The 56,327-nt window shown below is 70.5% G+C and carries 55 protein-coding genes and 2 riboswitches; of the genes, 25 read left to right on the forward strand and 30 right to left on the reverse strand.

The window, feature by feature from the left end:
- Positions 1-55: 55 nt before the first annotated feature.
- Together OU416_RS21690 and OU416_RS21695 are read right to left on the reverse strand one after the other, a co-directional pair.
- Complete coding sequence (locus OU416_RS21690) at positions 56-460, reverse strand: YybH family protein (RefSeq protein WP_270928839.1); 405 nt, start codon at positions 458-460, stop codon at positions 56-58.
- A 65-nt stretch (positions 461-525) separates the two neighbouring features.
- Positions 526-2,463, reverse strand: a complete 1,938-nt coding sequence (locus OU416_RS21695; protein WP_270928840.1) for an alkyl/aryl-sulfatase — start codon at positions 2,461-2,463, stop codon at positions 526-528.
- A 152-nt stretch (positions 2,464-2,615) separates the two neighbouring features.
- Here OU416_RS21695 and OU416_RS21700 point away from each other — a divergent pair, with 152 nt between their 5' ends.
- Both OU416_RS21700 and OU416_RS21705 read left to right on the forward strand, forming a co-directional pair.
- The gene (locus OU416_RS21700) at positions 2,616-3,236 is read left to right on the forward strand and encodes a TetR/AcrR family transcriptional regulator (RefSeq protein ID WP_270928841.1); all 621 of its coding nucleotides are present in this window, start codon (positions 2,616-2,618) and stop codon (positions 3,234-3,236) included.
- A gap of 99 nt (positions 3,237-3,335) precedes the next feature.
- Positions 3,336-4,136, forward strand: a complete 801-nt coding sequence (locus OU416_RS21705) for a hypothetical protein (protein ID WP_270928842.1) — start codon at positions 3,336-3,338, stop codon at positions 4,134-4,136.
- Between the two features lie 12 nt (positions 4,137-4,148).
- Here the strand turns inward: OU416_RS21705 and OU416_RS21710 are convergent, their stop codons facing one another.
- The 3 genes from OU416_RS21710 to OU416_RS21720 all read right to left on the reverse strand — a co-directional run bounded on the left by OU416_RS21710 (position 4,149) and on the right by OU416_RS21720 (position 8,961).
- Positions 4,149-4,949, reverse strand: a complete 801-nt coding sequence (locus OU416_RS21710) for an SGNH/GDSL hydrolase family protein (protein ID WP_270928843.1) — start codon at positions 4,947-4,949, stop codon at positions 4,149-4,151.
- A gap of 145 nt (positions 4,950-5,094) precedes the next feature.
- Positions 5,095-7,377 (reverse strand): HelD family protein, encoded by a 2,283-nt coding sequence (locus tag OU416_RS21715; RefSeq protein WP_270928844.1) that lies wholly within the window; start codon positions 7,375-7,377, stop codon positions 5,095-5,097.
- Positions 7,378-7,551: 174 nt separating this feature from the next.
- On the reverse strand, positions 7,552-8,961 hold the full coding sequence (locus OU416_RS21720; protein WP_270928845.1) for a GntT/GntP/DsdX family permease: 1,410 nt from the start codon (positions 8,959-8,961) through the stop codon (positions 7,552-7,554).
- 152 nt (positions 8,962-9,113) lie between these two features.
- Between OU416_RS21720 and OU416_RS21725 the strand changes: the two genes are divergently transcribed.
- Entirely contained in the window at positions 9,114-9,824 is a 711-nt protein-coding gene (locus tag OU416_RS21725) for a FadR/GntR family transcriptional regulator (protein WP_270928846.1), read from the forward strand.
- A gap of 145 nt (positions 9,825-9,969) precedes the next feature.
- Here OU416_RS21725 and OU416_RS21730 read toward each other — a convergent pair whose 3' ends face one another.
- The 3 genes from OU416_RS21730 to OU416_RS21740 all read right to left on the reverse strand — a co-directional run bounded on the left by OU416_RS21730 (position 9,970) and on the right by OU416_RS21740 (position 14,171).
- Complete coding sequence (locus OU416_RS21730) at positions 9,970-10,656, reverse strand: lytic transglycosylase domain-containing protein (protein ID WP_270928847.1); 687 nt, start codon at positions 10,654-10,656, stop codon at positions 9,970-9,972.
- Positions 10,657-11,084: 428 nt separating this feature from the next.
- Entirely contained in the window at positions 11,085-13,448 is a 2,364-nt protein-coding gene (locus OU416_RS21735; protein ID WP_270928848.1) for an ATP-binding protein, read from the reverse strand.
- A gap of 126 nt (positions 13,449-13,574) precedes the next feature.
- Positions 13,575-14,171 carry a TetR/AcrR family transcriptional regulator gene (locus OU416_RS21740; RefSeq protein WP_270928849.1) on the reverse strand — a complete coding sequence of 199 codons (597 nt, stop codon included), beginning with the start codon at positions 14,169-14,171 and terminating at the stop codon, positions 13,575-13,577.
- Positions 14,172-14,287: 116 nt separating this feature from the next.
- Between OU416_RS21740 and OU416_RS21745 the strand changes: the two genes are divergently transcribed.
- Entirely contained in the window at positions 14,288-15,391 is a 1,104-nt protein-coding gene (locus tag OU416_RS21745; RefSeq protein WP_270928850.1) for a Gfo/Idh/MocA family protein, read from the forward strand.
- 90 nt (positions 15,392-15,481) lie between these two features.
- Positions 15,482-15,697 (forward strand): hypothetical protein, encoded by a 216-nt coding sequence (locus OU416_RS21750; RefSeq protein ID WP_270928851.1) that lies wholly within the window; start codon positions 15,482-15,484, stop codon positions 15,695-15,697.
- A 51-nt stretch (positions 15,698-15,748) separates the two neighbouring features.
- On the opposite strand, the gene OU416_RS21755 is transcribed toward OU416_RS21750, so the two are convergent.
- Complete coding sequence (locus OU416_RS21755) at positions 15,749-16,438, reverse strand: MmpS family transport accessory protein (RefSeq protein WP_270928852.1); 690 nt, start codon at positions 16,436-16,438, stop codon at positions 15,749-15,751.
- A 186-nt stretch (positions 16,439-16,624) separates the two neighbouring features.
- Between OU416_RS21755 and OU416_RS21760 the strand changes: the two genes are divergently transcribed.
- Both OU416_RS21760 and OU416_RS21765 read left to right on the forward strand, forming a co-directional pair.
- Positions 16,625-17,077, forward strand: a complete 453-nt coding sequence (locus tag OU416_RS21760; RefSeq protein ID WP_270928853.1) for a GNAT family N-acetyltransferase — start codon at positions 16,625-16,627, stop codon at positions 17,075-17,077.
- Between the two features lie 74 nt (positions 17,078-17,151).
- Positions 17,152-17,817 carry a DUF2461 domain-containing protein gene (locus tag OU416_RS21765; RefSeq protein WP_270928854.1) on the forward strand — a complete coding sequence of 222 codons (666 nt, stop codon included), beginning with the start codon at positions 17,152-17,154 and terminating at the stop codon, positions 17,815-17,817.
- On the opposite strand, the gene OU416_RS21770 is transcribed toward OU416_RS21765, so the two are convergent.
- Entirely contained in the window at positions 17,795-18,157 is a 363-nt protein-coding gene (locus tag OU416_RS21770; protein ID WP_270928855.1) for a VanZ family protein, read from the reverse strand. The genes OU416_RS21765 and OU416_RS21770 overlap by 23 nt on opposite strands.
- A 75-nt stretch (positions 18,158-18,232) precedes the next feature.
- On the opposite strand from OU416_RS21770, the gene pyk reads away from it, so the two are divergent.
- Together pyk and tesB are read left to right on the forward strand one after the other, a co-directional pair.
- Positions 18,233-19,654, forward strand: coding sequence for a pyruvate kinase (gene pyk / locus OU416_RS21775; protein WP_093345193.1), 1,422 nt, complete (start codon positions 18,233-18,235; stop codon positions 19,652-19,654).
- A 71-nt stretch (positions 19,655-19,725) separates the two neighbouring features.
- On the forward strand, positions 19,726-20,664 hold the full coding sequence (tesB, locus tag OU416_RS21780) for an acyl-CoA thioesterase II (RefSeq protein ID WP_270928856.1): 939 nt from the start codon (positions 19,726-19,728) through the stop codon (positions 20,662-20,664).
- Here the strand turns inward: tesB and OU416_RS21785 are convergent.
- Positions 20,661-21,725: a 5,10-methylene-tetrahydrofolate dehydrogenase gene (locus OU416_RS21785; protein WP_270928857.1), complete on the reverse strand. Its 1,065-nt coding sequence runs from the start codon at positions 21,723-21,725 to the stop codon at positions 20,661-20,663. The two genes, tesB and OU416_RS21785, sit on opposite strands and share 4 nt — an antisense overlap.
- A 186-nt stretch (positions 21,726-21,911) precedes the next feature.
- Positions 21,912-22,415: an Lrp/AsnC family transcriptional regulator gene (locus tag OU416_RS21790; protein ID WP_270928858.1), complete on the reverse strand. Its 504-nt coding sequence runs from the start codon at positions 22,413-22,415 to the stop codon at positions 21,912-21,914.
- A 91-nt stretch (positions 22,416-22,506) separates the two neighbouring features.
- On the opposite strand from OU416_RS21790, the gene OU416_RS21795 reads away from it, so the two are divergent.
- The 3 genes from OU416_RS21795 to OU416_RS21805 all read left to right on the forward strand — a co-directional run bounded on the left by OU416_RS21795 (position 22,507) and on the right by OU416_RS21805 (position 25,820).
- The gene (locus OU416_RS21795; protein ID WP_270928859.1) at positions 22,507-23,121 is read left to right on the forward strand and encodes a LysE family translocator; all 615 of its coding nucleotides are present in this window, start codon (positions 22,507-22,509) and stop codon (positions 23,119-23,121) included.
- A 236-nt stretch (positions 23,122-23,357) separates the two neighbouring features.
- Positions 23,358-24,932 carry a D-alanyl-D-alanine carboxypeptidase/D-alanyl-D-alanine endopeptidase gene (dacB, locus tag OU416_RS21800; protein WP_270928860.1) on the forward strand — a complete coding sequence of 525 codons (1,575 nt, stop codon included), beginning with the start codon at positions 23,358-23,360 and terminating at the stop codon, positions 24,930-24,932.
- A 228-nt stretch (positions 24,933-25,160) separates the two neighbouring features.
- Positions 25,161-25,820, forward strand: coding sequence for a DedA family protein (locus OU416_RS21805; RefSeq protein ID WP_270928861.1), 660 nt, complete (start codon positions 25,161-25,163; stop codon positions 25,818-25,820).
- A gap of 3 nt (positions 25,821-25,823) precedes the next feature.
- Here OU416_RS21805 and OU416_RS21810 read toward each other — a convergent pair whose 3' ends face one another.
- From OU416_RS21810 to OU416_RS21820, 3 genes are all read right to left on the reverse strand, one after another.
- The gene (locus tag OU416_RS21810) at positions 25,824-26,099 is read right to left on the reverse strand and encodes a DUF6191 domain-containing protein (protein ID WP_270928862.1); all 276 of its coding nucleotides are present in this window, start codon (positions 26,097-26,099) and stop codon (positions 25,824-25,826) included.
- 269 nt (positions 26,100-26,368) lie between these two features.
- Complete coding sequence (locus OU416_RS21815; RefSeq protein ID WP_270928863.1) at positions 26,369-27,508, reverse strand: NAD(P)/FAD-dependent oxidoreductase; 1,140 nt, start codon at positions 27,506-27,508, stop codon at positions 26,369-26,371.
- Positions 27,505-27,819, reverse strand: a complete 315-nt coding sequence (locus OU416_RS21820) for a bifunctional 3-phenylpropionate/cinnamic acid dioxygenase ferredoxin subunit (protein WP_270928864.1) — start codon at positions 27,817-27,819, stop codon at positions 27,505-27,507. Before OU416_RS21820 ends, OU416_RS21815 begins: the two co-directional genes overlap by 4 nt.
- Positions 27,820-28,064: 245 nt before the next feature.
- On the opposite strand from OU416_RS21820, the gene OU416_RS21825 reads away from it, so the two are divergent.
- Both OU416_RS21825 and OU416_RS21830 read left to right on the forward strand, forming a co-directional pair.
- Complete coding sequence (locus OU416_RS21825; protein ID WP_270928865.1) at positions 28,065-30,488, forward strand: GcvT family protein; 2,424 nt, start codon at positions 28,065-28,067, stop codon at positions 30,486-30,488.
- A gap of 41 nt (positions 30,489-30,529) precedes the next feature.
- Positions 30,530-31,669 carry an aromatic ring-hydroxylating oxygenase subunit alpha gene (locus OU416_RS21830; protein ID WP_270928866.1) on the forward strand — a complete coding sequence of 380 codons (1,140 nt, stop codon included), beginning with the start codon at positions 30,530-30,532 and terminating at the stop codon, positions 31,667-31,669.
- Between the two features lie 41 nt (positions 31,670-31,710).
- Here OU416_RS21830 and OU416_RS21835 read toward each other — a convergent pair whose 3' ends face one another.
- Both OU416_RS21835 and OU416_RS21840 read right to left on the reverse strand, forming a co-directional pair.
- Positions 31,711-32,355: a DedA family protein gene (locus OU416_RS21835; protein ID WP_270928867.1), complete on the reverse strand. Its 645-nt coding sequence runs from the start codon at positions 32,353-32,355 to the stop codon at positions 31,711-31,713.
- Positions 32,356-32,460: 105 nt separating this feature from the next.
- The gene (locus OU416_RS21840; protein WP_270928868.1) at positions 32,461-33,240 is read right to left on the reverse strand and encodes a metallophosphoesterase family protein; all 780 of its coding nucleotides are present in this window, start codon (positions 33,238-33,240) and stop codon (positions 32,461-32,463) included.
- A gap of 113 nt (positions 33,241-33,353) precedes the next feature.
- On the opposite strand from OU416_RS21840, the gene OU416_RS21845 reads away from it, so the two are divergent.
- A complete protein-coding gene (locus tag OU416_RS21845) occupies positions 33,354-34,481 on the forward strand; it encodes a sensor histidine kinase (RefSeq protein ID WP_270928869.1) in 1,128 nt (375 codons plus the stop codon).
- Positions 34,472-35,125, forward strand: a complete 654-nt coding sequence (locus tag OU416_RS21850; protein ID WP_270928870.1) for a response regulator — start codon at positions 34,472-34,474, stop codon at positions 35,123-35,125. The genes OU416_RS21845 and OU416_RS21850 overlap by 10 nt, the downstream gene beginning before the upstream one ends.
- A gap of 77 nt (positions 35,126-35,202) precedes the next feature.
- Here the strand turns inward: OU416_RS21850 and OU416_RS21855 are convergent, their stop codons facing one another.
- From OU416_RS21855 to gcvT, 3 genes are all read right to left on the reverse strand, one after another.
- On the reverse strand, positions 35,203-36,585 hold the full coding sequence (locus OU416_RS21855) for an amino acid permease (RefSeq protein ID WP_270928871.1): 1,383 nt from the start codon (positions 36,583-36,585) through the stop codon (positions 35,203-35,205).
- Positions 36,586-36,937: 352 nt separating this feature from the next.
- Positions 36,938-38,218: a serine hydroxymethyltransferase gene (glyA, locus tag OU416_RS21860; protein ID WP_270928872.1), complete on the reverse strand. Its 1,281-nt coding sequence runs from the start codon at positions 38,216-38,218 to the stop codon at positions 36,938-36,940.
- 25 nt (positions 38,219-38,243) lie between these two features.
- On the reverse strand, positions 38,244-39,347 hold the full coding sequence (gcvT, locus tag OU416_RS21865; protein WP_270928873.1) for a glycine cleavage system aminomethyltransferase GcvT: 1,104 nt from the start codon (positions 39,345-39,347) through the stop codon (positions 38,244-38,246).
- A gap of 118 nt (positions 39,348-39,465) precedes the next feature.
- Positions 39,466-39,565: riboswitch (glycine riboswitch) on the reverse strand.
- A riboswitch (glycine riboswitch) is annotated at positions 39,566-39,663 on the reverse strand.
- A gap of 123 nt (positions 39,664-39,786) precedes the next feature.
- On the opposite strand from gcvT, the gene OU416_RS21870 reads away from it, so the two are divergent.
- The gene (locus tag OU416_RS21870; RefSeq protein WP_270928874.1) at positions 39,787-40,248 is read left to right on the forward strand and encodes a hypothetical protein; all 462 of its coding nucleotides are present in this window, start codon (positions 39,787-39,789) and stop codon (positions 40,246-40,248) included.
- A gap of 364 nt (positions 40,249-40,612) precedes the next feature.
- Here the strand turns inward: OU416_RS21870 and OU416_RS21875 are convergent, their stop codons facing one another.
- Complete coding sequence (locus tag OU416_RS21875) at positions 40,613-41,341, reverse strand: TetR/AcrR family transcriptional regulator (RefSeq protein ID WP_270928875.1); 729 nt, start codon at positions 41,339-41,341, stop codon at positions 40,613-40,615.
- A 101-nt stretch (positions 41,342-41,442) separates the two neighbouring features.
- On the opposite strand from OU416_RS21875, the gene OU416_RS21880 reads away from it, so the two are divergent.
- From OU416_RS21880 to OU416_RS21895, 4 genes are all read left to right on the forward strand, one after another.
- Complete coding sequence (locus OU416_RS21880; RefSeq protein WP_270928876.1) at positions 41,443-42,621, forward strand: acyl-CoA dehydrogenase family protein; 1,179 nt, start codon at positions 41,443-41,445, stop codon at positions 42,619-42,621.
- A gap of 57 nt (positions 42,622-42,678) precedes the next feature.
- Positions 42,679-42,837: a hypothetical protein gene (locus OU416_RS21885; RefSeq protein WP_177247350.1), complete on the forward strand. Its 159-nt coding sequence runs from the start codon at positions 42,679-42,681 to the stop codon at positions 42,835-42,837.
- 81 nt (positions 42,838-42,918) lie between these two features.
- Positions 42,919-43,080 carry a hypothetical protein gene (locus OU416_RS21890; protein ID WP_270928877.1) on the forward strand — a complete coding sequence of 54 codons (162 nt, stop codon included), beginning with the start codon at positions 42,919-42,921 and terminating at the stop codon, positions 43,078-43,080.
- A gap of 168 nt (positions 43,081-43,248) precedes the next feature.
- Positions 43,249-43,650, forward strand: coding sequence for a hypothetical protein (locus OU416_RS21895; protein WP_270928878.1), 402 nt, complete (start codon positions 43,249-43,251; stop codon positions 43,648-43,650).
- Between the two features lie 5 nt (positions 43,651-43,655).
- Here the strand turns inward: OU416_RS21895 and OU416_RS21900 are convergent, their stop codons facing one another.
- Together OU416_RS21900 and OU416_RS21905 are read right to left on the reverse strand one after the other, a co-directional pair.
- Positions 43,656-44,096 carry a GtrA family protein gene (locus OU416_RS21900; RefSeq protein ID WP_270928879.1) on the reverse strand — a complete coding sequence of 147 codons (441 nt, stop codon included), beginning with the start codon at positions 44,094-44,096 and terminating at the stop codon, positions 43,656-43,658.
- 437 nt (positions 44,097-44,533) lie between these two features.
- Entirely contained in the window at positions 44,534-45,439 is a 906-nt protein-coding gene (locus tag OU416_RS21905) for a sulfite exporter TauE/SafE family protein (RefSeq protein ID WP_270928880.1), read from the reverse strand.
- Between the two features lie 726 nt (positions 45,440-46,165).
- On the opposite strand from OU416_RS21905, the gene OU416_RS21910 reads away from it, so the two are divergent.
- Together OU416_RS21910 and OU416_RS21915 are read left to right on the forward strand one after the other, a co-directional pair.
- Entirely contained in the window at positions 46,166-46,957 is a 792-nt protein-coding gene (locus tag OU416_RS21910) for a M23 family metallopeptidase (RefSeq protein ID WP_270928881.1), read from the forward strand.
- A gap of 486 nt (positions 46,958-47,443) precedes the next feature.
- Positions 47,444-48,748 (forward strand): phytase, encoded by a 1,305-nt coding sequence (locus OU416_RS21915; RefSeq protein WP_270928882.1) that lies wholly within the window; start codon positions 47,444-47,446, stop codon positions 48,746-48,748.
- Between the two features lie 18 nt (positions 48,749-48,766).
- On the opposite strand, the gene OU416_RS21920 is transcribed toward OU416_RS21915, so the two are convergent.
- From OU416_RS21920 to OU416_RS21935, 4 genes are all read right to left on the reverse strand, one after another.
- Entirely contained in the window at positions 48,767-49,585 is an 819-nt protein-coding gene (locus OU416_RS21920; protein ID WP_270928883.1) for an RNA polymerase sigma factor SigF, read from the reverse strand.
- Entirely contained in the window at positions 49,582-50,025 is a 444-nt protein-coding gene (locus tag OU416_RS21925) for an ATP-binding protein (protein ID WP_270928884.1), read from the reverse strand. The genes OU416_RS21920 and OU416_RS21925 overlap by 4 nt, the downstream gene beginning before the upstream one ends.
- A 94-nt stretch (positions 50,026-50,119) precedes the next feature.
- Positions 50,120-50,701 carry a vitamin K epoxide reductase family protein gene (locus tag OU416_RS21930; protein WP_270929102.1) on the reverse strand — a complete coding sequence of 194 codons (582 nt, stop codon included), beginning with the start codon at positions 50,699-50,701 and terminating at the stop codon, positions 50,120-50,122.
- A 44-nt stretch (positions 50,702-50,745) separates the two neighbouring features.
- Positions 50,746-51,492 (reverse strand): DsbA family protein, encoded by a 747-nt coding sequence (locus OU416_RS21935; RefSeq protein WP_270928885.1) that lies wholly within the window; start codon positions 51,490-51,492, stop codon positions 50,746-50,748.
- Between the two features lie 160 nt (positions 51,493-51,652).
- On the opposite strand from OU416_RS21935, the gene ligD reads away from it, so the two are divergent.
- Complete coding sequence (ligD, locus tag OU416_RS21940) at positions 51,653-52,648, forward strand: non-homologous end-joining DNA ligase (RefSeq protein WP_270928886.1); 996 nt, start codon at positions 51,653-51,655, stop codon at positions 52,646-52,648.
- A gap of 131 nt (positions 52,649-52,779) precedes the next feature.
- Here ligD and OU416_RS21945 read toward each other — a convergent pair whose 3' ends face one another.
- Complete coding sequence (locus tag OU416_RS21945) at positions 52,780-52,935, reverse strand: hypothetical protein (RefSeq protein ID WP_270928887.1); 156 nt, start codon at positions 52,933-52,935, stop codon at positions 52,780-52,782.
- A gap of 96 nt (positions 52,936-53,031) precedes the next feature.
- The gene (locus OU416_RS21950) at positions 53,032-53,751 is read right to left on the reverse strand and encodes a GntR family transcriptional regulator (protein WP_270928888.1); all 720 of its coding nucleotides are present in this window, start codon (positions 53,749-53,751) and stop codon (positions 53,032-53,034) included.
- Positions 53,752-54,149: 398 nt separating this feature from the next.
- On the opposite strand from OU416_RS21950, the gene OU416_RS21955 reads away from it, so the two are divergent.
- Entirely contained in the window at positions 54,150-55,358 is a 1,209-nt protein-coding gene (locus tag OU416_RS21955) for a PucR family transcriptional regulator (RefSeq protein ID WP_270928889.1), read from the forward strand.
- On the opposite strand, the gene OU416_RS21960 is transcribed toward OU416_RS21955, so the two are convergent.
- Complete coding sequence (locus OU416_RS21960) at positions 55,298-56,047, reverse strand: VOC family protein (RefSeq protein ID WP_270928890.1); 750 nt, start codon at positions 56,045-56,047, stop codon at positions 55,298-55,300. The genes OU416_RS21955 and OU416_RS21960 overlap by 61 nt on opposite strands.
- Between the last annotated feature and the right edge of the window lie 280 nt (positions 56,048-56,327).

Consider the following 56,327-nt stretch of genomic DNA (forward strand, 5'->3'; position numbering starts at 1 on the left):
GCCCCTGCGCTGATCGATCTGCGCAGGGGCACTTCTCGTGGTCGGCCGGTGGTCGTCACATCACCGGGGTGTTCTGGCCGATCTTGATCTGCCATTCGCCGCCGGTGCGCTGGGCGACGGCCATGAAGATCGCCTCCATGGGGTCTTCGCGGTCGTTATCGGTGGTCTCGGTGCGGCGCGTCCGCTGGCGGGCGTGGATCACCGCCAGCTCTGCCGAGAGGTGCGTGATGCTCTCGACCGCGTAGCTGACGCTGATGGCTTCGAGCGGTCCGCCCGGGCCGAACACGAATGACTGGGCGCGGTGGAGCGATTCCTTGTCCTTGACGAGGTTGCCGCTGAAGTTCACGAAGACGGGGGTGTCGGCGAACAGGTCGTTCATCGCCTTGGCGTCGTTCGTGTTGAAGGCGTGCTCGTAGCGCTCGATGAGTTCGGTCAGGGCGCGGTCGGTCCCGGTGTTCACGGTGCTTCCCCTTTCGCAGTGCGCGGAACCGATCCTGAAACTTCGACATATCTGGAAGTCAAGGGTCAGGGGGTGACGATGCTGAAGTCGGGGTCCGGCTCGTCGAGCACGTCGAGGAGCGCTTGAAGGCGGGTCATGTCGCCGCGGTGCTCGACGCCGGTCATGTCCTGGTTTCCGAGCAGGCCGGCCAGCTGGGGTTTCGTCATCGACAGCGTCAGCTGGGCGGCGGGGTCGGGTGTGCTGTCGCTGTGGTGGGTCAGGACGCCGTTGGCCAGGCGCAGGTGCCAGATCTTGTTCTCGTCGGTCAGCTTCCAGTCCATCGTGATGGTGCGGTCCCACGCCTTCGGCCCGTTGATCCGGATCGCGATCGAGTCGATGAGCTGGTCCACCGTCAGCGCCGCCATCATGCTCGGGCTGCTGCTGGACAGGGCCGTCGGTTTCTTGCCCTCGCGGAGCTCCTTCGCGGCCGTCAGGTAGAAGTTCCGCCACACGGCGTTCTCCATGCCGTGCCCGAGCTGCTCGTAGACCTTCGCGAGTTCCTGCTTGGCCTTCTCGTCGTCCGGCTCGGCGAAGACGCAGTGGTTCAGCAGTGTGACCGCGAAGCGCAGATCGCCCTGCTCGGCGTAGGACTTGGCTCGCTTGATCCCGTCCGGGACACCGCCCATGACCTGCACCCAGCGCTTGGCCTGCTCGACGGGCGGGTGCTCCCAGAGGTGCGCCGGGTTGCCGTCGAACCAGCCCACGTAGCGCTGGTAGATCCCCTTGATGTTGTGGTTGAGCGATCCGTAGTAGCCGCGGGTGGCCCAAGCGTTGTTCAGGGCCGGGGGCAGCTCGAGGATTTCGGCGATCTCGCTACCGGTGTGACCCTGGTTCATCAGCCGGAGGGTCTGGTCGTGCAGGTACCCGTAGATGTCGCGCTGTTCGGCCAGCGCTCCGTTGAGCTGCTCGTTCCCCCACGTCGGCCAGTGGTGGCTGCCGAAGAGGACTTCGGCCTCGTCGCCGAACAGCACGATGGTCTCGCTCAGGTAGCGCGACCACTGCCGGGCGTCGCGGACCTGCGCCCCGCGCAGGGTGATGATGTTGTGCATGGTGTGCGCGACGTTCTCCGCCATGCACAGCGCCTTCCACTCCGGGAAGTAGAAGTTCATCTCGGAAGGCGCCTCGGTGCCCGGCGTCAGCTGGAACTCGATCACGATCCCGTCGATGGTCTTGCGCTGACCGGTCTTGGTGATCGATTCGGTCGGCGGCACGAGGCTGGTCGTTCCGGTGGACACGGCTTGGCCGAGGCCGCAGCCGATCTGTCCGGTGGGGGAGACGTCGAGGTGGTCCCCGTACATGTACGTGGCGCGGCGGCTCATGGCGGTGCCCGCGTAGACGTTCTCGGAGACGGCGTGTTCCATGAAGCCCTCGGGGGCGAGGATCGGAACACCGCGGGCGCCGGGCGGCAGGATCCCAGCGGTGCCGCCGAAGTGGTCGGCGTGCGAATGGGTGTAGATGACGCCGGTGACGGGTCGGTCGCCGCGGTGCTCGCGGTAGAGCTGGAGCGCGGCGGCCGCGGTCTCGTCGCAGGTGAGGGGGTCGATCACGAGCACGCCGGTGTCGCCCTCGATGACGGTCATGTTCGAGAGGTCCAGGCCGCGGACCTGGAAGATGCGGTCCGTGACCTGGTACAGCCCTTGCTTGGCGGCGAGCTGGCCCTGCCGCCACAGGCTGGGGTCGGCGGTGGCCGGCGCGTCTCCGGTCAGGAAGGAGTAGGCGTCGGCGTCGTAGACCACGGTGCCGTTCTCGTCGGTGACCTTCCCCGGCTTCAGGGAACCGAGGAATCCGCGGTCGGCGTTGGCGAAATCGGTGCGATCACCGTAGGGGAGCCTGGTCGTGTCGGTCGGGAACCGCCCGTTGGCGCCGTCGGCGACGGTTCCCCCGGGGCCCGACGTCGTGCACGAGGTGAGCGTCGCCGCCGCGGCTGCTGCTCCCGCGCCGACCACGAACTTCCGCCTGTTCACCGGTTTCACAACTGCCTCCGAATCGTTCGGCTCGATCCCTCCGCAACCCCACTGTGCCTGCGGGAAAGCAATTAAAGCGACTGTTTTAGACAGCTAATGCGAGTGTTTTACACGACATTGACGAGGGTGTTCCGGCTGAGCAGACTGGATGGGTGGACACCCGCTCGGAACTGCTGCTCGCCGCGGAACGCCTCTTCGCCCTGCACGGCATCGACGGCGTCTCGCTGCGGCAGATCGCCGCGGCGGCGGGGCAGCGCAACGTGGCCGCGGCGCACTACCACTTCGGGGACAAGTCGAAGCTGATCGGCGCGATCTTCACCAGCCGCCTGGCGCACATCGACCAGCGCCGGACCGAACTGCTCGACGCGGCGCGCGCCAACGGCGCGGACGCCGACCCGTGGCACCTGTGCGATGTGCTCGCCCGCCCGTTCGCCGAACAGGCCGCGCGGCCGGGAAGCCACTACGCGCGGTTCCTCGCCCGCCTCTACGAACACGCCGGTCACACGGTCGAGACGCTGCCCGAGTACGGTTTGACCGGAAGTGCGGAGCAGGTGACCCGACTGCTCGGGGAACTGCTGGCCGCGCAGTTGCCGGAGCAGGTCGCGCAATACCGGATCGAGCTCGCCGGGCGGCTGCTCATCACCGGCACGGCCGATCTCGAACAGCACGCGGAGCAAGCCGGTGACGTGGACGAACAGCGCCTGTCCTGGTTGACCGACGCGCTCGCCGGTCTGCTCACCGCGCCGGCGGGGCGGGCGGCGTCGAGCGGCTGAAGCGGCTGCGCCTGTTCCGGCGATTCGTTCCCGAAGCGCCCGCGCTGTCGGCGATGAACGGCTACAACTGTTGAGGCACGCCAAGGACGTGGAGGCCTCGTGACGAAGTCGTCGCTCGAAGGAGTCCGGCCGAAGCAGGAGTTCGCCAACGCATGGCCGCCCGGCCGGCTCATCGGCGGAACAGCGCTGATCGTGGGCCCGCTGGTGTGGTTCGCCGGCCTGCTGGTCCGGCACCTCGGCGTGCGGGCGGCGGAGTTCACCCCGCAGCAGGAGGCGTACTTCGCCGCGCAGACCTTCGACGCGCCGAGCCAGCTGGCCGCCTACGCGCAGCACCCTTCGCTGGTCACGGCGGGGTACGCGCTCTTCGCGGGTGGTGCCGTTCTGCTGTTCCCCGCGGTGGTCACCTTCGCCCGGATCGTCGCCGCGCGTTGTCCGCGGCTCGCGTTCTGGGGCTGCGCCCTGTTCGTCGGCTCGCTGTTCGCCCGCCTGTACTTCGCCGGTGTCGACCTGACCGCGTTCCAGCTGGTCGACCGGATCGGGTTGCAGCAGGCCACCGACTTCGTGCTGAGCTCCTACGTGGACCTCTCCTACGGGCTGTGGCGCATCCCCGTCACAGCCTCGGCCGGCTCGATCCTCGGGATGCTGCTGCTGGTGATCGGAGCTTGGCGCGCGGGCGTGCTCGGGCTGGTGCGCGGCGTGCTGCTGCTGTTGTGCGGTTGGGTCTTCATGGGCGTCCTCAAGGAGAGCGCGCTCCCGCTGGGAGTGCTGGGCGGCGGAGTCTCGGTGTGCCTGGTCTTCATCCCGCTCGGCATCGCCGCGCTCCGCGACCGGCTCCCGGAACTGCGCGCCACCGCCGAACCGGCACCTGGCCGGGAGCGGCCGAAACTCCCGCTCTGGTAGCCGTTTCGCGGGTTACGTCGCCGACAGCCAGCCCGCGGCGAGCTCGGTGATCACCGCCGCGCCGCGATCGCTGAGGTGGATGTGATCGACGAGCAGCTCGCGACCGTCGCTGTCGGCGATGTCGTCCCAGCTGCGACCGAACGCGTAGTGCTGGATCGCGGCGGACAGCGCCAGCGGGAAGCTGAAGTCGTAGGACGCCGGATTCTCCTGCTGGGCCACGATCTCCGCCATCCGCTCGTGCACCGGGAGGTAGTCCGCTCCGGCGCTCTCCGCCGTCTCCTCGATCGCGCGGTTGTACTCCGACAGCCTGCGGTTGATCTCCGCGTTCAGGTCCTCGCCCATCGGCGGCAAGGACATCAGGGCGATCCGGGCGTCGGTCCCGTCCTGGATCCGGCCGGTGATCGCGGCGAGGTTGGCCCGGTACCGCTCCAGCGGCACGCCGTCGCGGACGTCGTTGGTGCCGACGAGGATCGTCACCGCGACCGGGTGGCACGCCACGACGTCGGTGTCGATCCGGGCGAGCAGGTCGGCGCTGGTGTTGCCGTTGACCCCGGCGTTGACGAACTCGTACCCGGCCAGCTCGGACCTGCTGCGCAGCGAGCCGATCCAGTCGCCGCCGAGCGTGCCGCGGGTGATGCTGGCTCCGGCGGCGACCACTGCGCGCGGTGAGTTTCCGCAGGCCTCAGCCGGTGTGCTGATCGGCGGGTGGAGGAACGCGAAGTATCCGCCGACGCCTGCCACGCCCAGGGCCGCGGCGAGCACCACGCACACCGAAGCGATGACTCGTTTCCTGGACACGATGCGCTTTCGCACGATGGTCGTTCCTTCCCCAGCTGCCCGGCAACTCCGGTTGGTGAGTACTCACTAACCATAATTGGCGGGTGATCACTGACCTGTCAAGGAAGAAGCCGGAAAGCGCTCGAGGGGCACCTCTCGCGGAGAGGTGCCCCTCGAACCGTCAGATCCCGCGCAGGACCTCGGGGAGTTCGGTGGTGTGGAGGACGCCGAGGCGTTGGGTCGCCCGGGTCAGGGCCACGTAGAGGTCGTTGAGGCCTCGCTCGGACTCCTCGGCGATCGCCGCCGGTTCCACCAGCAGGACAGCGTCGAACTCCAGGCCCTTGGCCTGCTCCACGGTCAGCAGGGCGACCGGGGCGTCCAGGTCGTCCGGGCTGGTGCCGAGGGTGGCCTCGGGCAGCGCTTCCGCCAGCTGCGGGCCGAGGTCGGCCAGCACCTGCGGCGGCAACAGGACCGCGAGGCGGCCGTCGGCGACCTCGCGCAGTTCGTCCGCCACCGCTTCCGGCAGCGCTGTCGCGAGGTCGTCGACGCGGCGGGACCAGGGCTGGTGCCCGCTGGTGCGCACCGAGGTCGGCGCCTCCAGCTCGGTGTCCATTTCGGACAGGACTCCGGCCGCGACGTCCATGATCTCGGCCGGGGTGCGGTAGTTGACGGTCAGCTCGACCATCTTCCAGCGGTCCTGGACGTACGGGTGCAGGACGTCGTGCCAGGAGTTCGCCCCGGCCAGCGCGCCGGTCTGGGCGACGTCGCCGACCAGCGTCATCGACCGGCTCGGGCAGCGGCGCATCAGCACCCGCCACGCCATCGGCGACAGCTCCTGCGCCTCGTCCACGATCACGTGGCCGAACGTCCAGGTGCGGTCGTCGGCAGCGCGCTCCGCCGCGGTCAGGTCGCTGCGGGAGCGGAACCGCTCCGCCAGCAGCTCGGCGTCGAGCACGTCGGAGACCCGCAGCCGCTCCTCGTCGGCGATCTCCTCGTCCTGCTCCATGATGTGCAGAACGCCTTGCGCGTAGGCGAGTTCTTCGCGCTCCTGGCGCTCGCGCTCGGCGCGGGCCTGCGCGTCGTCCTCGCCGAGCAGTTCGGCGAGCTCGTCCAGCAGCGCCACGTCGGCGGGGGTCCACGGTGTGCCCGCGGCTCGCTGCAGCTCCTCGCGCTCCTCGTCGTCGAGGTGCTTGCCGGTCGCGGTGATCAGGCGTTCCGGCGAGCTGAACAGCTCGTCGAGCAGCTGCTGCGGGGTGATCTCCGGCCAGAGCTCGTCGAGCGCCCGGTCCACCGCCGGGTCGGCGCGCAGCTCCACGTTGATCTCGTCCAGGTCGCGCCGGTCGAGCAGATCGCGGCCGAGGCGGTCGGCGACCTGCAGGGTCAGCGCGGAGAACATCTCGTTCCGGAAGATCCGGCGCGCCAGGTTGTGCGGTTTGCGGGCGCGCCGGGCGCGCGTGCGGGCCTGCGCGGCGGTCTTGCGGTCGATGCGCAGCGGCTCGCGGTCGAAGACGACCTCGACGTGGTCGGCGGGCACCTGTTCGCGGTCGCGGACCGCCGCGGTGAGCACCTCCACCATGCTCTCGCGGCCCTTGATCTCCGCCGCGCGTGCGGATTCCACGCCGGTCGCGGTGATCCCCGGGTACAGACCGCCCACAGTGGACAGCAGCACGCCGGTCTCGCCGAGGGAGGGCAGCACCTGCCCGATGTAGCGCAGGAACGTCTCGTTCGGGCCGACGACCAGCACACCGCGCTTGGACAGCTGTTCGCGGAAGGTGTACAGCAGGTAGGCCGCGCGGTGCAGCGCCACGGCCGTCTTGCCGGTTCCCGGACCGCCCTGCACCACCAGCACGCCGTTCATGCCGGCGCGGATGATGCGGTCCTGCTCGCCCTGGATGGTGGCGACGATGTCCTGCATCTGCCCGGTGCGGCGGGCGTCGAGCCGCGCCAGCAGCGTCGCCTCCCCGGCCAGCCCGAGATCGCTGCCCTGCTCGGCGGCGTCGAGGTCGAGCACCTCGTCCTCGTAGTCGAGCACCTTGCGCCAGCTGGTGCGCAGGTGCCTGCGGCGGCGCACGCCGTCGCGAGCGGCGGCGGTGGCCAGGTAGAACGGCCGGGCGGCCGGTGCGCGCCAGTCCAGCAGCAGCGGCTCGTACTCGTTGTCCTCGTCGAACAACCCGAGCCGGCCGACGTGGAACGTCTCACCGCTGTCCAGGTCCAGCCGTCCGAAGCACATCCCGTGCTCCACCGCGCTGAGCTGGGTGAGCTTGTCGGTGTACATCCGGGTGGAGATGTCGCGCTCGGTGCGGGCCTGCGGCGGGCCGCCGCTGTCGCGCAGCGTGTCCTTCAACCGCTGCGTGGTCTCCTGCCGGAGGGTGTCCAGCTTGTCGTACAGCACGGTGAGGTACTGCTGCTCGGCTGCGATCTCCTGCGCGCGGACGGCATCCCGATCGGATCGGGCGTTGGACAACTGCGCCACCTCGGTACTCAGGGGGAATGGGGGAAGCCCGACTCGACGGTCGGCCCGACCCACCAATATACCGCGCGGGGCGGCCCGCCCCGGTCTCGTGCCGCTTCCGCTGGTCCGCTTCCGTGAGTGTTTCGGGGCGCTACGGCACCCCGAAACACTCACGGGAGCTCGTGCTCACAGAACCGCGGACAGGCCCAGGATCACCGCGAAGGAGGTCACCGAGAGCAGCGTCTCCATCGCCGACCAGGTCTTGAGGGTCTGCCCGACGGTCATCCCGAAGTACTCCTTGACCAGCCAGAACCCCGCGTCGTTGACGTGCGAGAGGAACAGCGAACCGGAGCCGATGGCCAGCGCCACCAGCGCGCCCTGCGCGGGCGGCAGCCCCATCACCATCGGTGCGACCATGCCCGCCGCGGAGATGGTGGCCACCGTCGCCGAACCGGTCGCGACCCGGATGCCGACCGCGATCAGCCAGCCCAGCACCAGCGGCGAGAGGTTCGCCCCGCTGGCCAGGTCGGTGATCATGTTGTTCACCCCGGACTCGACCAGGGTCTGCTTGAAACCGCCGCCCGCGCCGACGATCAGGATGATCCCGGCGATCGCGGGCAGCGAACCGCCGACCACCTCGGAGAGCCGGTTGCGGCTGAACCGGGCACCGGTGCCGAGCACCACGATGGCGATCAGCACGGTCAGCATCATGGCCACGACCGGCGTGCCGACGGTGTCCAGCACCAGGTAGCCGAAGCTGTCCTCGGCCAGCAGCAGCTCGGCCACCGACTTGCCCAGCATCAGCACCACGGGCAGCAGCAGCATGGCGACCGCGGCGAAGAAGCTGGGCCGCTTCTCCGGTGCGGTCTCCACCTGCGACTTGCCGAGCAGGTGGGTGGCGGGCGGCAGCTGCACGCGCTTGGCGATGAACGAACCGAACAGCGGACCGGCGACGATGGCGGTCGGGATCGACACCAGCACGCCCAGCGCGAGGGTGATGCCCAGGTCGACGTTGAGCGCGTCCACCGCGGCCAGCGGGCCGGGGTGCGGCGGGACGAGACCGTGCAGGATCGACAGCCCGGCCAGCGCGGGGATGCCGATGCGCAGCATGGGCTGGTCGGACCGGCTGGCCACCATGACCACGACCGGGACCAGCAGCACGACGCCGACCTCGAAGAACATCGGCAGTCCGAGCAGGGCGGCGATGAACACCATCGCCCACGGCAGGGTGCGGTCGGTGGTGCGGCGCAGGACCGTCTCCACGATCCGCTCGGCGCCGCCGGTGTCGGTGAGCAGCTTGCCGAGCATCGCGCCGAGCGCGACCAGCAGGCCGACGTCGCCGACGGTCTTGCCGAGCCCCTCGGTGAAGGTCGAGACCAGGTCGGTGAACGGCATCCCGGCCACCACGCCGAGCGTGGTCGCGCCCAGGGCCAGCGACAGGAAGGGGTGCAGCTTCGCCCAGCTGATCAGCACGACGATGACGGCGATGCCGGACAGGGCGGCGATGAGCAGGCGCGTGTCGTGCGAGGTCCACCCGCCGGCCTGCGGGGCTTGGGCGAGGACGGCGGCGAGGCTGCCGGAAAGGCTGGTTGGCATGGAAGGGCTCCTCGTTGAGCAGCTGGTGCGCGGCACAGCCTAAGCAATAAGTATGACTTTATTGCCATGTGGACCGATTAAGTATGCCTGTTGTGCCCATCACGCCGGTCCGGCCGCCTATGTTTGGGGCGTTCAGCGGCGAAAGGGGCGAAATGGGCGGCGGGCTGCACGGCAGAGTCCTGGACGTGCTGGGGCACGAGATCGCCGCCGGCACGCACCCGCCAGGCAGCGTCCTGCGCACCGACGAGGTGGAGCAGCGGTTCGGCATCTCCCGCAGCGTCGCCCGCGAGGTGGTGCGCAGCCTGGCCTCGATCCGGCTGGTCGTCGGCCGCCAGCGCGTCGGAAACGTGGTCCGCCCCCGCGAGGAGTGGAACGCCTTCGACCCGCAGCTCATCCGCTGGCTGCTGGCCGCCGACCGCACCGCGCAGCTGAAGACCCTGGCCGAGCTGCGCACCGCGGTCGAACCGATGGCCGCGGCCGCGGCGGCCCAGCGCGCGGCCGACGAGGACGCGGCCCGGCTGGTCGCGCTGTCCGAGCGGATGGTGGCCACGGCGCGCTCCGGCGACCTGGACACCTTCATGGCGGCCGACGTCGAGTTCCACCGGCTGGTGCTGCGGGCGTCGGGCAACGAGATGTTCGCCCAGCTGCACGAGGTGGTCGAGGAACTGCTGAGCTGGCGGGCCGGGCACGGCCTGATGCCGGAGCACCCGCGCCCGGTCGCCGTCCGCCTGCACTGCGAGATCGCCGAGTGCATCCGCAGCGGTGACCGGGCCCGCGCCGAGGAGGCCATGCGAGAACTGGTCGCCGAAGCGCTGGAGGGAACCCTCTCCGGCTTGGGGAGTGCCCGGGTCGCGTCCCGCTGACCCGCGACGGCCGGATGCCCCGAGCCGGACTGGGGACGGCTCGGGGCACCAGGCGGGTGGTCGGCGTGCTGGGGGTCTGACACGCCGGCCTGCGTCGGGGACTGCTGCGACTTCAGTGGACGACTCCCGTTGAAGTCACGTCCGGTCAGTAGCCGAGGTAGCTGCCGCCGGAGCGGACGCCGGAGACGCCGGGGACGTCGGCGACCGAGCCGTAGCGCGAGATCGCGTAGCGGGTGGCCGCGATGATGTTGTCCACCGGGTCGTAGATGTCCCCGTGGCCGGGCAGCGCGAAGGACTCGAAGGTCGGCTGGATGGTCTGCATCAGACCGATCGACGGGGTGCCGGCCGCGGCGTTGGAGTCCCAGTTGTTCGTGGCGCCCGGGTCACCGTTGGACTCGTGCATGATGATCATGCGGATGGCCTCGGTGTCGATCTGGTCGCGCGAGACGCCGTTCTGCTCCATGACCTGGACCGCTTCGTCGATCCAGGCGCCGATCTGGTCGACCGGCTTGGCCTCCTCGACCGGCTTCTCCGGCGCGGGAGCAGCCTCGGGGGCGGGCTGCTCGGCCGGAGCGGGGACGGCCTCGGGGGCGGGCTGCGGGGCCGGGGCGTGGAGCGGGACGGCCTGGTCGATCGGGGTGACCACGGCCGCGGTCTCCACCGCGGGCTGCTCGGTCCGGGGGCCGCCGACGCCGGCGACCACGCCGAGCACGCTGAAGGCGGCTGCCGCGGTGCCGAGCTGCAGCGCCCGCGTCTTCGGGGCGACGCGGTGCTGCCGGTCGGACTTCTCGCCGAGGAATGCCGCACGCAGCCAGCTCGCCGTGTTCGGCACCGCCCTCTCCCAACGGTGCCAACCGGTCGGCCGGGGATCTCGGTCGTCGAGGATGCGGTTGTCGGGGGAATCAGGTTCGGGGGTCACGAGAACCCAGGTTCCGGCACGGAGAGTGCACGCGCACCGAGGTTTGCACGTACATAGGTACCTAGTTTCGCCCATACGGGCGACATATCGCGGGCTTCCAACTACTCAAAGTGAGATTCTGTGGTCCGGACAACAGCCCCGGAAGCGTCCCCGCATGATCCTGATGGCGTCGAGGCCGCCCGCATCCGCTCGGCAACTCGCCCCGGCCCGCCGTGCCGGGAGCAGCCGCGGTCAATTTCGTACGAAATTGACCATCACCCGGGTGAACGTCAATTTCGTACGAAATTGACCGCCGCCGCGTTCGCCGCCGCCGCGTCCGTCGTCGGCGTGCCCGGCGCGGTTCAGTGCGGGACGGTGTCGCTCGCTTCGCTCGCCGTGCGCTGGGCCGTCACCCAGCCGGCGATCTGCGCGCGGGAGGAGAAGTCCAGCTTGGTGAGGATGTTCTGCACGTGACCCTCGACCGTGCGCTGGGCGATCACCAGGTTCTCCGCGATCTCCTTGTTGGTGTTGCCCTGCGCGACCAGCTCCGCGATCTGCCGCTCCCGCCGGGTCAGCGGCATCGGGTGCACGTTCTCCTCGGTGCGCACCCGCGAATGCCGCTTGACCTCCAGCGCGAAGTCGACGATGTGCTGCACGGACAGCTGGCGGCCCCGGCCCCGGTCGAACGCCTCCTGGAAGGCCTCCTCGCCCAGCGCGGTGCGGGTCTGCGCCTGGTGCTCGTCGTGGTCGGCGGCGAACCGGGCCCAGAAGCCCGGCCTGGCGCGCACCACGTCCCAGACCGACGAAGCCGCGCCGAACAGCCGGGCGGCGCGGTCGTACTTGCCCTGCTGCTGGGCGATCCAGGCGAGGGTGTCGATGCTGAAGGCGATGCCGAGCCGGTTGTCCAGCTGCCACTGCAGCCTGAGCGCCTTCTTGGCCGCCGCGTCGGCTTGCTCCAGATCCCCGTGCAGCGACTCGGTCTGCGCCGATGCCCACAGCGCGTAGGACCGCCAGTACAGCTCGCCTTGCTCGGTGGACAGCCGGATGCACTCGGCCAGCAGCGCGAGTCCGGCTTCGGCCGAGTCTTCCAGCCCCTTGATCATGCCGAGCCCGAACAGCGCGAACAGCTCACCGGGCAGCGATTCGCGCTTGCGGAACTGGCCCAGCGCGTCCTCCACCAGCGTGGCGGCCCGCGGTGTGTCGTTGCCCGCGAACGCCGCGAGCCCGCGCACCAGCGCCAGGTACGGCTTCTCCGCGTCCTCGCCGCGCTGCGTGGCCAGCACCGTCGCCTGCTCCAGGATCGAGTGCACGTTGTCCAGGTCGCCGTGCAGCAGCGCGAACCAGGCGCTGACCCGCAGCGCGCGCACCCGCTCGGGCACCTCGCGCGGGGCGCTGGCCAGCACCTGGTCCAGCCAGTGGCGCGCTTCGCCGTTGAGCCCGCGGATGACCCAGTACTGCCAGAGGTCGGTGGCCATGCCCAGCGCCGTGCCCGCGGTGTCCGGGTCGGCTGCGGCGGTCTGCAGCGCGGTCCGCAGGTTGCCCTGCTCCTTGCGCAGGCGCTGCATCCAGGCGATCTGGTCGGGGCCGATCCAGTCCGCGGCGAAGCGCCCCGCGAGGTCGCTGAACCAGGTGAGGTGCCGCTGCCGGATCGCCTCCAGCTCACCGAACTCCGCGAGCTTGTCCTGCCCGTACTCGCGCAGCGCGTGCGGGAGCCGGAAGCGCACCTCGCCGCCGTCCTCCTCGCGCAGCAGCACGGACTTGTCCACCAGCGAGTGGATCGCGCCGAGCACGTCGGAGCCGGTCAGGCCGTTGCTCGCCACGTGCTCGGCGGCGGCCAGGTCGAAGGTGCCGGAGAACACCGACATCCGCGCCCACGCCAGCCGGTCCTGCTCGGAGGCCAGCTCGTAGCTCCAGTCGATCAGCGCGCGCAGCGTCTGCTGCCGGGCCGGGGCGCCGCGGCGGCCTTCGGTGAGCAGGTCGTACCGCTCGGCCAGGCGCTCCTCCAGCTGCTGCAGGGACAGCGAGCGCAACCGCACCGCGGCGAGTTCGATGGCCAGCGGGTTGCCGTCGAGGTGGTAGCACAGGCGCATCAGCGCGGTGGCGTTGTCGGTGGTCACCTCGAACTCGGGCACCGCGGCCCTGGCCCGGTCGATGAACAGGCGGACCGAGGCGAACTGCTCGTAGGCCTCCGGCGGCGGCAGGTGCTCGATGTCGGGCACCTGCAGCGGCGGGACGACCATGGTGGCCTCCCCGGCGACGCCGAGGGATTGCCTGCTGGTGGCCAGCACCCGCACGCCCGGGCACCACCGCACGACCGCGTCGACCAGCAGCGCGACGTCCTCGACCACGTGCTCGCAGTTGTCCAGCACGAGCAGCATCTCGCGGTTCTTGAGCTGTTCGACGACGGTGTCGAGATCCTCGCCCGCGGTCGGGCCGCCGATGCCGAGCTGCTCTATGACGGCGTCGACCACCAGCGAGCCGTCGCGCACGTCCTCCAGCCCGACGCACCACGCCTTGTCCCGGAACGAGCGGCGCATGTTGCTCGCGACCCGCATGGCCAGCCGGGTCTTGCCGACACCGCCGGGGCCGGTGAGGGTGACGACCCGGGATTCGGCGAGCAGCCGCTTGGTGAGGGTGATCTCACGGCGCCGGCCGACGAAGCTCGTGACGTCGGCCGGGAGGTTGCCCGCCGGCTCCCGCACGCGGGCTCGCGCAGTGGTGACCACGCCACGAGCTTAACCGCCCGAATGGGCTCTGACCTGCGATCTTGTCCCAGCGCACGCCTCGTCACCCAGAAGTGTGGTGAGTGGAACAGCGCGCAGCCGGGACGTCACGCGGCACCGCGATCGACTTCACTCGGACGTGTGAACCTGCTGGGCTCGCAGCCCGGCGAGCACGACGCGCAGGTTCCGCCGCCACTGGTCGTCGGCGGCGGTCAGCCCGATGGTGCGATCGCCGGTCATCACCGAGGTCAGCACGAACGGAACGTCCTGCCAGGCCACGTCGTCGCGCATGGCGCCGGACTCCTGGCAGCGCTCGACGAGCAGTCTGATCTGCTCCCGCAACTGCTCCAGCGGGGTGTCCAGGGGCAGAGCGCAGTCGGTGCCGAGCGCTTCGTTGATGCCGCAGCTCATGGCGCGCAGCTGCACGAAGTCGGCCGCGAAGGTGCAGAACCCGTGCCACGGGTCGGGATCGCGCAGCGCGTCCCTGGCCAGCTCGACGATCTCGTAGACGGTGTCCTCGACGACCGCCTGCAGCAGGGCTTCGCGGGAGGGCAGCCGCCGGTAGAAGGTGCCGATGCCGACCCCGGCCCGGCGGGCGATCTCGTGCGCCGTCACCTCGACGCCGACCTCGGCGACGGCCTCGCGGGCCGCGGCCACGAGGCGCCGCACGTTGCGCTGGGCGTCCGCCCGCGCCGTCTCGCCGAGCAGCTTCTCCACCGCGCTCACCGGCTCACCCTAGCAACCGGACTTCGCAAGTCCGGTTAGACTCGCGCATAAGCGGACCTGTGGAGTCCGTTTTTGTCGGAGAAAAACGGACTCAGCGAGTCCGGTTCGGAGGCGTCGTGGGCAGGATCAAGGTCGGGATCGTCGGGGCCAACCCGGAACGGGGATGGGCGGTGCGCGCGCACGTCCCGGCGCTGCGCTCCCTCGACCAGTACGAGCTGACCGCGGTGGCCACCACCCGCCGGGAGAGCGCCGAGCGCGCGGCGGCGGAGTTCGGCGCCGCGCACGCCTTCACCGATGCGCGGCAGCTGGCCGATCACCCGGACGTCGACCTGGTCGTCGTGGCGGTGCGCGTGCCTCAGCACCTGGAGCTGGTCCAGGTCGCGCTCGCCGCGGGCAAGCACGTCTACTGCGAGTGGCCGCTGGCGCGCACCACGGAGGAGGCCGAGGTTCTGGTCGAAGGTGCGCGGCAGGCCTCGGTGCACAACGTGATCGGTCTCCAGGCGCTGCGCGCCCCGGCGGTCGTGCGGGCGAAAGAGCTGATCGACCGGGGAGACCTGGGGCGCATCACCTCGGCAACCGTGCACAGCGCGCGGGGGAAGGGCGCATCGGGCCAGGTACCGGCGTGGGCGGCCTACACGCTGCAGTCGGCCAACGCCGCGGGGCTGCTGGAAGTCCACGGCGGGCACGTCCTGTCGGTGCTGGACCACCTGATCGGCGACATCGCCGAGCTCACCGCGGGCCTGTCGTTGCAGCACCCGCACCAGGTCGTGGCCGAAACGGGCGAGGAAGTGCCCGTGGACAGCCCCGACCACCTCGTGCTGACCGCCCGGTCGGCGTCGGGTGCGGTGCTGTCGGCCACCGTCCGCGACGCCGAAGCCGCTGACCCGCGAGTGCTGGTGGAGATCGTCGGCACCGAGGGGAGCCTGGCGATCGCCTCCAGCAGCGCGCAGGAGCCGCGCGCCACCCAGATCCAGATGAGCGATCTCGAACTGCGCCGCCCGAGCGAACCCGGAAGCCCGTGGGATCTCGTCGAGCTGCCTCCGGCGCGAGCGGTCCCAGAGGAAGCGCGCAACGTCGCGGCGACCTACGTCCAGATCGCCGAAGGCTTGCGCACCGGTGAGCAAACCGCGCCCGACTTCGCCAGGGCCCTGCGCCTGCACCGCGTCCTGGACGCCATCCGCGCTTCCGCGGAGACGGGAGAGCGCCAGCGGCTGAGCTGAGCCGGGGCCGGCCGCGGTGGTGCCGTCCTCGCCGCCGCAGGACAATGGCCCCGTTCGGTCACCGGGGGTCCAGATGCACTGGTGGGAGTCATGACCGCCCGGCACTACCTGGGCGTATCGGGTCTCGCGCGGCAGCTCGGCGTGCCCCGGCGCGACGTGTCGAAGTGGCTCAGCCAGTACCCGGCGACCTCAGAGCACCCGTTCCCGGAACCCGACGTCGAGGTGGACGGCGCGCCCGGCTGGGCGCTGGAGCGCGTACCCGAGGTGGACCTGTGGCGAACCGCCCTGCCAGGCCGCACCGCCTAGTCCCGGCGGCCGGTCGACCGCGCTCCGCAGCAGAGCGCGGTCGACCATCGCTCACCAGTCCTTGACGTCTCCGTTGCACATCACGACGCTGTACTGGCCGTTGCTGCTGGCCTCCTTGATGACCTTCCCGTCGACCGTGATCCGGCACGTGATCGTGCCGCTGCCGGCGTTCTGCGCCGACACCGAGAAGATCTGGAACGCCTCGCGGGGAAGGGCGATCTCCTTGCTGAAGGGGAGCTTCGCGTTCTGCTGTTGTTCGGTGCTGGCCAAGCCATCGGTGGTGTAGGTGATGTTGAGGGCCTCGCCCGAGCCGGTCACCTCGTACAGCACGGTTCGCGTTTCGGCTTCGGCGTCGGGAGGATTCGCACCCGCGGGCGGGAGTGCAGGCGGCTGGCCCTGGTCGAGCTGTTCGTCGAGCCGCTGCATCTCGCGGTTGTAGTCGTACGCCGCGGAACCGACCGCGGCCATCCAGATGATGCAGACCACGAGCCCGACCGCGGACAGCGCCGTACCGGCGATCGCCAGCCCCTTGTTGGTGGCGGCACCCTTGCGGGCGCGGATGATGCCGATGATGCTGAAGATCAACCCGAGGATCACCAGCGGCCAGGCGATGATCCCGACGAACGGGACGAATGAGAAGAGCAGGCCGACCAGGCCGAGCACGAAACCAGCGGTTCCGAGCCCGTTCCGCGGCTGTGCCGGGGGTGCCGGGGGCATGGTGGGATCGACCATCTGCGACATGTGGGTTCGTACGTTCCTTCCTGGACTCGCACGTGGAGGTCTTCCGTCCAGCGGAGGCTTCCACTCGCATGTCGGTCAGCGGGGACGGTCCTTGCGAACTTCGCTCTTCCGGACTAATCGCCGCGTGCGGCAGGTGGGCTGGATCACGAGAACGGCTGGGCTGAGCCGAGCTGGCAGACTGCCGGGGTGATCATCCGCGTCGCGCAGGAGCGGGACTTCCCGGACTTCCTCCGGTTGGCCGGGCAGGTCGAGCAGTGGTTCGGGCCGATGGTCGCCGATCCCGGTTTTCACCGCGCCGTGCGCGAGCACGTCCACCGGTCCGCGGCGCTGGTCGCGGTGACCTCGGAGGTCGTCGGCGCGATGCTGTTCGGCGCCGGGCCGCCGGTGCACCACGTCCACTGGCTCGTCGTCGACGGGCAGGCGCGGGGGAGCGGAGTCGGGCGTGCGCTGCTGGCGGATGCGCTGCGCCGGTTCGGTCCGGGGCCGGTCGAGGTGATCACCTTCGGGCCCGACCACCCGGGTGCGGTGAGCAGCGGCGCGCGCGTCTTCTACGAACGCCACGGCTTCACCCCCGCCGAGCCCGCCGAACCCGGGCCGGAAGGCGGCTCCCGGCAGGTCTACCGCCGCATCGTCACCTGATTTCGCACGACTGCGCGATCAACGCGGCCCCCATCCTGATCGGCCTGCTCCGACCGCTGGAATAGGCTTGCCGGGTGCGGTTCGAGGGTTTTGGGGATGGGGCCGTCGAGTTCTTCGACGGGTTGGAGGCCGACAACTCGAAGGCCTTCTGGAGCGACAACCTGGCTCTCTACCGGGAGCACGTGCGGGCTCCCATGGAGGCGTTGATCGGTGAGCTGGAGCCCGAGTTCGGGCCGGGGTTCGGAACCGGGAAGGTGTTCCGGCCGCACCGGGACGTGCGGTTCAGCCACGACAAGTCGCCGTACAAGACGCACTGCGGGGCCGTGATCGAGCAGGGGCGCGGCGGCGGGGCCTACTACGTCGAGGTCGGGGCCGCCGGGATGCTCGTCGCGGGCGGGTGCTTCCACACCGAGTCCGACCAGCTCGCCCGGTTCCGCACCGCGGTCGACACCGAGATCCACGGCGAGCAGCTGCGGCGGTTGCTCGACGCGCTGGCGGCGGCCGGGTGGGAGATCACCGGCGAGGTGCTCAAGAGCCGCCCGCGCGGGTTCGCCGCCGATCACCCGCGGCTGGACCTGCTCCGGCGCCGGACGCTCTACGCCTGTCGGCGCTGGGAGCCCGACGACGCGCTGCACGAGCGCAGTTGTCTGGACCGGGTCCGGCGGGCCTGGGCGGACGTGCGGGAGCTCAACCAGTGGTGCGCCGACCACGTCGGCGTCAGCGAGAAGAAGCGCCGCTGATCTTCCGCAGCAGCGCCACGACCGCCCAACCGGTCAGCGCGCCCGCGACGTCCACCAGGCCGTCGGCGAGCTCGCAGCTGCGGCCGATCGGCAGCACGCCCTGCAGGGCCTCCGACACCGCCGCGTAGCCGACCAGCGCCGCCAGCAGCTTCGCCGTCGGGAAACCGGCGAACCGGCCGGTGGCGGCCAGGGCCGCGAACAGGGCGAAGTGCACCACCTTGTCGGTGCCGGGCGGCGCGCTCGGCACTCCCGAGGCGGGCATGAACAGGATGAGCAGGCTCGCCAGCACCGCGACCCCGAACGGTATCCGGGTGAGCTGCGTTCTGTAATGATCCAGCAACGATCTCCCCGCTGGGCCTGGCGCCGGGCATGGCGCGTGCTGCGCACGCCGGTCAACAGACTACGCTGGCATGATGTGAGTCGACGAGCCAAGATCGTTTGTACCATGGGCCCTGCCACTGCCTCACCGGAGAAGATGGCAGAGCTCGTCAGCAGCGGAATGGACGTCGCCAGGCTGAACTTCAGCCACGGCAGCCACGCCGATCACCAGCGGGTCTACGAGATGGTCCGGGCCGCGGCCAAGGAATCCGGCCGTGCCGTGGGCATTCTCGGCGACCTGCAGGGACCGAAGATCCGACTCGGCAAGTTCGCTGCCGGGCCGGTCGAGTGGCGGACCGGCGACATCGTGCGCATCACTGTGGACGACGTCCAGGGCACCCACGACAGGGTGTCCACCACTTACAAGGGCCTCGCCAACGATGCCAAGAGCGGCGACCGGTTGCTGGTCGACGACGGCAAGGTGGGGCTGGTCGTGACCGGCGTCGAGGACAACGACGTCGTGTGCGAGGTGACCGAAGGCGGTCCGGTCTCGGACAACAAGGGAATCTCGCTGCCGGGCATGGACGTTTCGGTGCCCGCACTGTCCGAGAAGGACATCGAGGACCTGGAGTTCGCGCTGGAGCTCGGCGTGGACTTCATCGCGCTGTCCTTCGTCCGCAGTCCGGCCGACATCGACCTGGTGCACCAGGTGATGGACCGCGTCGGGCGCCGCGTTCCGGTGATCGCCAAGCTGGAGAAGCCGGAAGCGGTGGACAACCTGGAGGCCATCGTGCTGGCCTTCGACGGCGTCATGGTCGCCCGCGGCGACCTCGGCGTCGAACTCCCGTTGGAGCACGTGCCGCTGGTGCAGAAGAAGGCGATCCGGATCGCGCGTGAGAACGCCAAGCCGGTCATCGTCGCCACCCAGATGCTCGACTCCATGATCAACAATTCGCGTCCGACGCGCGCGGAGACCTCCGACGTCGCCAACGCGGTGCTCGACGGCACCGACGCGGTGATGCTCTCCGGGGAGACCAGCGTCGGCCGCTACCCGGTGGAGACCGTGCAGACGATGGCTCGCATCGTCGAAGCGGTCGAGGCCGGATCCACCGCGCCGCCGCCGCTGAGCCACGTCCCGCGCACCAAGCGCGGCGTGATCTCCTACGCGGCGCGCGACATCGGCGAGCGCCTCAACGCCAAGGCCCTGGTGGCCTTCACGCAGTCCGGCGACACCGTGCGCCGGTTGGCCCGGTTGCACACCAGGCTGCCGCTGCTGGCGTTCACCCCGGAGGAGTCGGTGCGGAGTCAGCTGGCTCTCACTTGGGGGACTGAGACGTTCCTGGTGCCTAAGGTCGACACCACGGACCAGATGGTGCGGCAGGTGGACCAGGCGATGCTGTCGCTGGGCCGCTCGCAGCGGGGCGACATGGTCGTCGTCGTGGCGGGTTCGCCGCCCGGCACGGTCGGTTCCACCAACCTCATCCGCGTGCACCGGTTGGGCGAGGAAGACCACGTCTGATCCGCTTTCTCGGACGGGAGCCACCCGGCGCTCCCGTCCGGCCGTCCGGTGTACGACCTGAGGAGCGCGCTGTGACCGAAGCGGCCCGAGCCGCCGCCGCAGACCCGGCGGGAACCCGCTTGCGGGACGACGTCCCGCTGGACGTCAACGGCATGCCGCACGGCCAGCCGGTGCTGGACAGCCTGGTGGCCCTGCTGGACCTGGAGCGCATCGAGGAGAACATCTTCCGCGGTGTCAGCCCCGCGTCCTCGCCGGTGCGCGTGTTCGGCGGGCAGGTCGCCGGGCAGGCGCTGGTCGCGGCCGGTCGCACGGTGCCGCCGGAGCGGCAGGTGCACTCGCTGCACGCCTACTTCATCCGGCCCGGCGATCCGAGCGTCCCGATCGTCTACGAGGTCGACCGCACCCGCGACGGCCGCTCGTTCACCACCCGCCGGGTGGTGGCGGTGCAGCACGGCAAGGCGATCTTCTCGCTGTCGGCGTCGTTCCAGGTGGAAGAGGCCGGTATCGACCACGCCGAGCCGATGCCGGAGGTTCCGGACCCCGAGTCGCTGCCGACCTTCGGCGAGCAGGTGGGTTCGCTGATCGACACGCTCGGGCGCGCGCAGCCCCGCCCGATCGACGTGCGCTACGTGACCGACCCGCCGTGGGTGAGCCGGGAGAACGGCCCGCGCGAAGCCCGCAGCCAGGTGTGGATGCGCGCGGACGGCGTGCTGCCGGACGACGACCTGCTGCACGTGTGCACCGCGGCGTTCGCCTCCGACATGACCCTGCTGGACGCGGTGCTCGCCCGGCACGGCGTGTACTGGGGCCTGGACAACGTCAGCGGCGCGAGCCTGGACCACGCGATGTGGTTCCACCGCCGGTTCCGCGCCGACGAGTGGCTGCTCTACGACTGCGCCTCGCCGAGCGCCTCCGGCGCCCGCGGCCTGGCCACCGGCCGGTTCTTCTCCCGCGACGGCCAGCTCGTCGCCACCGTCGTCCAAGAGGGCCTGCTCCGCGTCGGCGACTAGTCGTCCGATTCGGCGTGCTGGGCGCGGCGCTGCTCCTCGCGGTAGCCGTAGGCCGCTTGCCGGACGGCGGCGTCGGTTTCCAGGCTCGACCCGAGGGCGCCGGCGATGAGCGCCATCGAGGCGACCATCCACGCCAGCCGCGCGTATGCGGGCCAGTCCGCTGAGTGGCCGAGCGTGCGGGCGAGGACGCCCTCGTCGATCAGGCTCAGCGCGCCGGTGAGGCTCACCAGGTAGACCACGGCGTAGAGGCAGGCGACGCCGGACGACAGCGTGGTGATCGTCGAGGCGTTGTAGAGCAGCGCCAGTCGCCGGTCCCGGACCGCGCGGCGGCCCACCCGTTCCCACAGGCCGTGCGCGGCGATCAGCCACACCGTCATCAGCGCGAGCGCGAAGACCGTCGTGGTCAGCGCGCGCAGCGGGCTCAGCACGTCGCCGAGCTGCCAGACCGTCGAGGTGAACAGGCCGAACCCGGCGGCGGCCAGCGCTGCCGCCAACGCGCTGGACAGTCCCCAGACCAGCTGCCACGGCCGGTTCGCCCGGACCATCCCGGACACCAGGCGCAGCCAGCCCCGCAGCCGCGTGGTGGTGTACCGGACGTCGACCGGGCCGTCGTGGCGCGCGCGGTTGACCGGGCCCAGCCGCCCCGGTGGGTCGCCGCCGTCCGGCAGCAGGTCGTCCAGCAGCCGCGTCAGCAGCCGGTAGGTGCGGTGGTAGGTCCGGATCGCGCCGAGCGCGGGGAGCGACACGAGCGCGACCCGGCGCCGCGTGCTGACGTCGGCCAGCAGCGGGCCCTTCGCCAGCAGCAGCGGCAGGTCGGTCAGGCAGATCGCGAAGTCCCAGTTCTGCTCCTCGCGGTGCCGGTCGACGGCGTCGAGGAGGTCTTCGCTGGTGTCGTGGCCCGCGGTGAGCGGATCGCAGCGCACGTCGATCGTCCAGCGGTGCCCGGTTCGGTGGCCGAGCCAGCCGGTGACCCGCTCGGCGGTGCGCCGCCCGACCTGCGTGGGCATGTCGGGGTCGGTGACCAGCCCCAGCACGTGATCGGCCTGCTCCGCCAACGGCACGGCCCTCCCAACCGGCGACGATCCTGCCCACCGTGGGGGCATCCGGCCGACGGCGCAACCAAGCGGCTTAATCGGCTCCGTTTCCGCTGGTGACGGCCCGTGAGTGTTTTGTGGGGCTATGACCCCTCAAACCGCTCACGGGTCCTGACCAGCGGAAACGGAGCCTGTGACAGTTCTGGTGGGTGCTCAGCTGCGGCGGCGGCGCTTGGGGCGGAGGTGGCGGGGCGGTGTCAAGGCCTTGGTGTGCAGCTGTTCCAGGACGATCGAGCTGGTGAAGTGGCGGACCTCCGTGCGGGAGGCGATCTTGTCCACCAGGAAGCCCTGCATGTGCTTGGTGTCGGCCACCGCGATGTGCAGCAGGAAGTCGGCCTGACCGCTGACGTGCAGCAGCGAGCGGGTCTCCGGCTGCTTCATCACGAACTCGCGGAACTGGTCGACCACCTGCCGGGTGTGCGGGCGGACGTTGATCGCCACGATCGCCTCCAGCGCCAGCCCGGTCGCGGCCGGGTTGACGTCGATGTGCGACCCCGTGATCACACCCTGTTCCCGCAGGCGGCGGACCCGTTGCAGGCAGCTGGAAGCGGCCAGCCCGACCCGTTCGGCGAGCACCCGGTTCGGCAGCGTCGCATCGTTCTGCAACTCCTCCAGGATCTGCCAGTCAACCGAATCCAGTTCTACGGAATCCTGCATATCCGAAGATGCTACGGCGACGGTGGTGGGACGGCGAACGGGAAGCCGAAAATACCGGTACTTCCCAACCACTTCTTTCGAAGGAGGAGTCGTGCACATCGCCTGGGGGCCGTTCCTGCTGGCGCTGCTGGTGATCGTCGTCGTACCCGGGCCCGATTTCGTGCTGGTCACCCGCAACGCGGCGACCGGGGCGAGGTGGGGCTGGCTGGCGGCGGCCGGATCGACCTGCGGACTGCTGGTGCACGCGACGGCTGCCACGCTGGGGCTCTCGGCGCTGGTGGTGGCCGTTCCGGCGGCGCTGCTCGTGGTGAAGGCGATCGGTGTCGCCTACCTGGCCTGGATGGGCTTCCAGATCCTGCGCAAGGCCGGCGCCGCCGCGACCGCGGAACCCGGCGCGGTGGAGGTTCCCGCCTCGGGTCGGGCGGTCTTCCTGCGCGGTCTGCTGACCGACGTGCTCAACCCCAAGGTCATGCTGACCTTCCTGACGCTGCTGCCGCAGGCGATGGATCCGGCCGCCGACCCGATGACGCAGGCAGCCCTGCTCAGCGCGGTCGCGGTGAGCGGCTTCGCGGCGTGGTGGCTGATCGTGGTCCCGTCGGTGCGCTGGCTGGCGGCGCTGCTGGCCGACCCGCGCCGCCGCAAGGTCTTCGAGCGCTGCTGCGGCGGCGCCCTCCTGGCCATGGCCACCTCCATCGCGGTGGCCTGACGCGCGACGGAGTTCCGCCCTGACGGGGCCACGATTTCCACGGAAGTCGTGGCCCCGTCGGCGTGTCCGGCACCCGGCACGCCGGTGGTGCGGCGGGCGGCTGGTCGGCGGATCGGGTTCGGCGGTTCGGGTGTTCGGCGGGCGGGTTTTCCGTTGGGGGCGCGGGTTTCGTTGACCGTCCGTGTTGATCTGCTTACGCTGCATGATCTGGTCGGGCGAGGTGAGGGAGCTGCGCGATGCGTCGACGTTGGGGTGTGGCCTTCGGGTTGGTCGTCGCCGTGGGGGTTCCGTTCGCCTTCGTGGCGCCGTCCGGGGCTGCTCCGACCGGGCCGGACGCGCTGCGCGTCGATCTCGACGAGATCCTCGCCGATCCTCGGCTCGCCGGTTCGCACGCGGGTGTGGTGGTGCGCGATCCGGCCACCGACGAGGTGCTCTACAGCAGGCAGGCCGCGGCGCGGGCGACTCCGGCGTCCAACGCGAAGCTGCTCACCTCGGCCGCCGCGATGGAGGCGCTCGGCCCGGACTACCGGTTCCGCACCGAGGTGCTCACCGGTGCTCAGCAGGTCGGCCCGGTCCTGCTCGGTGATCTCCACCTGCGCGGGACCGGCGATCCGACGTTGCTCGCCGCCGACTACGACCGGCTGGCGGAGCAGGTCGCGGCAGCCGGTGTCCGCGTCGTTCAGGGCGGACTGCGCACCGACGACACCTGGTTCGACGACGTGCCGCTGGGCACCGGGTGGGCTTGGGACGACGAGCCGTACTACTACGCCGCGCCGGTCTCGGCGCTGACCGCGGCGCCCAACACCGACTTCGACGCCGGGACCGCGATCGTGCGCGTCAGCCCGACCGTCGAGGGCGCGCCCGCCGAGGTGCGGCTGGACCCGGAGACCGACGTCGTGCGGATCGACAACCGGACGACCACCTCCGCCGAGGGCGATGAACCGGACGTGCTGGTGCAGCGCGACCACGGCGGATCGCGCGTGGTGGTGAGCGGAACGGTGCCCGCGGGCGCGGAGCCGGTCGAGGACTTCACCACGGTGCCGGACCCGTCCGCCTACGCCGCCGATCTCTTCGCTCGCGCTCTCGCCGCGCACGGGGTGCAGGTGCGCGACGCGGGGGAGGGGGCGGCGCCGGAAGGTGCCAGGGTGCTGGCCGAGCGGGAGTCGATCCCGCTGCGCGAGCTGCTCGTGCCGTTCATGAAGCTGAGCAACAACGGGCACGCCGAAGTGCTGGTCAAGGCGATGGGGCGGGAGGTTCGCGGCGAGGGGAGCTGGGCCGCGGGTCTGGCGGTGCTGACCGAGCGGCTGGGCGAGCTCGGGCTGTCGCCGGAGGTGCTGCGCCTGGTCGACGGCTCCGGTCTGTCCACGATGGACAACGTGACGCCGGAGCAGCTGACCGTGCTGCTGGACAACGCCCGGCAGCGTCCCTGGTTCCGGGCCTGGTACGACTCGCTGCCGGTGGCCGGCGTCGCGGACCGCATGGTCGGCGGCACGCTGCGCAACCGGATGGCCGGGACGGCGGCGGCGAACAACGTGCGGGCCAAGACCGGGTCGCTGACCGGTGTGACCTCGCTGTCCGGCTACGTCACCACGGCCGGTGGCCGCGAGCTGGTGTTCTCGGTGGTGTTCAACGACTTCGTGTCCGATTCGCCGAAGGACCTGGAGGACGCGATCGCCGTCCGGCTGGCCGAGTACCGCGGCGCGGAGGACCAGCCGCGCGGCCGCACGCAGGTGCCGCGGATCCAGCGCGACGATCCGGCCACCGAGGTCGACGAAGGTGCGCTGGAGTGCTCCTGGGTGAAGGCCTGCTGAATTGCGGTGGACGTTTCCGCAGCGGCATTCCCCGTTCCGGGAAAGGGGGATCCGCAGCGGTCCGAGTCCTCGTGCGGTTGCGGCGTTTGCACAGGTAGTGGCGCTACACCTAGTCGAAGGTGTGAGTCCAGTCTCAGGGTTGTCTAAGGGGTATTGCCGGGACTCCGGCACCGTTACGCCGGTAGCGTGATGGGAGTCGTCGAAGTCCCATGCCTAGGAGCTCGTCCCGTGACCTTCATCAGTGACGTTCTGGCAGCTGTCGGAAGTCTGCCGAAGCCGCTGCTGGTGTTGGTGACCGGGGCGCTCGTGCTCGGCGAGTGCACCATCGGCCTGGGTTTCCTGGTGCCGGGCGAGAGCGGGCTGCTGATCGCCTCCGCCGCGGTCACCGATCTGGGCTTCTTCTTCGTGCTGGCCGGTGTGGTCGCGGTGTGCGCGACGGTCGGCGACAACATCGGGTTCTGGCTGGGCCGCCGCTACCGGCTGAAGATGCGCGAGACCAAGGTGGTGCGCAAGCTCGGCCAGCAGCACTGGGACCGGGCCGGGCAGCTGCTGCGCAAGTGGGGGATCGGTGCGGTGCTGGTGGGCCGCTTCCTGCCGGTGGTGCGCACGCTGATGCCCGCGGCGGCCGGGACCAGCGGGATGTCCTACCCGAAGTTCGCGGTGTCCTCGCTGATCGGGGCGATCGCCTGGTCCGCGACGCACGTGAGCATCGGCTGGCTGGCCGGGGCTTCCGCGAAGTACATCGAGGACGCGCTGGGGCGGACGAGCTGGATCTTGATGGCCGCGGTGGTCGTGATCGGCGTGTCGATCTGGCTGCTGCGCCGCCGTCGCGGGACCAAGCAGCCCGAGGCCGCCGCGGAGGAACCCGCGAAGGACGTCGCGGCCTGAGCGTCAGAGGTCTTCGCGGCGCAGGACGATCTTCCGGCCGTCCAGGTCGACTCCGGGCGCGCCGTCGCCCTCCTCGTCGCGCAGCATCGACGTCGAATCGCGGTGCTCCAGCTCCATCCGCTTGGTGCCGTAGAACAGGGCCGTGACCTCGTCGACGTAGGTCCCGGCCAGCGGCGTTCCGGAGCGCTTCCCGCGCCGCTTCTGCACGATCTCGTAGCCGCCGACCGCGACCAGCAGCAACGTCATGCCGGGAATGCCCAGCATCAGCGCGGTCTCCACGTGCTTCCCAACGATCCGCTGCTGACCAGGGTTCCCTCAGAGCTTGTTGGTGGCCGGTCTGCGTGGCGGTGCGGGTGGCGGAACCTGAGTGCTTCCCTGGACTGCGGGTGCCCCTCCTGATGTATGTCCGATACACGGCGGAGGGGCCGTCCTCGCCCAGGGAGCCACCCAGTGGCGGGCCACCGTACCCGCAGCGGTGCGAGCTGCGTACGTACTCAAAGCGGCTGACGCCGCTTGCACAAGCGCGGACGGCTACGCCGACAGCGTTTTCAGACGCACAACGCGGTCAGCCGCTTGCGGTGCCTGGTGAACAGCTTCGGGCTGTTCATGGCCAGCACGCCGGTCGGTTCTCCGCCGCGGTGGAAGGTCGCCACGAACCGGCGGTCGTCCGGCGAGCCGTCGACGATCTCCACCTGGTCGTCCGGGCGGGCCCGCCCGGCGAACTGGATCCGCACCCCGTACTGCTCCGACCAGAAGTACGGCACCGCGTCGAAGCCGACCGCGGTGCGCCCGGCCAGCAGGTTCCGGATCGCGGTGGCCGGTTGTTCCAGCGCCGTGGTCCAGTGCTCGAAGCGCTGCCCGCGGTAGCGGGCCACGTCGCCCACCGCCACCACGGTGCGCAGGCCGGTCACGCCTCCGGCATCGCACGAGACGCCGTTGGCCAGCTCCAGGCCTGAGCCGTGCAGCCAGTCGGTGTTCGGGCGGGCGCCGATCCCGACCACGACGACGTCCGCCGGGATCACCGCGCCGTCGGCGAGTTCCACGGCTGTGACGCGATGCGTCCCGTGCAGCCGCTCGACTCCGGTTCCGCAGCACAGCTGCACGCCGTGATCGGTGTGCAGCGCCGCGCACACCGCGCCCAGTTCAGGGCCGATGACCTGCGCGAGCGGCACTTCCAGCGCCTCCACCACCGTGACGTCGATGCCGAGCGCGTGGCAGGTCGAGGCGACTTCGGCGCCCACGAAACCGGCGCCGACGACCACCACCCGAACGCCCGGTCGCAGCGCCGCGCGCAGCTCGGCGGCGTCGTCGATGGTGCGGAGGGTGTGCACGCCCGGCAGGTCGAACAACGTTCTCGGGCTCGCGCCGGTTGCGATCACGACGCCGTCCGCCCGACAGCTGGTGCCGTCGTCGAGAGTGACCGACCGCTCGCCGGGAACCAGCGCGACAGCGCGCCGCCCCAGGTGCCAGGTGGCCTCGACCGCGGCGATCTCGGCCTCGTCGGCCAGCGCGAGATCGCTCGTGGTCAGCTCACCGGCCAAGAACGCCTTCGACAGCGGCGGCCGGTCGTAGGGCAGGTGCGGTTCCGCACCGATCAGCTCGATCCGGCCGTCGAAGCCCTGCGCGCGCAGTTCCTGCGCCGCCCGCCAGCCGGCCAGGGCGGCGCCGACGATCGCGACCGTCCTCATGCGACTTCCGCCGCTTCGGTCTCGACGTAGACCACGCCGTCGGCGACCCGCACCGGGTAGGTCCGCACCGGGCGCTTGGCGGGCAGGCCGCACGGAAGCCCGGTGCGCAGGTCGAACGCCGCCGCGTGCAGCGGGCACTCGACCCGGCAGTCCTCCACCCAGCCCTCCGCCAGCGAGGCGTCCTGGTGGGTGCAGGTGTCGTCGATCGCGAACAGCTCGCCGTCGACGTTGAACACCGCGATCGGCACGTGCGCCTCGACGCGGACGGATTCGCCGGGCGGCAGGTCGGACATCGGGCAGGCTTCGAACATCAGGACCTCCGTTGCGCTATCCAGAACACGGAGTGCGATGCGCAACAATGTGCGGCTCGGATCAGGGGCGCGTCAAGGGGGTTCTGCCGTTTCGTCGTCCATGACGTCCATCCGTGTTACGCGGCGGGAAAACGTGGCTCGCGCACTTGACGGCGACCGGGAGCGTCGGTGACCGTGTTGCTCGTATCGGAACTTGGCGCGCATAGCGCAACAACCTCCCACTGCTTCGAGCCCTGGAGGCACCCATGGGCACCCAGCCCCGCGTGGTCGTCATCGGAGCCGGAATCGTCGGTTGCGCCATCGCCGATGAGCTCACCGAACGCGGCTGGACCGACGTCACCGTCCTCGACCGCGGGCCGCTGTTCGCCACCGGCGGCTCCACCTCGCACGCACCGGGACTGGTGTTCCAGGCCAACCCGTGCCGGACCATGACCCGGTTCGCCGCCTACACCGCGGAGAAGTACCGGAACCTCGAGGGGGAGTGGTGCTTCCGGCCGCTCGGCGGTCTCGAAGTCGCCGGATCGCCGCAGCGGTGGGACGAGATCAAGCGGCGGCACGGCTGGCTGACCTCGGCCGGTGTGGAGAGCCACCTGCGCGGTCCCGACGAGTGCGCCGAGCTGCACCCGCTGCTGGATCCGGCGCGCATCCGCGGCGGGCTGCACATCCCCACCGACGGCCTGGCCAAACCGGTCCGCGCCGCCGAAGCGCAGGCCCACCGCGCGAGCGCCCGCGGTGCCCGGTTCCTGGCCGGGCAGCAGGTCGTCTCGGTCGAGCGCGATGGCGGCCGGGTCACCGCGGTGGTGACCGAGCGGGACCGCTTCGCCGCCGACGTGGTGATCTCCTGCGCCGGGATGTGGGGCCCGCTGATCGGCGCACTGGTCGACCTCGACGTTCCGCTGGTGCCGATGGCGCACCAGTACGCCAGGACCGGGCCGCTGGCCGCGCTGTCCGGCCGCAACGACGCGCGGACCGAGGCCGGGCTGCCCATCCTGCGGCACCAGGACGGCGACCTGTACTTCCGCGAGCACGTCGACCGGATCGGCATCGGCTACTACGGGCACCGGCCGATGCCGCTGGATCCCGCGGCGATCCGCGAACCGGGCTCGGCGGTGATGCCCTCGATCGAACCGTTCACCGCGGAGGACTTCCAGCCCGCTTGGGACGAGGCCCGCTCGCTGCTGCCGGAGCTGGCCGGCACGGAGGTGGCGGAGGGCATCAACGGCCTGTTCTCGTTCACCCCGGACGGGATGCCGCTGCTCGGCGAACACCCGGACCTGCGCGGGTTCTGGGTCGCGGAGGCGGTGTGGATCACGCACTCGGCGGGCGTGGCGCGGGCGATGGCGCAGTGGCTGGTCGACGGGCAGCCCGCCGAATCGCTGCACTCGTGCGAGCTCAACCGGTTCGAAACCGCCCAGCGCAGCCCGGAATACGTGCTGGCGCGCAGCTGCCGGAGCTTCGTCGAGGTCTACGACATCGTGCACCCGCTGGAGCCCGGCCGGGAGCCGCGGCCGCTGCGGACCAGCCCGTTCCACGAGCGCCAGCGCGAACTCGGCGCGGTGTTCCTCGAAGCCGCGGGCTGGGAGCGGCCGCACTGGTACGCGGCGAACGCAGAGCTGCCGGAGGTCGCCGAAGTCCCGCCGCGCGGCGACTGGGCGTCCCGGTTCTGGTCCCCGATCGCCGGGGCGGAAGCACTGGTCACCCGCAAGCGCGTGGCGCTGTACGACATGACGCCGCTCAAGCGCCTGGAGGTCTCCGGGCCGGGTGCGCTGGCCTTCCTGCAGTGGCTGACCACCAACAACCTGGCGAAGAAACCGGGATCGGTCACCTACACCCTGTCGCTCGACGAGGCCGGGGGAGTGCGCAGCGACCTGACGGTGGCGCGGCTGTCCGAGCACCGCTTCCAGGTCGGCGCCAACGGGAACCTGGACCTGGAGTGGCTGCGCAGGCACGCGCCGCCCGACGTGCAGGTCCGCGACATCACGGCCGGGACCTGCTGCATCGGCGTGTGGGGGCCGCTCGCGCGGGAACTCGTGCAGCCGCTGACCGGGACCGACTTCTCGCACGAGGCCTTCGGGTTCTTCCGGAACAAGCGCGCCTACGTCGGCGGTGTCGCGGTGACCGCGATGCGGCTGTCCTACGTGGGTGAACTCGGCTGGGAGCTCTACACCACCGCGGACCAGGGGCGGCGGCTCTGGGACGTGCTGTGGGGGGCCGGGCAGCGGCTCGGGGTGATCGCCGCCGGGCGCAGCGCCTTCAACAGCCTGCGGCTGGAGAAGGGCTACCGCTCGTGGGGCGCGGACATGACCGCCGAGCACGGCCCGCACGAAGCCGGGCTCGGCTTCGCCGTCCGCACGAACAAGGACTTCTTGGGGCGGGCAGCGCTCGCGGAACGAGCGGACGAACGCCGGCTGTGCCCGCTGCTGCTGGACGACCGCGAGGCGGTGGTGATGGGTTCCGAGCCGGTCCACGCAGGTGGGAGCCCGGTCGGGTACGTCACGAGCGCGGCTTACGGCTACACCGTCGGCGCGAGCATCGCCTACGCCTGGTTGCCGCGCGCACTGGCCGTGCCCGGCACCCGCGCGGAGGTCGAGTACTTCGGCGAGCGCCTGCCCGCCGTCGTCGCCGAAGAGCCCCTGTTCGACCCGGAGATGAAGCGGCTGCGCAGCTGAGCCGCGCAACTTCAATGGAAATCGCGGTTCTGGAGGGACGCATGACGACGACCGATCAGCAGGCCAGTCTCATCGCCACGCTGCCCGGACACCACTACACCGACCCCGAGCTGTTCGGGCTGGAGCAGGAGCGGATCTTCCACACCACCTGGTTCTGCGCGGTGCGCGCGGCCGACCTGGCCGAGCCGGGGCGGTTCCGCACCGTCCAAGTAGGACGCGAGAGCGTGCTCGTCGCGCGCGGCGGGGACGGCGGGCTGCGGGCGTTCCTGAACATCTGCCGACACCGCGGCGCTCGGCTGTGCACGGCCGAATCGGGGCAGGTCAAGCGCAGCTTCCAGTGCCCCTACCACGCCTGGACCTACGGCACCGACGGCAAGCTGATCGCCGCGCCGAACCTCACCTCGATGCCCGACGTCGACCGCGCCGAGCACGGTCTGGTGCCGGTCGCGCTGCGCGAATGGCTCGGCTACGCCTGGGTGTGCCTGGCCGAGGAGCCGCCGCCGTTCGAGGAGCAGGTGGTCGGCGCGGTGACCGCGCGGCTCGGCGGCGCCGAGGTGATCGACGGCTACGGCGTCGACGGCCTGGCGCTGGGCCGCCGCATCGGCTACGACGTGCGCGCCAACTGGAAGCTGATCGTCGAGAACTTCATGGAGTGCTACCACTGCGCGACCATCCACCCCGAGCTGACCGAGGTGCTGCCCGAGTTCGCCGACGGCTACGCGGCCCAGTACTACGTCGGGCACGGCGCGGAGTTCGGGCCCGACGTGGACGGGTTCACAGTGGACGGAACCGGCGGTTTCGGCAGGCTGGCCGGGATCGGTGACGACCAGGACCGCCGCTACTACGCGATCACGATCCGCCCGCAGGTGTTCCTGAACCTGGTGCCCGACCACGTGATCGTGCACCGGATGTTCCCGCTGGCGGTGGACCGGACGCTGGTGGAGTGCGACTGGCTGTACGCACCGGAGGTGCTCGACGCGGGCCACGACGTCTCCCGCTCGGTGGAGCTGTTCCACCGGGTCAACGAGCAGGACTTCGAGGCCTGCGAGCGCTGCCAGCCGGCGATGAGCTCCCGCGCCTACGCCGCCGGCGGAGTCCTGGTGCCCTCGGAACACCACATCGCCGAGTTCCACGCCTGGGTCCGGACCGCTCTCGGTCTCCCCGGTGAAGGGCACCTTTAGGCAAGTAGGTTGCTAAAAGGTGCCCTTCACCGGGCATCTGGTCAGGCGCGGGCGCGGCGGAGGCGGCGGATGCGGGTCGCGACGAACCAGACGACCGCGACCAGCACCGCGACGATCACGACCTTCTGGAAGATCCCGATGTAGGACTCCACCAGCCACCAGCTGCGGCCGAGGAGGTAACCGGCCAGCACCAGCGCGGTGTTCCAGATCAGGCTGCCGAGCGCGGTCAGCACCAGGAACGGCAGCAGCGGCATCCGCTCCACCCCGGCGGGCAGCGAGATGAAGCTGCGGAAGATCGGCACCATCCGGCCGAGGAACACCGCCTTGGTGCCGTGCCGGGCGAACCACGCCTCGGTGCGGTCGACGTCGGCCACCTTGACCAGCGGTAACCGGACCGCGATCGCGCGGGTCCGCTCCCGGCCGAGCCACGCGCCGAGGTAGTACAGCACCACGGCGCCGACCACCGAACCGAGCGTGGTCCACAGGATGGCGCCGAGCAGGCTCATCGAGCCCTGGGCCGCGGCGAACCCGGCCAGCGGCAGGATCACCTCGCTGGGGATCGGCGGGAACAGGTTCTCCAGCGCCACCGCCAGTCCGGCGCCGGGGCCGCCGATGGCCTCCATGAGATCGGTGACCCACCCGACGAGTCCGCCGGTCGCGGTTTCGGGCTGTGCGAGGAAGTTCATGCCCAGAACGCTAGAAATCCGCGCTGCCGGGCGGAATGCGGTTCACCGGCGACTTCGCTGCGGCATCGCGCAGAAATCCGGCTGCGGAAAACCGCACCTCGCGGCTCAGATGCGCGCGTCGACGCGCTCGACGAGCACCAGCTCCCCGTCCGGCCGCCGTTCGATGAGGGCCAGGGCATCCGGCCCGTCGGAGATGTGGCCGAGGCACACGACGTCGGTGGCACCGATGCGCGCCTGGTGGCGGTGGTGCATGTGCCCGCAGAAGTGCCACTTCGGGCGGACCCGCTCGCACAGCTCGCGCAGTTCCGGACGTCCCACCGGGTGGCCCCGGTGCGCTTCGGCGATCCCGGCGGGCCAGTCGTGGGTGAGCAGGACGTCGACCGGTCGGCGCGCCCGGCCGGTGCTGCGCACTTCCTCCGCCGTGTAGTAGACGCGGTCCCGCACGGTTTCCCGGCGCGCCTTCGGCACGTCGGTGATCTTCGCCGAGTAGATGCCGGACAGGAACGCCACCCGCAGCCCGGCGACCTCGGCGGCACCCGACCGGCCGAGGAAGTGCACGCCCTCGGTCCACCGGCCGGGCCCGGCCGCGTCGAGCGCGGGCCATGGCTCGTGGTTGCCGCCGATGAAGTGCAGCGGAGCACCCAGGTCGAGCAGACCTTCGACGAGGAAGGGGAAATCGCCCAGTTTCCGGTACTTCGCCGGACTGCGCACCCCCGCCGCGTCCGCCTCGTCGCGGTTCGGCTCGACGTCGCCGACGGCGAGGATCGCGTCGAGCGGGCCGTGCGACGCGCGAACGGCCTCCGACCACTTCGCGAGCAGCTCGAACTCACCGTGCACATCACCGACGACGAGGATCCGCGCGGGACTGCTGTTCTCACGTCGCACGATCGTTGCCTCCGCTGTGGAGGCTACGCGAACCGGTCAGCTGGTGGCGACCGGTTTTCCGGACACCCGGGGTGCGGAAAACCGCAGGTCTTCCTCGTCCTTAGGCTTCGGGCATGCGGCGGTGGCTGTGGGATCTGCTCGGCTTGGCGCTCGGCGCGGGCACAGCGATCCTCGAACTCGGGTACGTGGTGTGCTCGGCCGTGGTGCTGCCCTGGCGCCGGGCACGACCGGCGGTGTTCCGCGGTGCTGGTGCGCTGGTCGAGCTCGAACGCCGACGTCTTGCGCGGTACTCGGGCAGTTCGCACGCCGGGCGGCCGGAGGGGGCGCGGGCGCTGCGGTACCTCGCGCTGCGCGGTCTGGTCGGATTGCTCGGCGGGATCGTGCTGGCCCTGCTGTGCTACGGCGGGCTCGGTGCCGCCAGGGAGTTCTACGAGCTGTGGACCTCGACGGATCCGCTGGAAGGCAGGTCTGCCGACGAGAAGTCCTGGCTCACGGTCTACCTGATCGTCTTCTGCGCGGTGATGGGATACCTGGCGCTGGCCGGGCTCTTCGGCGTCGCGGCGCTCGACCGGGCGTTGGCGCGGCGGTTCCTGGAGCCGGACCCGACCGAGCGGTTGCAACGCCGGGTGGAGGAGCTCGCGGTGACGCGAGCCGACGTCGTCGCCGCGATCCGCGAGGAGCGCCGCCGCATCGAACGCGACCTCCACGACGGCGTCCAGCAGCGACTGGTGGCGCTCGGGCTGCTGCTCGGCCGGGCCCGGCGCGCGGGCGACGCCGACCGGACGGCGGAGCTGCTGGCGCAGGCGCACCAGGAATCCCAGGAAGTGCTCCGCGACTTCCGCGACGTCGCGTGGCGGGTGTACCCGGCGGCGCTGGACGCGGGCGGCCTGCACCCCGCGCTGGAGGCGCTGGCGGAGCGCGCCGGGATGCGCGTGGAGCTGGACTACGCGGTGGACTCGCGGCCGGAGATCGAGGTCGAAGCAGTGGCGTACTTCGTGGTTTCGGAGGCGGTGACCAACGCGGCCAAGCACGCCGGCGCGCGTATCGTCTCCATCCGGGTGCGACGGGAAGCGCGGTGGCTGGTGGTCGAGATCTCCGACGACGGTGCCGGTGGCGCCGTCGCCGACGGTGCCGGGCTCTCCGGCTTGGCGCGGCGGGTCGCCGCGCTCGATGGGAGGTTCACAGTGGACAGTCCGGTCGGCGGGCCGACGGTGATCACCGCGGAGTTGCCGTGCGAGTGATCCTGGCCGACGACGCCACGCTGCTCCGGGAAGGTCTGGCGCGCCTGCTGGCCGAGGAGGGCCACGAGGTCCTCGCCGCGGTCGGCGACGCCCCGAGCCTGCTGGCCGAAGCGGACCGGCACCGGCCCGACGTCGCGGTGGTCGACGTGCGGATGCCGCCCACGCACACCGACGACGGCCTGCGCGCCGCGCTGGAGATCCGCCGCCGGTTCCCCGAGGTCGGCGTGCTGGTGCTCTCGCAGTACGTGGAGAAGCGCTACGCCGTCGACCTGCTCACCGGTGATTCGGCCCGCGTCGGGTACCTGCTCAAGGACCGCGTGGTGCAGGTCGACGAATTCCTGGAGGCCCTCCAGCGCGTGGCCGGTGGCGGCGTGGCCTTCGACCCGGAGGTGGTCCGCCGCCTGCTGTCGACCGGTGACCGCGATCCGCTGGCGGCGCTGACGCCGCGCGAGCGCGACGTGCTCGACCAGATGGCCCAAGGCCGCACCAACGCGGGCATCGCGGCCGGGCTGCACATCTCGCAGAGCGCGGTGGAGAAGCACGCGAACGCGATCTTCGACAAGCTCGACCTGCCCCGGGCCACCGGCTACAGCCGCCGCGTCCTCGCCGTCCTGCACTACCTGGAGTCCGGCAGCGTTCGGTGATCTCTTCGAGGTGAAGGGCACCTCTCGCCAAGTTGCTTGGTGAAAGGTGCCCTTCGCTCATCACCCGGTCGGGTGGGTCAGCTGCGGGTGGGAGCGCCTTCCCGCTGGCGCTTGCGCGATGCCGCGTAGCCGATGGCGATGGCGATGGCCAGGACCGGGGTGATGTAGAGGGCGATGCGGGTTTCGGCGTCGAAGGCCAGCAGGACGGCGACCATCGCGAGGAAGGCCAGCACCACGTAGTTGGAGTACGGGGCCAGCGGCATCCGGAAGGGACCGGCCTGGATCTCGCCGCGGGCGATCTTGCGGCGGTAGCCGAGGTGGGCGATCAGGATCATCGCCCAGGTGAAGATGGCGCCGGCCGTGCTGGCGCTGGTGATGTAGGTGAACGCCTCTTCCGGCACGAAGTAGTTGAGCACGACGCCGATGAACATCGCGCAGAACGTCACGGCGATCGCCCGGGCGGGCACGCCGCGGCCGCTGAGCCGGCTGGCCGCGCGCGGGGCCTGCCCCTCCTCGGACAGCGTGCGCAGCATGCGGCCGGTGGAGTAGATGCCGCTGTTGCAGGAGGACAGGGCTGCCGTGGTCACCACGAAGTTGATCACACCGGCCGCCGCTGGGATGCCGATCAGGGTGAAGGCGTGCACGAACGGGCTGCTGTCGGCGGGGAACTGGAACCACGGCACCAGCGCGGTGAGCGCGACCAGCGCACCGACGTAGAAGATCAGGATCCGCCACATCACGGCGTTGATGGCTCGCGGCAGCACCTTCTGCGGGTTGGCGCTCTCGCTGGCGGTCTGCCCGACCATCTCCACGCCGATGAAGGCGAACATGACGATCTGGAAGGCCATCAGGGCTTGCGCGCCGCCGTTGGGGAACAGCCCGCCGTGGGCCCAGATGTTGCTCAGCGAGGCCGTCGGCCCGAGGTCGCTGAACCCGAAGACCAGGATCGCCGCGGCCAGCACGATCAGCCCGATGATGGCGATCACCTTGATCAGCGCGAACCAGAACTCGAACTCGCCGAACAGCTTCACCGCGATCAGGTTCACGCCGCTGAGCACGACCAGCGCACCCAGCGCCGGGATCCACTGCGGGACCTGCGGGAACCAGAACTGGAAGTACTTGCCCACCGCGGTGATCTCGGCCATGCCGGTCACGATCCACACCAGCCAGTAACCCCAGCCGACCGCGAACCGCGCCCACGGGCCGATGAACTCACCGGCGTACTCGGCGAAGGAGCCGCTCACCGGGCGGTACATCAGCAGTTCGCCGAGGGCCCGCATGACGAAGAAGATCATCACACCGGCGATCGCGTAGATCAGGATCAGGCCGGTGCCGATCTGGTGCAGGGCCTTTCCGGAGCCGAGGAACAAACCGACACCGATCGCTCCGCCGATCGCGATCATGTTGATGTGCCGGGTGCTCAGATCCTTCCGGTACTCCTCGGTCGCTGGTTGGCTCATCGAAGTGGACTCCTCCAGAACGGGGCCGGGTTCTCGGTGTGCAACCGCACGGCCCGCAACGCGTTGTCCGTCAGCGTGTTTCGCTGGAACTGCGGAGATACTCCGGCATCAGGGCGGTGCTGGCAAGAGATTGGGGGGAGTTGAGATCGAGCCTTTTCCTCCGCCGTGCGACAACGCCCGACGAAAGGGGAAAATGGTGCACGGCGGTAGTTCTGGTGCGAATTGCGAATTGTGAAACAAATTGACGTTCTATCGCGTCCGAATGCCGCGATCGAGTGACTCAGATCTCACCACGAAAAGGCCGGTGCGCGCAAACGGATTTGCGCGCACCGGCCGTGGAACTGCTGAACCGTCAGAGGTTCGGGTACAGCGGGTGCTTGGCGGCCAGCGCCTCGACGCGGGCCCGCAGCTTGGCGCTGGTGGTCTCGTCGAAGCCCGGCTTGAGCGCCTCGGCGATCACGTCGGCGACCTCGGTGAACTCGGCCTTGCCGAAGCCGCGGGTGGCCAGCGCCGGGGTGCCGATGCGCAGCCCGGAGGTCACCATCGGCGGCCGCGGGTCGTTCGGCACCGCGTTGCGGTTGACCGTGATGCCGATCTCGTGCAGCCGGTCCTCCGCCTGCTGGCCGTCCAGCTCCGAGTTGCGCAGGTCGACCAGCACCAGGTGCACGTCGGTGCCGCCGGAGACCAGCTGCACCCCGGCCGCCTTGGCGTCCTCGGCCAGCAGCCGCTCGGCCAGCACCTGCGCGCCCTCGACGGTGCGGCGCTGCCGGTCCTTGAACTCCTCGCCAGCGGCGACCTTGAACGCGACCGCCTTGCCGGCGATCACGTGCTCCAGCGGACCGCCCTGCTGGCCGGGGAACACCGCGGAGTTGAACTTCTTGGTGAACTCCTCGTCGGAGGACAGGATCACGCCACCGCGCGGACCGCCCAGGGTCTTGTGCGTGGTGGTGGTGACGACGTGGGCGTGCGGCACCGGGTTCGGGTGCAGGCCCGCGGCCACCAGGCCGGCGAAGTGCGCCATGTCGACCATCAGCTTGGCGCCGACCTCGTCGGCGATCTCCCGGAACCGCTTGAAGTCCAGCTGCCGCGGGTAGGCCGACCAGCCCGCGATGATCAGCTGCGGCTTGTTCTCCCGCGCCAGCCGGGCGACCTCGTCCATGTCGACGCGGTGGTCGTCCTCGCGCACGTGGTAGGGCACCACGTTGTAGAGCTTGCCGGAGAAGTTGATCCGCATGCCGTGGGTCAGGTGGCCGCCGTGCGCCAGGTCCAGGCCCATGATGGTGTCGCCCGGCTTCAGCAGCGCGAACATCGCCGCCGCGTTGGCCTGCGCGCCGGAGTGCGGCTGCACGTTGGCGTAGGAGGCCCCGAAGAGCTCCTTGATCCGCTCGATGGCCAGCCGCTCGACGACGTCGACGTGCTCGCAGCCGCCGTAGTAGCGGCGGCCCGGGTAGCCCTCGGCGTACTTGTTGGTCAGCACCGAGCCCTGCGCCTCGAGCACCGCCTGCGGCGCGAAGTTCTCCGAGGCGATCATCTCGAGCGTGGTCTGCTGACGGTTGAGCTCGGCGCCGACCGCCGCCGCCACCTCTGGGTCCACCGCGGCCAAGTTGCCGTTGAACAGGTCCGGTGTCGACATTGCTGTTTGCCTCCCGTTGTTTCTCTCAGGCGTTGCGGCGGTAGAACGGCAGCTGGACGACCTGCACCGCGACGGCCTTGCCGCGGATGTCGACCTGCAGCTGCGTGCCGGGTTCGCTGTGCGCGCGGTCCACGTAGGCCATCCCGATCGGGTGGCCCAGGGTCGGGGACGGGGCACCGCTGGTCACCACGCCGATCTCGGCGCCGTCGGCGTCCAGCACGCGGTAGCCGTGGCGGGGCGCGCGGCGCTGGTCGGTGCTGAGGCCGACCAGGGTGCGCTCGGTGGGCTTCTCCGCGGCGGCGGCCAGCGCCTCCTTGCCGACGAAGTCGGCGGTCTTGTCGAGCTTGACCACCCGGCCGAGGTTCGCGTGGAACGGCGTGAGGTCGGCGGAGAGCTCGTTGCCGTACAGCGGCATGCCGGCCTCCAGGCGCAGCGTGTCGCGGCACGACAGCCCGGCGGGCTGCAGGCCGTGCTCGGCACCGGCCTCGGTCAGCGCCTGCCACACGGCCTCGGCGTCACCGGGCGCGGTGAACAGCTCGAAGCCGTCCTCGCCGGTGTAGCCGGTGCGCGCCAGCAGCACGTCCTTGCCCGCGACCTTGGCCGGGTAACCGGCGTAGTACTTGACGCCGGAGAGGTCGGTCTCGGTCAGCGGCGCGAGGATCGCCACGGCGTTCGGGCCCTGGATCGCGATCAGCGCGTAGTCGTCGGAGACGTCCTCGTGCTGCGCGTCGAACCCGCTGATCCGCTCGGCCAGCTCGGCGGAGACCACGGCGGCGTTCGCCGCGTTGGCCACCACCAGGAACTCCTGCTCGCCGAGGCGGTAGACGATCAGGTCGTCCAGCACGCCGCCCGCGGCGTTGCAGATCATGGTGTAGCGCGCGCGGCCGGGCGTGATGGCCGTGGCGTTGGCGACCAGCGCGTGGTCCAGCGCGGCCGCGGCCTCCGGACCGCTGATCCGGATCTCGCCCATGTGGGTCAGGTCGAACAGGCCCGCAGCGGTGCGCACCGCGTTGTGCTCGGCGATGTCACCGGAGTAGCGCAGCGGCATCTGCCAACCGGCGAACTCGGTGAGCGTGGCTCCGAGCGCTTCGTGCACGTGGTGCAAGGGCGTCCGTCGTGGCGACGACATGATGTGGGGACTCCTCCTGGTGGGCGCCGGTCGGCAGTCGAGGGCCGGTCAGCTCACTGAGCCCAACCTTATCGGGAACACCTCGACCCCGACCTGCGCGGGCTTGCGCTGGTCGGGCGGTCTCCCCGGAGTCATTGGCCTGAGAGTTTCGCCACCTCGGGAGGTGGCTTGCACCGTGGGCGAGGAGCGCGGTGCTCCTGCTTTTCTCCGTGATCGCCTGGTGCCGTGCGGTGCCGGTGCCTGAGAGTTTGCTGGGGAGTATTGCTCCTTCGGCGCCCCGGTCCCGATGGGCCGAGGTCTCTCCCGCACGACGTCGTGGGCGCTGTATTCGGTTCTGCGCCATGGACGCTACGAACCCCGAGTGACCCACGTCAACCGGAAGGATGAGTGATCTCGTACTGGCTTGCCGTCGAGTTCTGAAAAAGTTCAGAATGGAGGCATGCGTGAGGTTCAGTGGAGCGAAGTGCAGCGTGACCCCAAGGGCGTCGCGGAGTTAGTCGACCAGGGCGACGTGCGGATCCGTCGCCGCGATGGTGCGCCGCTGGTCCTCACCCGCGAGGACCGGGCGGCGGGTGTGTCTGAAGGGGCGGTGATTGCTGCTCGTGCTGTCCGTACTGCGTTTGACAGGTTCTCTCCTGATGAGTTGATCGATGTCTTGTCGGAGGAGTTTCCGTGGGCAGCCTTGTTGCCGTCCGGTGCCCGGTCGGAGTTCGCCCTTGATTTCGCCCAGACCTTCCGGGCATCCGCGGAGCTGGGCAGCTGGGTGCCGCTGCAGCAAACGCTGCGAGAGTGGAAGGCTACGGCGCTTGTTTACACCGATCCGGAGCTTGTTAAAGCGCTGACAGAGCCGGTCACCGAGGACTTCGGACCAGTGCCTCCACCCGAAGGAGGCTATGAGTGACTCCAAAGCGTGGTGACCGTGTTGCGCCCCCTCCACCGCCTGGTGGCTGGGAGATCCGGTTCGCCAACAACGAAGCTGCCAAGGGGTGGGAGGAGCTCTGTCGGACGGCTCGGAGCAACACCTGGGAAGCCTGGGTGGTGTTAAGTGAGCGGCCGCTGGATCCTGTGAACCCAGGACGTCAGCACCCGATGAAGAAGCCGCTCGCGGCACACGTGATTTTCGGGAAAGAGCTCGATCAGTGGCAGTACGAGGTGACGTCATCTGGGCGCATTTGGTACTGCCCTGACTCGGACAAACGTGTTGTATGGATCCTGAGGGCCAGTCCTGAGCATCCCAAGTGGACGGACTAGCAGTGCCCGCTCGATCACCAGACGTCGCCCGCGTCCATGTCCTCGCGGGCGGCGCTCACTTCTGCGGCATCGGCTGGATCAGCTAGCAGCTCCTCGGATTCGCGGTGCATCTTCTCGGCCCTGCTCAGCTCCCGGTACTGCTTGGTCAGGCCGTCGATCAGGGCTTCGAGGGCGAGCTCGAAGCTGGCCGCGTCGATCTCCGCCGCGTGCTCGCGGAGCAGGTGGGCCTTGCTCAGGTGCGGGAAGCGGTCGTCGTAGAGGTCCGCGTCGTCCGGGAAGCCGCCGCTGAACGAGCCCATCGCCGAGCCCACCACCAGGTACTTCGTCGACGCGCCGATCATCGTGGCGTAGCGCTGCGGCCAGCCCGCGCGGGTCAGCCCGCCGTGCACTGCGTCCGCTCGGCGCAGGGCGTTCTCGCGGCGGGCCGGGCCGTAGGCCAGGAACGGCACGAGATTGGGGTGCGCGACCAGGGCCGCCCGGTAGGAGCGGGCCCACTCGCGCAGGCCGGTCGTCCAGTCCTGCTCGAACCCGTCGACGTCCACCGCGGCCATCACGTCGTCGGCGATCTCGTGCAGCAGGTCTTCCTTCGTCGCGACGTGGTTGTACAGCGAGGCCGCGCGCACTCCCAGGCGTTCGGCCAGGCGGCGCATGGACAGCGCTTCCAGGCCGTCGGCGTCGATGATCTCCAGGCCGACGCGGCGGATGCGGTCCGGCGACAGCCGGGGAGTGGTCGGTCGGGGCACGTCTTCTCCTCGTCGGATCCCTTGCGGCGCTCGCCGGGACCGTCTTAGGCTGCCACAAAACTAACGATGTTAGTTAGACGGCCGCAGGAAGGGATCCGGCGATGGTCGACTTCTCGCTCACCGACACCGAGCGCGACATCAGGGACTGGGTGCGCAACTTCGTCCAGCGCGAGCTGGTGCCGCTGGAACCGGAGGTGCTGCGCCGCGAGCGGGCCGGGGAGCGCGGGCTGACCAAGGACGAGCAGCGGGAGTTGCAGCTGAAGGCGCGGGAGGCCGGGTTCTGGGGCGTGCAGACGCCCGAGGAGTACGGTGGCATGGGCCTGTCGGCGGTGCTGTCCGCGCTGATCGAGATCGAGCTCGGCCGCACCTACGTGCCGTTCCGCTTCGGCGGCTCCGCGGACAACATCCTCTTCCACGCCAACGAAGAGCAGCGGCAGCGCTACCTGCTGCCGACCATCGAGGGCACCCGCAAGTCCTGCTTCGCGATCACCGAGCCGGGCGCCGGTTCGGACGCCAAGGACCTGCGCACCACGGCGGTCAAGGACGGCGACGAGTGGGTGATCAACGGCGAGAAGACGTTCATCACCGGTGGCATCGACGCCGACTTCGTGATGGTCTTCGCCGTCACCGACAAGGAGAAGGGCGCCAACGGCGGCGTCACCTGCTTCCTGGCAGACCGCGACATGGGCTGGAAGTCCGAGCCGATCGACATCATGGGCCCGTGGGAGCGCCAGCCGGCCGCGCTGGTCTTCGAGGACGTTCGGGTGCCGGAGGGCAACGTCCTCGGGGAGGTCGGGCACGGCTTCAAGCTCGCCATGCAGTGGATCGGCCGCGGCCGCTACATGCTGCCCGCGCGGGCGCTCGGCGCCTGCGAGCGGCTGGTCGAGATGGGCATGGAGTACGCCAAGCAGCGCGAGACCTTCGGCAAGCCGATCGCCGAGCGCCAGGCCATCCAGTGGATGGTGGCGGATTCGGCCGTGGAGATCGAGGCGCTGCGCTGGCTGGTGCTGCAAGCGGCCTGGCAGATCGACCAGGGCTTGGACTCCCGGCACGCGCAGTCGATCGCCAAGCTCTACGGCGCCACCCGCGCCAACGAGATCGTCGACCGGGTGCTGCAGATCCACGGCGGCATGGGCTACACCAAGGAGCTGCCGGTCGAGCGCTGGTACCGCGACCTGCGGCTGCTGCGGATCTTCGAGGGCACCGACGAGATCCAGCGCCGGACGCTGGCCCGCAACCTGCTGAAGGGGCACGCCTCGGTGCGCGGAGTGCTCGGCTGAGCCCGCTGCGTGGGTAGTCTGGTGGCAAACCGTGGCACCGACGTGGTGGGAGCAACGATGTCGCTGTTCAAGAAGGTCACCGAGTTCGCCAGCAGCCCGCAGGGCAAGAAGGTGATCGACCAGGCCAAGAAGTACGCCACCGACCCGAAGAACAAGGAGAAGATCGACCAGGTCAAGGACAAGTTCTTCGGCGGCAAGGGCGACAAGAAGAACTGACCCGGGCGATCCCCGACCCGACGGCCCCCGGAACTCCCGGGGGCCGTCGCGTCGTTCTCGCTCTCGTCGACCAGGAGTGCCATGGCGCCGCGGACCAGCGAAGACGGCGCGAAGCGCTGCGAAGTCACCGAACGCGGAGGTCGTTCGGCGCACGAGGAATTCCGGGCGAACCAGCTCCGCCGCTTCCTGGTCGAGGACGCCGAGCTCCTGTCACTGCTGTCCCGGCAACACCGCGTGGTCTAGAAGTCGTCGCCAGATCCGTACTCCTCGGGTGGGAGAGCGGTTAAGATCCGGCGCATCGCCGACGTCGCGCAGGAGCGGGCTATGTCGCAGCCATCTTGGCCGGGGAATCCGCAGGGGCCTGTTCCGGCTCCACCATCTTCTGCCGGGGCTCCGCAGCGGCCGGGTGCGGTGGTTGCCGCCGCGGTGCTGGGCAGCGTTGTTGCGGTTGTCGTGCTCGGGGTCGCCGCCTACACCCTGGTCGTCGGGCTTGCCGGGGCCAGCGGGGGCGGGGAGATCGCCGTCGTGCTGCTCGCGGGCATCGTCGGGCTGGTCGGCGTCGTGCATGTGCTGGGCGTTGTCCGGTTGCTGCACAGGCGGGTTCCGAACACCGCGACGATGGCCTTGGCCGCGGGTGTCACGGTGGCCGTCACCGGCTTCGGCGTGTTCCGGTCGATCCGGGGGCGCGGGGATGGGCCTGACCTCGTCACCATGCTCGTGTGGGTCGGGTTGGCGGCCGTCGTGATCGCGATGCTGGTGCTGATCACCCGTCCGTCCGTCACGCGGTGGGTGCGGGCCGTGCACGCGCGCTGACCGGGTCAGGGGTTCCGGCGGAAGACCAGGCGGTCGACCAGGAAGAACTTGACCACGAACATCACCGCGTAGGTGCCCAGGAACGCTGCCCAGACCACTGCCACCTGCGCGCTGCGGGTGTCCGGGAACGAGGTCTGCGCGAGGACTTCGGCGTTGTGCGTGGCCAGCGCGGCCAGCAGCGCCGTGGTCACCGAGATGATCGCGTAGCGGAGGATCTCGCCGCGCAGGCCCGCCCGGCCGGTGCTGCCCCAGGTGCGCCGGTTGAGCGTGAAGTTCGGGATCGCGCCCGCCAGCCATGCCGTGATCGTCGCGGCCACCGGGGCCGCGCCGAGGGCGTAGACGAGCAGGAAGACGAGCTGGCTGATCGCGGTGGCCACCACCGAGGCGGCGGCGAACCGGCCGAGCAGCCGCCAGTACCGCTTCGCGCCGGTGACCTGCGGTGCCATCTCGCCTCCGTGGGATCCGCGTCCGGCCGCACGATACCCAGCGGCTGCCGTGCTGATCCGGGCGCATCGTGCGAGCTCGGATGCCGCGGATCCGATGCGCTGAAGAGGTTGTGAGGATTGGGCCGCGTGGCGGCTTGGAATATACCAACGGGCCGGTGCACACTTGATCTCGAAACGTTTGCGGTCGCGTTGAAAGGCCGCGGTACGGGGAGCGGTGCCCCGGGCGCGGAGTGCGAAAACTCCCCACCCGGGGCACCTACCGTGTGTCGGGGGGCTTCCACACGGTCTACCGAACAGTAACTCGTTCGGTTGATCTCAGCGATACGGCACGTGGGTAAATCTTCGCTCTGAGTCAGCGTCGTGCGGTCGCATCGATGGTTGCGGTGAATTCTCGATGGGATGGCGACCCCGTGTGAAGCCGCCATCCCGGGGACGGTTCAGCCGCGCACCGGCTCCGCGGCATCGGCCGGGTCGGTCTCCGGCTGGTGGCGCTCCGCGCGGATCACCCGGATCGTGTAGGCGATGGCGGCGGCCCAGGCCACCACGATCACCGAGTAGATGACCGTGTGCGACGGGCCGGGCAGGTCGAAGTCCTTGATCAGCGTGCGCGCGTTGGTGAGCACGATCAGCCCGCCCGCCCCGACGCCGATCAGCCGCATCGGCACGATGCGCACCAGGTAGGCCGCCAGCGGCGCGGCGATCACGCCGCCCAGCAGCAGCGCGCCCACCGTCGTCCAGGACAGGTTCTGGTGCGCCAGGGAGAGCAGGAAGCCGAGGCTGGCCGCGGCCGCGATCAGGAACTCGCTGGTGTCCACCGAGCCGATGACCTTGCGCGGCTCGACCCGGCCGGTGCTCAGCAGCGTCGGGGTCGCCACCGGGCCCCAGCCGCCACCGCCGGTGGCGTCCACGAACCCGGCGACCAGGCCGAGCGGGGCGAGCAGCTTGGAGCTGACGCCGGTGAGCTGGCGGCGGCGCAGCGGGCGGAAGGCGAACCGGGCCAGCACGTAGAGGCCGAGGGCGAGCAGGATCGTCGACATCCACGGCTCGGCGGCCTCGGTGGAGATGTTGCTCAGCGCGGTGGCGCCGAGGAACGCGCCGATCGCGCCCGGCACGCCGAGGGTGAGCACGACGCGCCAGTCGACGTTGCCGAACTTCCAGTGCGACAGGCCGGAGGCCAGCGAGGTGCCCAGCTCGGCGAGGTGCACCGAGGCGGAGGCCAGGGCCGGGGTCATCCCGGCGGCGAGCAGGATGGTGGTGGACGTGACGCCGTAGGCCATGCCCAGCGAGCCGTCCACCAGCTGCGCGATGAAACCGCCGATCGCGAAGATCAGGAACGCTTGCACGATGTCTCCGTGGGTGCGAGGGGAGCTGAAACCGGCGCGCGGAGGCGCGCGCTGCGATGCGCAGCCGGAACGGGAGGAGTGGGGGAGCGCGGGCGGGGCTACCGCGTGCACCGACACCCTGCGGAGGTGACGCGGCGGAGGTCCACGTGGAGGCGCTGCACGAGCAGCCGCCACTGATCACCAGGCGTCATGCGGGACAGTGAAGCAGATCCCGCGATCGAGCGGCACCGCCTCTCAGAGTGCGGGAGGCCGGTTTCCGGGATCGCCGGGCTCTGTGCGCAAGGCCACTTCTGGCGGTAGACGATCTCCGCCCGGAGGTGGTTCGCGCCGCGTTCCGGCATTGTCCTCTGTGGACTCGGGAAAATCTGCTCCTGGTCGCGGATTCGCCGGGGCCGCGCTCGCGATCGGGATGGGGACCTGCGAAAACGCGCGTCCCGCTGATCGTCCTCGCGGCGTGTTGATCGCGACCTGTCCGGGCACTGGCGGCGGCTTCGGCCGTTATCCGATGGTCATCTTCGTTGGGCACGGAGAGTGATTGTCTGCATGGCGTCCGTGGCTTGATGTTCAGGTGAATGGGCTAATGCTTGCGCCTGTTGATAACCCTCAGCTACTTTCTCCGCTCGTACGTCACGGTTCGGTCACGGCAACATCTCGACCCCCGACGAGGTGTTCCCCGCACTCCCCCGAGCGGGAAGTGGCCGGATCCCCCCGAGACGGAAGGTGAAGATGGGCAAGCACCGCAAGGAGGGCGGCCATACCCCGAAGGCCGCCCTCCCGCTACGGAACAAGGTCGTCGCCGCAGTGGTGGCCGGCGGCGCCTTCGCCGCGGTCGGCCAGCCGCTGGCCGCGGCCGGCGAGCAGACCGAGGCCCCCGAGCGCAGCGCAGCGGTGCACCCGCTCGCCGCGAGCAAGAAGCTGAGCCTGGCGCTCACCGGAACGTCCTCCAGCCCGGCCTCGGTCCAGCTGCTCGCCCAGGAGACCGCGACCGACTCGGTCGAGGAATCGGGCCAGATCGACAAGTCCGAAGCCATCGAGCAGGCCCGCGCTGAGGCCGAGCGGGCCCGCCAGGAAGCCGAGCGCGCCGCGGCCGAGGCCAAGCGAGCCGAGGAAGAAGCGGCCCGCAAGGCCGCCAGCGGCTTCGTCAAGCCCGCGGAGGGCACCTTCACCTCCGGCTTCGGTGCGCGCTGGGGCACCAACCACAACGGCATCGACATCGCCAACAGCATCGGCACGCCGATCTACGCGGTGGCTGCGGGCACCGTGATCGACGCCGGCCCGGCCAGCGGCTTCGGCCAGTGGATCCGGCTCCAGCACGAGGACGGCACCATCACCGTCTACGGCCACATCAACACCATCGACGTCAGCGAAGGCGAACAGGTCGGCGCGGGCGAGCAGATCGCCACGATGGGCAACCGCGGCCAGTCCACCGGCCCGCACCTGCACTTCGAGGTGCACGTCGGCGGCAGCAAGATCAACCCCCTGCCGTGGCTGAGCGCCCGCGGCATCGAGGTGCAGTAAGCACCTCCCCCGAGCAGCCGCCCGGGACCCGAATCCCCCGACGGGTCCCGGGCGGCTTTCCCGCCTCTCCGGGATTTTCAGTGGTGGTTGCGTTCTGGGGTGGTCTCGCGTTTTTGCGGTTTCTTGTGGCTGGGTTGCGTCACGGTCCCCTGAGGTGCGGTTGGGTGGGGCTGCGGTTGACATAAGAGGTGGTCCATAAAGTCTGGGCCTGGGCCACAGCCTTGGACGAGCCCGAGCCCGAGCCCGAGCCCGAGCCCGAGTCGGAGCCCGAGTCGGAGCCCGAGCCCGAGTCGGAGTGGAGGCCGGAGCCCGAGCCGGGTCGGAGCCCGGTCCCGGGTCTGGTGGGTGCAGTAGCTCCCGTGGGTGGGCGGCGTTCGTAGCGCCGCGCATCGGGCGACATGTCGTCTGCCGTTCATGCGCGCGTTCGGAGGGCTTCGCCGAAGATCACTATCGTCGCTCGCGTTCACCAGCCTGATTGGGAGTGACGTGAGCGCTACTCAGTTGACCTCGTTGGTCGCGGCGATCGTGATGGCGACGGGAATTCCTCAGCCGGTGGTCGTCACCGCGCGCGTCGAGACGCCGGTGGTCCACGATGACGAGGCGGGCGGCAATGCCGACGCCGACGATCCGGCCGTGTGGGTCGACCCCCGGGATCCCGGGCGCAGCATCGTCATCGGCACCCTGAAGGAAGCCGGGCTCGACGTCTACGGGCTCGACGGGCGGCGCTTGCAGCACGTGGCCGCTCCCGAAGCGCCGGGTGAGCAGTCCGCGCCCGGCCGGTTCAACAACGTCGACGTCGTCTACGGCTTCGACCTGGGCGGGGTGCCGACGGATCTGGCGCTCGTCAGCGACCGGGGCCGCGACCGGATCCGGGCCTTCGCCATCGACCCCGCAGCGGTCGCGGCGGGCAAGCCCCCGCTGGTGGACGTGACCGCGCCGGACGTCGCGCCGGTGTTCGCCGCCGATGAGGCGGAGGTGGACGAGCAGCGCACCGCCTACGGGTTGACCGCCTTCCGGGACGACGACGATGCCTACGTGGTCGCCTCCCGCCGCGAGGAGACCTCGGTGCGGCTCCTGAAGCTGGAGGACCGCGGCGGGCGCGTCGGCTACCGGACCGAGAGCACGCTCGACCTGCCCGGCGAGTTCACCCTGCCCGACGGCACCGCCTGGACGCCCTGCGCCGATCCCGGGGAGCGCCCGCAGGTGGAGGGCATGGCCGTTGATCAGGAGAAGCACGTGCTCTACGCCGCGCAGGAAGCGGTGGGGGTCTGGCGCGTCGAGCTCGAGGACGGGCGCTTCGAAGAGCCGAAGCTGATCGACCGGGTCCGCGAGTACGGCACGCCGTGGACCTACGACCCCGTCCAGGAGGAGTGCGTCCTCGACGAGGCCAACGACCCCGGCTTCGGCGGCGAGCACCTCTCCGCTGACGCCGAGGGCATCACCATCTACCACGCCGCGGACGGCGCCGGGTACGTGCTCGCCTCCAGCCAGGGCGACAACACCTTCGCCGTGTACGACCGAGCAGGTGACAACGCCTTCGTCGGTTCGTTCGCCGTCGGCGACGGCGCGGCGACCGACGGGGTCCAGCACTCCGACGGCTCCACCGTGGTCAACGTGCCCCTGGGCGGCGCTTTCCCCCGAGGCCTGCTGATCACCCACGACGGGGAGGACACCCCGGCCGACGGGGACCGGGAGGGCACCAACTTCAAGCTGACGCGGTGGGACGAGCTGGCTGCCGCGTTCCCGGAACCGCTGGTGGTCGACACCGAGTCGTACGACCCGCGCGGCTGAGCGCCCCGGCCGCTCGGGTCACTGGTCGGCGCCGGAGCGGGCCGGCCGGTCCTCCTCGACGCGCTGGCGGAGCCAGCCGAGGGTGCGGGAGAGCAGCCGGGAGACGTGCATCTGGGAGATGCCGATCTGCTCGGCGATCTGGGTCTGGGTCATGCCGCGGAAGAAGCGCATCACCAGGATCCGGCGTTCCCGCTCCGGCAGGTCCTGCAGCAGCGGGCGCACCATCTCGCGGTTCTCCACCTCGGCCAGCTCGGCGTCGTCGGAACCGATCGCATCGCCCAGCGGGATCTCGTCGGTGTCGGTGAGCAGCTCGTCCAGCGACGCGCTGCGGTAGGCGTTGCCCGCTTCCAGCCCGCGGTACACGTCGTCGGTGCTGATGCCCAGGTGCTCGGCCAGCTCGCTGGGCACCGGGGCGCGCCCGAGCTCCTGGGACAGGCGGGCGATCGCCGCCGACACCGACAGGTGCAGCTCCTGCAGGCGGCGCGGCATGCGCACCGCCCAGCCGGTGTCCCGGAAGTGCCGCCGCACCTCGCCCATGATCGTCGGCACCGCGTAGGACAGGAAGTCCACGCCGCGGGCGGGGTCGAAGCGGTCCACCGCGTTGATCAGCCCCAGGGTGGCCACCTGGGTCAGGTCCTCCTGCGATTCGCCGCGGTGGCTGAAGCGGCGGGCGATGTGCTCGGCCACCGGCAGGTGCTCGGTGACCAGCTTGTCCCGGAGTGCGGAGTGGCGGGGGTCCTGCTTGCTCAGCTTCGCGAGCTCGCCGAAGAGCGGCGCCAGCCGGTCGTAGCGCTCGTTGCGCGAATGTGCCGTCGGCTTGGAGTCCGCTCGTCTCACACGTGTGCCGTCCGTCCCTTGGTCAACTCGATCCGCACCAGGTGGCTGCCGTCGGCGGCAGCGGGATCCGACTCGACCGAGGTTGACACAACGTCGGCAAGAGCGCTTAGCACGCGCCAGCTGAACGTATCCTTGCGCGGGCCGAAGGCGTCGTCGCTGGGCACCTCGGCGACGACCGACAGCGCGTCGCCCGCGGTGCGGAACCGGCACACCAGCGTCGATGCCGGGGCCGCCAGCCGGATCAGCGAGGAGCAGGCCTCGTCCACCGCCAGCCGCAGGTCGGCGATCGAGTCGATGTCGTAGTCCGCGCGCATCGCGAGGTCGCCGACCACCGCGCGCATCACCGCCAGCTGATCGGGCTCGGCCGCGATGCGGACCTCCACCACGTTCGCCGCGGATGTCATCGGCTCGCCCCTCGCGACCTCGCGTTCCACGCTCATCCCGGGCCACCTCGTCTCGGTCGGTGCGGCGCGACCAATCACTCGCAGTCACCTGGTACCCGAGCCCCGCACCGAACAAACGGGCGCTCCGCGGCTACAGGAGGCTGCTCCAGTAGTCCCAGAAGCGCAGCAGGACCAGGACCACGATCACCAGATACCACAGGACGAGGAGCAAGCTGTGGAACCGGGCCAGCGCCACGCCGGTGGACCGGCCGCCGCCGAAGTTGCCCGCGGTGAGGTTGTGCAGCGTCGTGTACCAGAACAGCGGGATGGTCACCACCCACACGACCATGCAGTACGGGCACAGCGCGCCGATCTCGTAGAGGCTCTGCACCACCAGCCAGTGGATGAAGACCACCGCCAGGGTGGTGCCGGCCTGCATGCCCAGCCAGAACCAGCGCGGTGGGCGCAAGCCCGCCAGCACCGCGACCCCGGTGGTGACCACCACCGGGAACGCGGCCACCCCGATCAGCGGGTTCGGGAAGCCCAGCACCGCGGCCTGGGCGCTGTCCATCACCGAACCGCAGGAGATGATCGGGCTGATGCTGCAGGTCGGCACGTAGCCGGGGTTGGCCAGCTTCGCGAGCTTCTCGACGATCAGCGCGAACGAACCGGCCAACCCGATGAGGCCGCCCACGACGTAGAGCCAGCCCAGGCCACGGGGCTGCGGGGCCACGTCCGGTGCACCGGTCGCGTCCCGCTCGACGGCGTGGGCGGCGCTCACTTGGCCAGCTCCGCGTCCAGCTTGCTGCGGAAGGCCTGGTTGAGCTGCTCCCAGGTCTGCACGTCATCGCCGGGCTTGAACTGCCTGCCGTTGATGAAGAGGGTCGGCGTTCCGCTGACCCCGGCCTTCGCGCCGTCCGCGGAGTCGGCGTCGATCTTGGCGTTGACCTGCGGGGAGTTCACGTCCGCGCGGAACTTCGCCATGTCCAGGCCGAGCTGCTGGGCGTACTGCTCGAACAGCCCGCGGGCCTTGGCCGCGTCGCTGCTGGTCTGGCCGTCCGGGGTGCTCGCCCACGCCTGGTAGTTGTCGTAGATGGCGTGGTACATCTCCTTGAACTTGCCCTGCAGCGCGGCGGCCTCGGCGGCCTGCGCGGCCGGGCGGGCCAGCGGGTGCATGTCCAGCGGGAAGTTCCGGGCCACGAAGTTGATCTTGCCTTCGTAGTCGGACTCGATCTGCTTGGTCATGTTGGAGTAGTAGCCCCAGCAGGCGGGGCACTGGTAGTCGAGGAACTCGACCACGGTCACCTTGCTCTCCGGCGACTCCACGAGCATGTTGCTGTCCGGCTTGCGCAGCAGCTCGGCGGCCACCGGCGGGCCGGTCTCCTCGGGGGCGCTGCCACCGTCGCGGTTGAACCACAGCACGCCGCCGATCACCGCGATGGCGACTACGGCGACGATCGCGGTCAGGATGACGTTGGTGGACAGCCCGCTTCCCTTGGTCAGCGGATTCTTGTTCTTCGACATCGGGTGCTTTCACCTAACGGCCAGGTCCAGGGGGTACGTCCAGTTTCTCGCATTCACTCGTTCGTGAACCCGTTCGGGGTGGAACTCACAGGCGGCTCACAGGCGGTTCTCAGCTTCGGGCCGGTTTGCCGTGCGCGGCGAAGCGGGTTGGCATGGTCGGATGAGCGATCCGCTGCGCTTGGTCGACGAATCCGAGCAGGCCGCGCTCCGGCGCTGGCGAGGGGGGACCTGGCACGAGCCGGTGCTGGCCACCCTGACCGGCCACCGGTTCTCCGGCCCGGACTGGCTCTTCGAGCGCAAGCTCGACGGGGTCCGGGTGATCGCCGGGTGCGACGGCGACCGCCCGGTGCTGTGGACGCGCAACCGCAAGCGGGCCGACGCGGCCTACCCGGAGGTCGTGGACGCGCTGGCCGCGCAGGGCGCCGACCGGTTCGTGATCGACGGCGAGGTGGTCGCCTTCGAGGGCGACCGGACCAGCTTCGCCCGGTTGCAGAAGCGGATCCACCTCACCGACCCGGCCGCCGCCCGGCGCACCGGGGTGGCGGTCTTCTACTACGTGTTCGACCTGATCGCCTTCGGCGGCGTGGACCTGACGGGGCTGCCGCTGCGCACCCGGAAGCGGCTGTTGCGCGAGTGCTTCGAGTTCACCGATCCGCTGCGGTTCAGCGCGCACCGGGTCGGCGACGGCGAGGCGTTCTTCCGCGAGGCGTGCCGGCGCGGGTGGGAGGGGCTGATCGCCAAGCGCGCGGACCGGCCCTACCGGGGCGGCCGCAGCCGGGACTGGCTGAAGTTCAAGTGCGTGGCCGATCAGGAGTTCGTCATCGGCGGGTTCACCGATCCGAAGGGATCCCGGGCGGGCTTCGGCGCGCTGCTGGTCGGCTACTACCAGGGCGGGCGGCTGCGCTACGCGGGCAAGGTCGGCACCGGCTACGACGAGCGGACGCTGCGGGACCTGCGCGCCGAGCTGGACGGCCTGGCCCGGGCCACCTCGCCCTTCGCCGACGAGGTGGCCGAGCCGGGCGCGCACTGGGTGTCGCCGGAGCTCGTCGCGCAGGTCGGCTTCACCGAGTGGACCGACGACGGCAAGCTCCGCCATCCGAGGTTCTCCGGGCTGCGCAACGACAAACGGCCCGAAGACGTGGTCCGCGAATCCTGATGCCGCACCGCCCGATCCGGCCTGGTGAGTGCCCGTGAGCGGTTTGGGGCGCTATAGCACCCCAAAGCACTCACGGCCCCATCACCAACCGAACCTCAGGATGACCGTGCGATCAAGACCGTGCGATCGCCTCAGCGGCCGATCTCGAGCGGCGCACTGTTGGCGGCCGGATCCACCTGAAGCTGGGTATCCGCGGGACTGGGACTCCACGTAGCGAGCAGGACGGTCGTGACGACCATCAACAGCGTTCCGACAACCGACACAACGGTGCGGCTGTTGCTCTGCATGGCGCGGGCCCCCGAATTTCTCGCGTAGGGATGGGCGGAGTGCGGCGACGCCTCGAACGGCGTCCCACCTTGGTGTCGCCACCAGGGGCGACAACGTTAGCCGTCCGCGTCGTTGTTCCTGATGTGATGCGGAACTCCCTGGTGGGAGCCGCTTTCCGGGGCGTGCGCCCACAACCCCAGTTGCTGCAGGTGATGGATCAGTAACTCTCCGGTGCGGGCCACGTGCTCGTGCATCGCGGTGCGCGCGGCGACCGGGTCGTGCTGCCGCAGCGCGAGCAGCAGCGCTTGGTGGTCGGTGACCGCCATCTCTCGCCAGCCGGGCACCGCCGCGGCGACGTGCTGCGGCGCGTAGTGGGTCGCGATGCCCAGGAACCACGACAGCTTCGGCGATTCCGCGGTCCGCCACAGCACGGCGTGGAAGCGCGTCACCACGCCGCCGATGTCGGCCAGCACGAACTGCGCGGCCAGCCGCATCTCGTCCAGCAGCGCGTCGAGCTCCGCGAGTTGTTCGGCGGTGATCCGCGGCGCGGCGCGGGCGGCCAGCTCGCCCGCGATGCCCGCCTGCAACCGGTGGGTGTCGGCGAAGTCGTGCCGGCTCAGCGGCACCACCGTGAACCCGCGCCGGGGCTCCAGGTCCACGAATCCCTCGCCGCGCAACGCCAACAGGGCCTCGCGCACCGGGGTGACGCTGACGCCGAGGTGCTCGGCGAGCCGTTCCAGGTGCAGGTGGTCGCCGGCCCGGAGCCGACCGGTCATGATCCACTCGCGCAGCCGGCCGGCCAGTTCGTCGGGCAGCCGCGGGGACTGTGCGCGCATCGCCGCGTTGATCACCGCTCGGCCGCCTCCCGCGGCGTGCCGACCGTGGTGTCGCCTGTCACGGGCAACTTGATACCACCTGGCGCGGACGGCCGGTTGCGGTCACGGGTGCTCCGCGCCCGCCCGGCCCATTCGAATCCACAGTGGACGGATGTTGGGGCGGGGCCGGCTCCGCGCGCCAGGTGTCCGCGGGCGGCCGGTGCGCCGCGGGGGTGGTCGGTCTGGATCGGGCCATGCGGTTCCACGAAGACCTCCGAGCCGATGAGTGGTTGCTCCACGACCAGAACTGCCCGGCGACGGGCGGCCGGGCACTTGGACGCGGCGAGGTCTTCGGCCGTTCCGATCACCGCGGGTCGCGCAGCGGTGGGAGGCGGGCCGCGGCCGGTATCGTTTCAGGCGTGGTAGTCGATCCTGCCGAGAACGCCGCCGATGTCACGCACGCGCTGGCCGGAGCCCGGCTCCAGGACGTGCCTGCGCTCACCGAGCGGCTGATGGCCGCCATCTTCACCGACAACCCCGAGTGGACCGACTACAGCCCGGTCCCGAAGGAAGACCTGTGGGAGGGCTGCCGGCAGTACCTGGGGCGCATCCTGCAGATCCTCAGCGGTTCGGTGGCCGGCCCGGACGGCGACAGCGTGGCCGCCGCGATCGGCCGCCGCCGCGCCGAGCAGGGCGTGCCGCTGGAGGTGATGCTGCGGACCTTCCGGCTCGGCGGCCGGATCGTGTGGGAGGCGCTGGTCGACCAGGCGCACCACGACGGCGCGGATCCCGACGCGATGCTCGGGGTGGCGACCTCGGTCTGGACGGTGATCGACGGGCTGTCCTCGACGCTGTCCACGTCCTACCGCAACACCGAGCTGGAGCGGGTGCGCCGGGACGACCAGCGCAGGCACGCCCTGGTGGAGGACCTGCTGGCCGGTCGCGCCAGGGACATCGCCTTCGCGCAGCGCACCGCCAAGGAGCTCGACCTGCCCACCGGCGGCGCCTACCTGGTGATCGTCGCGGAGATGGCCGACGACGGCGGGTTCGCGCTGCGCGGGCAGCAGGACGCGTTGAACGCGCTGCACGTCCGGTCGGTGTGGCAGGTGCGCGCCGACTCGCTGGTCGGCCTGGTGGCGCTGGAGCAGCGGCACAAGGACCTGGTGCTCGACGCGCTGCGCCCGCTGGCGCGCGGCCGGGTGGCGGTGTCGCCGACGGTGCGCGGTCTGGCCGAGGTGGGCCTGGCCCACCAGCTCGCGATGACCACGCTCGGGACGTCCTCCTACGGCGCCGCGGAGCTGGTGACCTTGGAGGAGCGGTTCCCGGAGGCGCTGCTGGTGCAGTCGCCGGACCTGGCGCAGCGCCTGCTGGAGTCGCAGCTCGGCCCGGTGCTGGAGCTGCCGGTGCGGGAGCGGGACATGCTGCTGGAGACGCTGGCGGCGTGGCTGGAGGAGAACTGCTCGACGGCGAACGCGGCGGTGCGCCTGCACTGCCACCGCAACACCGTCCTGAACCGCCTGCACCGGATCACGTCGCTGATCGGCCAGCCCCTGCACGGCCGCACGGCCTACGTCTCGCTGTCGCTGGCCCTCTCGGCGCTGCGCCTGCGCGACGGCTTGCGCGAGTGAGCGAAGCGGAGCCCGCCGATCACGACGTCCGGCCCCGGGCCGCTCACGAGCACGCCGGTGATGCGCTCCGCGGGGCCTTCGTCGAAGACCACGCGCGCGCCCGGCAGCGGCACCTCGGCGCCGGTCGCGGGGATGTCCAGCAGCTCGCCCAGCCAGTGCGCGTCCCGTTCCGGGTCGGGGGTTTCCACGACGAGCGCTTCCAGGTCGTGCGGTCCGGGGTCGAACGCGTCCGGTCCGGCTTGGGCGAGGAGCTGCTCGCGCGGCGGGTCGTAGGTGATGAAGAACGGTGCCCACGACGGGGTGTCGGGCGCGAACACCTCCAGGAATCCCAGTTCGCCGAAGGAGACCGGGGCTTCCACCACGCGGTGGCCGAGGCCGCGGAGGCGTTCCGCGGTCGCCGCGGCGTCCGGGACGGTGACCGCGAAGGTCAGCGCGCCTCCGCCGCCGACCGCTGCGACGGCGGGGCGCAGCAGTTCCCAGGCCGGGGCGTAGGGCGAGGTCTCGAACGCCTCCTCGTCGACCACGGTCAGGATTTCCACGTACCGCTCGTCCAGTCGCCACCCGGCGTTCTGGAACCCCGACAGCGGCTCGTTGACGTGGGCGGGGAATCCGGCGGCCGCGTACTCGCGCGCCGCGGCGCCGACGTCGGGGACCCAGTGCAGCAGGTGGTCGAACTCGACGTCGCGCACGCGCACCTCCAGGGAGTTAGGTCCACCTAACCTACCGGCTGGATCCGGGTCGGTGAACACCTCCGCGCGGTACGCCCGTCCGGTGATCTCGACTGTGCAACGACGATAAACGGACAAAACGCTTTCGGCGGTCGTCGTGCGCCGGTGCGGCGGCGGGCCGGTGGCGGCACTTGCCGTTTCCCGCCTGGGGTGCTCCGAGGGTGTGTGACGGAGGTCTCGATCACTCCGGGTAGCATCGGCGTTACATGTTGTGTGCGTCACGCTGGGAAATGTGCGGTGT

This window comes from Saccharopolyspora indica, from assembly GCF_027853965.1.
GTDB classification, from domain to species: Bacteria; Actinomycetota; Actinomycetes; order Mycobacteriales; family Pseudonocardiaceae; genus Saccharopolyspora; species Saccharopolyspora indica.

Bases quoted from the DNA above. Each gene is read 5' to 3' on its own strand.
- OU416_RS21825 (WP_270928865.1), top strand. From the start codon at position 28,065: ATGGGCACCCAGCCCCGCGTGGTCGTCATCGGAGCCGGAATCGTCGGT.
- OU416_RS21720 (WP_270928845.1), bottom strand. From the start codon at position 8,961: ATGCCAACCAGCCTTTCCGGCAGCCTCGCCGCCGTCCTCGCCCAAGCC.
- OU416_RS21855 (WP_270928871.1), bottom strand. From the start codon at position 36,585: ATGAGCCAACCAGCGACCGAGGAGTACCGGAAGGATCTGAGCACCCGG.
- OU416_RS21935 (WP_270928885.1), bottom strand. From the start codon at position 51,492: ATGTCGAAGAACAAGAATCCGCTGACCAAGGGAAGCGGGCTGTCCACC.
- OU416_RS21820 (WP_270928864.1), bottom strand. From the start codon at position 27,819: ATGTTCGAAGCCTGCCCGATGTCCGACCTGCCGCCCGGCGAATCCGTC.
- OU416_RS21790 (WP_270928858.1), bottom strand. From the start codon at position 22,415: ATGCAGGATTCCGTAGAACTGGATTCGGTTGACTGGCAGATCCTGGAG.
- ligD (WP_270928886.1), top strand. From the start codon at position 51,653: ATGAGCGATCCGCTGCGCTTGGTCGACGAATCCGAGCAGGCCGCGCTC.
- OU416_RS21945 (WP_270928887.1), bottom strand. From the start codon at position 52,935: ATGCAGAGCAACAGCCGCACCGTTGTGTCGGTTGTCGGAACGCTGTTG.
- OU416_RS21925 (WP_270928884.1), bottom strand. From the start codon at position 50,025: ATGAGCGTGGAACGCGAGGTCGCGAGGGGCGAGCCGATGACATCCGCG.
- OU416_RS21835 (WP_270928867.1), bottom strand. From the start codon at position 32,355: ATGAACTTCCTCGCACAGCCCGAAACCGCGACCGGCGGACTCGTCGGG.
- OU416_RS21885 (WP_177247350.1), top strand. From the start codon at position 42,679: ATGTCGCTGTTCAAGAAGGTCACCGAGTTCGCCAGCAGCCCGCAGGGC.
- gcvT (WP_270928873.1), bottom strand. From the start codon at position 39,347: ATGTCGTCGCCACGACGGACGCCCTTGCACCACGTGCACGAAGCGCTC.
- glyA (WP_270928872.1), bottom strand. From the start codon at position 38,218: ATGTCGACACCGGACCTGTTCAACGGCAACTTGGCCGCGGTGGACCCA.
- dacB (WP_270928860.1), top strand. From the start codon at position 23,358: ATGCGTCGACGTTGGGGTGTGGCCTTCGGGTTGGTCGTCGCCGTGGGG.
- OU416_RS21880 (WP_270928876.1), top strand. From the start codon at position 41,443: ATGGTCGACTTCTCGCTCACCGACACCGAGCGCGACATCAGGGACTGG.
- OU416_RS21815 (WP_270928863.1), bottom strand. From the start codon at position 27,508: ATGAGGACGGTCGCGATCGTCGGCGCCGCCCTGGCCGGCTGGCGGGCG.
- OU416_RS21950 (WP_270928888.1), bottom strand. From the start codon at position 53,751: ATGCGCGCACAGTCCCCGCGGCTGCCCGACGAACTGGCCGGCCGGCTG.
- OU416_RS21755 (WP_270928852.1), bottom strand. From the start codon at position 16,438: ATGTCGCAGATGGTCGATCCCACCATGCCCCCGGCACCCCCGGCACAG.
- OU416_RS21830 (WP_270928866.1), top strand. From the start codon at position 30,530: ATGACGACGACCGATCAGCAGGCCAGTCTCATCGCCACGCTGCCCGGA.
- OU416_RS21845 (WP_270928869.1), top strand. From the start codon at position 33,354: ATGCGGCGGTGGCTGTGGGATCTGCTCGGCTTGGCGCTCGGCGCGGGC.
- OU416_RS21910 (WP_270928881.1), top strand. From the start codon at position 46,166: ATGGGCAAGCACCGCAAGGAGGGCGGCCATACCCCGAAGGCCGCCCTC.
- OU416_RS21725 (WP_270928846.1), top strand. From the start codon at position 9,114: ATGGGCGGCGGGCTGCACGGCAGAGTCCTGGACGTGCTGGGGCACGAG.
- OU416_RS21750 (WP_270928851.1), top strand. From the start codon at position 15,482: ATGACCGCCCGGCACTACCTGGGCGTATCGGGTCTCGCGCGGCAGCTC.
- OU416_RS21870 (WP_270928874.1), top strand. From the start codon at position 39,787: ATGCGTGAGGTTCAGTGGAGCGAAGTGCAGCGTGACCCCAAGGGCGTC.
- OU416_RS21900 (WP_270928879.1), bottom strand. From the start codon at position 44,096: ATGGCACCGCAGGTCACCGGCGCGAAGCGGTACTGGCGGCTGCTCGGC.
- OU416_RS21890 (WP_270928877.1), top strand. From the start codon at position 42,919: ATGGCGCCGCGGACCAGCGAAGACGGCGCGAAGCGCTGCGAAGTCACC.